The sequence below is a fragment of the Massilia sp. R2A-15 genome, assembly GCF_030704305.1.
In the GTDB taxonomy this organism is placed as follows: Bacteria; Pseudomonadota; Gammaproteobacteria; order Burkholderiales; family Burkholderiaceae_D; genus JAFCUW01.
This window is the reverse complement of the sequence record NZ_CP131935.1, coordinates 4768107-4825777: the sequence shown is the minus strand read 5'-3', so window position 1 is coordinate 4825777 and position 57671 is coordinate 4768107. Positions and strand designations below refer to the sequence as shown.

The following is a 57671-nucleotide window of genomic DNA, read 5'->3' as shown; positions in this document are numbered from 1 at the left end:
GCAGTTCGCCGAGCAGCAGCTCGAAACCGATACCCTGCGCGGTGTCGCCGGCGTGACGTCGGTGGCGTTCGCCTCGCAGATGCCGATGTCCCGGTCGGGCAGCTACACCAGCGTCGCGACCGATCGCAAGCAGGTCACCCCGACCACTACTTCCTCGTTCTATTTTTCGCCCGACTCGCTGGTGAAGACGTTCGGCCTGAAGATCGTCGAAGGGCGCGACCTGCTGCCGCAGGAAGCGATGATGATCGACTACGACACCGCGGCCGACGACGTGTTCCCGCCAACCGTGCTGGTGACGCGGGCGCTGGCCGAGAAGGCATGGCCGGGTACCAGCGCGATCGGCAAGACGCTCTACTTCGGCACCGGCGAGAAGGCCAACGGCGCGCGCGTGGTCGGCGTGCTGGAAAGGTTGCAGTCGCAGGGCGCGCAAATCGGCGACCAGGGCGAGTACTCGACGATCGTACCGATGCGAGTGGCGAACGGCTACGGCACGATGTACGCGATGCGAGTCGAGCCCGGCCAGCGCGAACGCGTGATGAAAGATGCCGAGGCGGCGCTGCGCAAGGCATCTGCCACGCCGGTGATCGTCAAGATGAAGACCGTCGACGACGACCGCAAGGACCGCTATCGCGCCGACGTCGCACTGTCCTGGATGCTCATTACGGTCAGCGTCCTGCTGCTGCTGGTGACTGCCAGCGGCATCGTCGGCATCGCCAGCCTGTGGGTCACCCAGCGGCGCAAGCAGATCGGCGTGCGCCGCGCACTGGGGGCGCGACGGATCGACATCCTGCGCTACTTCCTGACCGAGAACTTCATGATCACCAGCGTGGGCGTCGTGGCCGGCGTGCTGCTGGCGATCGCCCTGAACCAGCTGCTGGTGTCGAAGCTGGAGATGGCCAGGCTGCCGCTCGAATACCTGCTGGCCGGCGCGGGCGTGTTCTGGGCGCTCGGCGCGCTGGCGGTGTACGGGCCGGCCTGGCGCGCGGCGACCATTTCGCCGGCCACCGCCACCCGGAGTACCTGACAGCATCGGTGCGATGTTATGCTATTGGCCATGCCTACAGTCCTGATCATTGACGACAACGCCGCAGTGGCAATCGCACTCGAAGTGCTGTTCTCGCTGCACGACATCGACGCCCTGCGCGCCGCTTCGCCGGAAGAAGGCCTGGCGCTGCTGGAGCGCTCGCGCGTGGACCTGGTGATCCAGGACATGAACTTCAGTGCCGACACCACCTCGGGCGAAGAAGGCGAGCAGCTGTTCCGCGAAATCCGCCGGCGCTATCCGGACCTGCCGGTGATCCTGCTGACCGCCTGGACCCACCTGGACGCGGCGGTCGGCCTGGTCAAATCCGGCGCGGCCGACTACCTGTCGAAGCCGTGGAACGACAACCGGCTGATCGCCACCGTCACCAACCTGATTGAACTGGGACAGGCCAATCGCGCGCTGGCCCAGCGCGTGAAGCAGGAGCGGCGCCAGCGCCACGAGCTCGAAGAAAACTTCGACCTGCGCGGCATGGTGTGGAGCGATCCGGCCACCGAGCGCGTGCTGCACCTGGCCTGCCAGGTCGCGCGCGCCGATGTGCCGGTGCTGATCTCCGGCCCCAACGGCACGGGCAAGGAGCGCATCGCCGAGATCATCCAGGCCAATTCGGCGGTCCGCGACGGCCCGTTCGTGGTGCTCAACTGCGGCGCCCTGCCGTCCGAGCTGATCGAGGCCGAACTGTTCGGCGCCGACGCCGGCGCCTACACGGGCGCCTCGAAGGCGCGCGAAGGAAAATTCGAAGCGGCCGACGGCGGCACCCTGTTCCTCGACGAGATCGGCAACCTGCCGCTGGCCGGGCAGATGAAACTGCTGCGGGTGCTCGAGACCGGGCGCTTCGAGCGGCTCGGGTCGAACCGCGAGCGCCAGGTCAAGGTGCGCGTGATCAGCGCGACCAACGCAGACCTGGCGGCGATGATCCGCGCCGGCACCTTCCGCGAAGACCTGTTCTACCGCCTCAACCTGATCGAGCTGCGCCTGGCTCCATTGGCCGCGCGGCCCGGCGACATCCTGCCGCTGGCAAACAGCTTCCTCGCCGGCGGCAAGCAGCTGGCGCCCGCTGCCGAAGCGGCGCTGCTGGCGCACGGCTGGCCGGGCAATGTGCGCGAACTGAAAAACGTGATGGCGCGCGCCAGCCTGCTGGCGGCCGGCCCCGTCATCAACGCCGCCGACCTTGGCCTGCCCGCGAGCGCCGCGCCGGCGCTTGACGCGGAGCCCGACCGCGACACCATCGCGCAGGCGCTGTCGCGCGCGCACGGCGTGGTGGCGCAGGCCGCCGCCGACCTCGGACTGTCGCGCCAGGCCCTGTACCGGCGCATGGAACGCCTCGGCATCGCCCGCGCGGGATGAAGCCCGGCTTGCGGCTTTCGCTGGTCACCCGCTGGTCGGCGCTCGTCGGCACGCTGTCGGCGATGGGGGTGCTGATTGCGCTGGGCCTCGACCACCTCTTGCCGGGCCGGCCCTTGATGGTCTTTGGGCTTTCGGCGGTATGCGTGGTGCCGATCGCGATCATCACCATCCGCTCACAGATCCAGCCGATCCTGTCGCTGTTCCGCGCGCTGGAAGGCACCGTCACCAGCTACAAGGACGGCGATTTTTCTTTCAGCCTGCACTGGCAGCAGAACGATGAATTGTCCGACCTGATCCAGGCGCACAATGCGCTGGGCCAGGTGCTGCGCGAGCAGCGCCTCGACCTGATGCAGCGCGAACTGCTGCTCGACACAATGGTCCAGAACACGCCGGTGGCGATGCTGCTGGTGGCCGAAGGCGTGGCCGACGCGCGCGCGATCGTGTATGCCAACCTGGCCGCGCGCCAGCTGCTGAACCAGGGCCGCAAGCTGGAAGGCCACCAGCTGCACGAGATACTTGAGCAGTCAAGTATCGCCTTGCGCGAGGCGGTCGCGCGCGGAGGCGACGGCCTGTTCACCAGCGGCGACAGCGAGGACGAGGAGGTCTATCACCTGGCGCGCCGGAATTTCAGCCTGAACGGCCGGCGCCACGAGCTGCTGCTGCTGCGCCAGCTGACCACCGAGCTGCGGCGCCAGGAGGTGCAGACCTGGAAGAAGGTGATCCGCGTGATCAGCCACGAGTTGAACAATTCGCTGGCGCCGCTGACATCCCTCGCCCATTCCGGTGCGGAGCTGGTGCGGCGCGGCCAGACCGAGCGCCTGCCGCAGATCCTCGCCACCATCGAGGAACGCACGCGGCATCTGGAAAGCTTCATCCTCGGCTACGCGCGCTTCGCCAAGCTGCCCACGCCGCGCATCGAGTCATGCGCGTGGGACGATTTCATCGCGCAGTTGGCCTCGCAGGTGAAGTTCCGGCTGATCGGAGACGCGCCGCCCGAGCCGGCGTCGATCGACCCGGCGCAGATGGAGCAGGCCTTGCTCAATTTGCTCAAGAACGCGCACGAATCGGGGTCTCCGCCGGAGCAGGTGGAGCTGCGCATCGCGCGCGTGCTGGACATGCTGCGCATCGAGGTGATGGACCGCGGCCAGGGCATGAACGACGCGGTGCTGACCAATGCGCTGGTGCCTTTCTATTCGACCAAGCGCAGCGGAACGGGCCTGGGACTGGCGCTGGCGCGCGAGATCGCGGAAGCGCATGGCGGACGCATCACGCTGGGCAATCGCGAAGGTGGCGGATTGACGGTAACGCTGATTCTGCCCGCGTAGGTCTGACCGTCGTACCTGCGAAGGCAGGTACGACAAGCTATATCAGCGCCGCGAGCTGTGCCACCTTCGCGTCGATTTCATCGGCGGGTACCTGCGCATAGCCAAGCAGCAGCCCGTTCCAGCCGTTCGCCCGCGCACCCGTCGCGTGCATGCTCAGCGCGTGCGCGACGATGCCCTTTTCCAGCGCCAGCGCCGCGACCCGCGCGTCGTCGATCGAAGAATCGTCGAACTGCAACGCCAGGTGCATGCCCGCCGAGCCACCATGGATCGTGGCGACATTCCCGAAGTGACGGCCGAGTGCCGCGACCATCGCATCGCGCCGCTGCCGGTACAGCCGCCGCATGCGCCGCAGGTGCAGCGCGAAGTGGCCGCCGCGCAGAAATTCGGCGAGCGCGCGCTGATCGGCGATCCGCCCTTGCGGCGCAGACCCGGCCAGCAGCGCATCGAGTGGCTGCGCCAGGCCCGCCGGCACCACCATGAACCCGATCCGCAGCGCAGGGAACATCGTCTTGCTGAAGGTGCCCAGGTACACCACCGGCGCGTCCGGCGCCAGTCCCTGCATGGCCGGCAGCGGCGGTCCGTCATGGCGAAATTCGCTGTCGTAGTCGTCCTCGACGATCAGGGCGCCGGCCGCGCGCGCGTTCTCGATCAGCGCGGCGCGCCGCTGCAGCCCCAGCACGCAGCCGGTCGGATACTGGTGCGATGGCGTGACGTAGACGAGCCGCGGACGATGGCGGCGCCAGTCTGCCGCCTGCGGAGCGATGCCTCCCTCGTCGGTCGGAATGCCGATGACATTCAGTTGCGCCGCGCGGAATGCCGCCAGCGCGCCGCCGTAGCCCGGATTCTCGATCCACGCCTTGTCGCCAGCGTCGGCAAAGGCGCGCGCACACAGGTCCAGGCCATTCTGGGTGCCCGTCGTGATAAAGACCTGGCCAGGCACGCAGTCGGCGCCGCGCGCCGCGCGCAGGTGATCGGCAATCGCCTGCCGCAGTTCCGGCTCCCCGGCGGGATCGCCGTAATTGAGGCTGGCCGCATCGACGCCGCGCCAGGCGCGGTCGAGCAGGCGGCGCCACAGCGTGACGGGAAATTCGTCCAGCGCCGGCACGCCCGGCGCAAAGCCTCCCTGCAGGCTCGCTTGCGGCGCCGACGGCCGCAGGCGCTGCGAACGGCGCGACAGGCTCGCCGGTGCGGCGGCTGGGCGCGCGGCGCCGGCAATGCGCAGCGGCGCGACGACGGTGCCGCGCCGGTCCGGCACGACGTATCCCTCGGTGGCCAGCTGGTCGTAGGCATACAGCACCGTGTTGCGCGCCACGCCCAGTTCCGCCGACAGCGCGCGGCTGGCCGCCAGCCGCGTTCCCGGCGCCAGCTGGCCGCCGCGGATCGCCGCGCGCAGGCACTCGTGCAGCAGGCGCTGGCGCGGCCAGGCGGCGGTGTCCGGGGTGGAGAAGTTCGCAACCAGCAGCGCGTAGTCCATTCGTGGCCCTAAAAAATAATGTAGTGGTGGATCTTTTGGAAGAACCAGCGGTCGATTATATTGGATGCCTGACCAATTTGACAGGATTGCCATGACCGCCGCACCGACCGAACGCACCCGCATCCGCCGCATCGCCAACAACGCCGACTACCAGGCCGCCACGCTGCACGCGATCCTCGACGCCGCCTGGCTGTGCCACGTCGCGTTTCACGACGACAGCGGCAGCCACTGCATCCCGACTGCATGCTGGCGCGAAGGCGACCACCTGTACATCCACGGCTCCAACGGCGGGCGCCTGGTCAAGCTGCTGTCGCAAGGCGTGCAGGCGTGCGTGACGGTAACCCATCTCGACGGCCTGGTGCTGGCGCGCGCCGCCTTCAACCACTCGATGAACTATCGCTCGGCGATGATCTACGGCCAGTTCGAGCGGGTCGAAGGCGACGCCGCCAAGCGCGCATCGATGGACGCCTTCATGGACAAGATCTCGCCGGGCCGCGCGGCCGATGTGCGACCGGGGAACGACAAGGAGTTCGCGGCGACGACCGTGATGCGTATCGCGCTGACCGAAGCGGCGTGCAAGGTGCGCACCGGCGGCCCGAAGGACGATGCGGAGGACATGGATATCGCGGCCTGGGTGGGCGAGCTGCCGTTCGCGCACGAACGCGCGGCGCCGGTGCCGCACGAGACGTGCACTGTCGAACAACCGGAGTACGTCGCGAACTGGCGAGGCTGACGTTCAAAATCGGGGTCAGGTCCGCGGGACCAGACCCCGATGCTGAAGGCCGATCTGGTAAGATGGGCTTGCACACCGAAATCCCCCGCCTCATGTCCTCCAAACGTAACAACGCCGACGCGCGCTTCGAGCAGCCCGGCCATCCTCCCGCCACCGTCACCGAATTTCGCGGCGTGCGCTTCCTGCACCTCGGTACATCATGGGTGCAGGGCGCCATGCGGATCGACAAGCCGGACGCGATCGAACTCGAATACATCCAGATGATGATGATGTGGATGCTGTTCCTCGACCAGCCGCGCCACGTGGTCCAGCTGGGGCTGGGCAGTGCGGCGCTGACCAAGTTCTGCTACCGGCGCCTGCCCGGCGCGCGCGTCACGGCGGTCGAGCTCAATCCCAACGTGATCGCCATCTGCCGCGCGCTGTTCGAACTGCCGCCCGACGACGAGCGCCTGCGGGTGCGCGAAATGAACGCGCTCGACTTCGTGCTCGATCCGGCCAACCGAAACACTGCCGACGTGCTGCAGGTGGACCTGTACGACGAGGAAGCGCGCGGCCCGGTGCTCGACACGCCCGAGTTCTACCAGGGCTGCTTCGACTGCCTGACCGACGACGGCATCATGACCACCAACGTGTTTGGCGACTTCGCCAATTACGACATCAATCTTGAAGCGATGGAGCAGGTGTTCGACGCGGTGGTGTGGCTGCCCGAGGTGCACGACGCGAACATCGTGGTGATCGCGTTCAAGCGCGCGCCGCAGATCGATTTCAGCGTGCTGTACGAACGCGCCGGCGCGATCAAGCGCAGCATGAACCTGCCCGCCAAGGGCTGGGTAACTGGCCTGAAAGACTGGATGCGCGACCAGCAGGAATAGCCGCGGCAAGTAGTTCCGTCGCACGCCATCGTCAATGCCTATCGAGCTTCCGTTGGCTGTTCGCTCGTCGCCGGGATCTCTTTAGTCGCGCTGTCGAACTTCTCCACCACGACGGCCGCATCGCCGCTGCGAAATGCAGCGGCTTCCGCAGCGCGCACCTTGTACTGCTGGTACGCCGGAACCAGCACCGCCGCCGACATGGCGATGATCGCCACCATAACGATCGGTCCCGCAGCGCCGGCGCCGGCTATCCGCGGCGTGAAGAACGCCAGCAGCACCGCCAGCGGATGGCGGCGCGGCTGTTTCACTTCCTGGCCCTGCGCCAGCGCGCGCACGGCGCCCATGCGCTTCACCAGCCAGGGATAATCGGCGACCAGTTCGTGGAACGACATCCAGAAGCCATCGGTGTGCAGACTCTGCTCCGAATAGGCCTGGATGCACATCGTCGCTCCGCGCTTGCCGCCGGCCGCGAGCGCGGCGATCCCCGCTTGCGCACTCTCCGGCCTGTCGCATGCCGCCAGACCGTGCCTGTCGCAGGTATATTCGCGCGCCCTCGAATACGCCGCGCCGATCAGCGGCATCAGCGAAGCCGGGATCAGCACGGTCGACCACAGCAGGTGCTTGCGCTTGATATGCCCAATCTCGTGGCCAATGTAGAAGTTGAGCGCGTCCGGAATTTCGTGCAGCGCGTCGACCACGTCGGAATACAGCACCAGGAAATCGCGGCCGAGGAACCGCGTCGCGAAGGCATTCAGGGCGCCGCCCATCTGCATCAGGTACGCCTGGGGTCGCTCGATGTGTTCGAGCTTGTCGCAGCACGCGTCAATCCGGCGATACAGGTCGGGGAACTGCTTTTCCGTGATCTGCACTGCGGTGCCCTTGATGTAGGAAATCAGCGCCGATTGCGCGAAGCAGTACATCACGAAGATCACCAGGGCCCAGATTAGCGCGCCTCCCAAGGTTCCCAGGATGACACCCAGCCACACCACGCAGGACAGTGTAAGCATGATCACGAACAGCACCTTTTCGTTTTTGTAGATCAGATCCATCGTTCCTCCGCGTAGTGTAAGTTCAAAAATACTGGGCCGAGGTTACTCAAGAACCCAGCCTCCGATCTTGCGCCGCAGCAGACTCACACCCGGTTCCCCCTATTTCTGCCAGCTCGCCTTGACAACCCCACCTTTCTCGCGGAACCATAACGCCAGCATGACCAGCGCGAACACGATCGCGAATGGCCAATCAGGCAGCGCCCTGCTGCTGGTTACCGCCGCAACCGGGGTGCGCGCCGCAAACCGCGCCGTCGCATCGCGCCGTTCCGCCGCCTGCCATTGCGGCCAGTCGCCGGGCGCGAACACGTAGATGTACTGCGACTGCTGCTGCGTCTCGACCTTCAGCCATCCCGGCTGGCGCGGCGGCCAGACCGCGACGCACGATGCGTCGGCCTTGTCGGGCCGGCGCTGCCAGACCGCCTTCTGATTCAATGCGGAGAACACGGCGTCGCCGCGCACGCCGCGCGCGCAGACTTCGAGGCGCTGGCCAGGAAAAGGCATCTCGCGCGGCGGCTCCCACACGACATCTTCCTCGCGGCGCACGCCGGCCGCATCCAGCACACCCTGCCACCACATTCCCAGCTGCTGCGGCTGCGCGATCGCATGCTTGTGCCAGTCGCCCACGCCGACCCAGGCAATGCGGCCGCCCTGCCACTGGCGCGCCCACACGGCGCCGTCGCCTGACCACGCGCCGGCATCGGGACCGGACGGATTGAACGGCGCCACCGGCATCGCCAGCGGTCCGGCCGTGCGGTTTTCGGGCTGTGGCTTCAGGTCGAGCTGTACGGCGCGCTGCCACAGTTTCGGATCGGCGGCACTGGCGCCCAGGATCACCAGCGGCGTGCCTTGCGCCACCTGCGCCAGCAAGGCGCCGCGCGCGCTCTCCGCCGCGTGTTCGAACCATGCGGCATCGATCAGAAGCAGGTTCGGCGCCGCTGCCGACCGCGCCGTCTCGCTGCGGCTGACGGACTTGCCGAGTGCAACCTGCCAGTCAAGCAGCGCGCCACTATCTTTCAGCAAGTCGTTCAGCGCGCGCAGATCGAACGAGGGCGCGCCAAAGCGGCCCTGCACTTGCAGGGGCGCCGAATCGGTCACGTGCACAGGCACCGGCCCTTCCGCCAGGATTTTCCCGGCGGCGTCGACCAGCCGCGCGCGCAGCACCAGCAGTTCCGCCGCCGGCGGCAGCCACTGCACGCTGACCGCCTTTGCATTGCCGGTTCCTTCGGCGATGACCTGGCCGTTCTCGGCCAGCAGCTGCATCCGATGCGCGCCAGGCATACGAACCGTCAGCGTGAACATGCGGCCGAGCGAAAGGCGGCGCGGGAAGTCCAGATGCATTTCGCCACCGGACGGCCGCGTCCAGCTCAATGCACGCGCGGGCAGGTCGCGCCATTCGGCTTCGGTCAGCCCGTCGCCGGCCACCGTCATCGCGGGCACCGCCTGCGCCGGCAGTCTGAATTCAGCGGCCAGTCCCCCCAGCGCGGCGGCGGCCACCATCACCAGCACCGCGTCGATCCAGCGGCGGCGCCGCAGGTACATGCCGGCGCTTGCCGCGCTTGCCGCGCCGGCCAGTGCGATCGCGACGATCATCATGGCGCCGCCTTGCGCCACGCGCGCTCGAACGGCGTGGCGGAGCTTGGCGTTGCCTGCAGCAGCACCGGCGCATCAGCAATCGCGCCGCGCAGCCACGCGCGCAGAACCGGCCGGCACGCCACGCAGCCGTCGGCCACATCCTGCACCGCGCGCTGCGCCTGCAGCCGCTGCTCGTCGCCGGCGACATGCGCACGAATCCAGTCATGCGCAGTGCGGCTCCACAATGCCGGCAAGGCGTCATCGCCGCCCAGTGCGCGCAGCAGCTCGCGCAGATCGGCCGGCACGGCCTCGTGCGGCGCGCCTTGCTCGCGGCGGTAGCCCTTTGCGCCCACCACATCGCCCGTCATGCGCAATTCCTCCTTGATCGGCGGCGGTGCGAACGCCGTCTTGTGCAGATAGATGCGGTCGGCCTGCTGCAACTGCTTGACGGCGTCCAGCGCCTTGTACTCCGGCGCCAGTGCGGCCACTGGCGTGACGGCGCGCAGCGCTTTCTCGGCATCCCACATCGCCGATAGCGCGCGGCGCAGGATTTTTTTGGTGCCTTCGTCGAACAACGTCGCGTTCTCGGCCTGGTCGTGCGCGTGGCCGAATTCATGCAGGACATCCTGTTTCTCGTGCTTGTCGTGGTCGTCGTCGCCGAACAGCGTGGATTCCTCGCCGAGGAACTGGCCGTAACGGCGCCGCAACTGGGCCTGGTCGGCGGCGATCGCTTCGCTGCGGCTGCGCACCGTGGCGGCGGCGAGCTTCGGCTGCGCCTTGATGTCGGCCATGAGCTGCTCGGTATCGATGATCACCTGGCGCTGGCTGCGCAGATTCTCCGGCTTGACCAGCGTCGGCAGCGCAGAGGCCTCGTCGTCGGCGCTCACCGGGCCGGGAAGCCGCAGGGTGTAGGTCGGTGACTGCACGGCGTGCGGCGGCGCGGCGTTGTCGCTGGCACGCACGAAAAAATACAGTTCGTCGCCCGGCTCCATGCCCAGCTCCGACAGGCTCCACTGCTTCGCCCAGTCGCGCGCCTGCGGATCGTTCGAAGCCGGCAAGGGCACTTCCCGGTCGCTGAAGCGGATGTTCTCGCCGCTGCCGCGCGCCAGCGTCAGGTGCAGGGTCGCGCGGCTGACCGCGTAGTCATCGCGCACCGCTACGGAAATAGTAGCAGTGCGTGCGTCGCCGGCGAGCACCTGGACCATCTCTCCGGGTCTGGTCACGGTCACTTGCGGCGGCAGGTCCGGTTTCACGCGCAAGTTATAGCGCGCGCCGCGCCAGCGCCAAAACACCGATTCGGTCGCGATCCAGCGGGCGCACTCGGCGCCCGCCTGCAGGCGCTGACCGTCGCTCAGTTCTATCTCGCCCTGGCCGCACCAGCGCACCTCGCTGCGTTCGGGCACCAGCAAGTCGCGCGGCGCCGATTCGAACGGCGCCACGCCGGTGTAGCGCGGTGGAGCGATGCGTATGACGATCGCAGCGTGGCCAGCTGCCGGCACGGCGGCCCTGGCGGTTGCGGGCGGCGCCCATTCGCGCGGGTGGGGAATCCATACCGCCGCGGCGGCGAGCAGGCTGACCGCGATCCAGTGATAACTGCCGCGAACCCGGGCGCGCGCAACGACCGACAGGTCGCGGTCGCGCAGGCGGCCAAGCAGGCGTTCGCGCTGCAGAACAGCCAGCGGCGTCGCGGCATGCGCCAGCAACGCGCTGCTGTCCTCGAGTTCAGGCAGTGCGCCGTCCAGCCAGCGCGACCAGTTGGCGGCGACCCGGCGCCGCAGCAGAAAAACGTCGGCCGCCACAAACATCAGCGCCGCCAGCAATCCAGACGGCGACCGCAGCAGGCACCACGGCAGCAGGACGCCCAGCCACAGCGGCCAGCGCCGGCCCAGAACGGCGCGCCATAGCCGTACGACGATGTCAGCGCCGGCGTGCATGGGCCAGTATCCTTTCGATGGCGAAGAGCGCGGCGATCAGGGCCAGAATCCGGTCGCGCCATGCGCCGCCGTCATTGAGCAGCGGTGCGGATGGCGTGGGGTCCAGCGCCAGCGATGGCGCCGTAAAAGCAACCGGGGCGTAATGCAGCCGCTGCCACGACTCGAACAAGGCGCGCGCCGCGTCCGCGCCGGCAACGGGCCAATCCTTCGACGTCCACAGCCTCCCGCGCGGGCTGTCCGCGTAACGGATGCCGTCGACCGACGGCGCATTGCGCAGCTCCGGAAACGCGCTGGCGTCGCCAACCCACCAAAGCGGTGCATGCAGGGATGCGGGCGGCGCTTCGGGCACATCCCACACCACCAGCTCCGTCCGCGCGTCGGGAGTATCGCTCACCGCATAACGCTGCGGCCCGTCCAGCGCGGCGAACAGGGCCCGCCACTGGGCTGCGCGCTTGCTGACGATGGCGACGCGGTGATCGGATGGGGAAAGCGGCTTCGCGTCCGTGCGCAGTTCGACGTGATGGCGCAGCGTCGGCTGGACCGCGGGCATCGGCACGGCGCCGGCCAGCATCAGCCGAGCGCCGGCTTTCCACTCGCCTTCGTGGGCGACAAGATAAGCGAAAGGATCGGCAGTGGCGAGCCGGCCGGCGCCAGTGAACCGGGCATCGGCAAGCTGACGCTCGAGCCAGGCCGCATCGGTGCCGGGCACCACCAGCACGGTATCGCCGCGCCACGGAATCGTCACGCCGGCCAGCAGCGCTATCGCAGCCAGCAGAAGCAGGCAGCGCACCAGCAGGAGCAGGCGCTCGGTCCAGCGCCACACGCGTAGCTGTTGCGGCTCGGCGCGCGGCAGGAAGCGCGCGGTGGCAAGGGGCAGCGCCTTGATGCGCTCGCGCTTCTGCCGGTGCCACCAGACCGGCAGCAGCAGGATGGGCAGCGCCAGCCACCACATGCTCATGCGCCACCCGCCTGGCGCAGCCATGCACGCAGCACCGTCTGGACCGGCTGCTCGATGCGCGCTTCAAGGCTGCGGATGTCGCTGCGGCGGCAGTCGGCAGTCATTGCCGCAAAATGGTCGCCGCGGCTTTTGAGGTATCCGGCTCGCGCTTGCGCATCGAAGCGGAACAGTCCCGCGCCCTGCTCGGGATCGCACCACGCGCTGCCGTCCGCGAAGCCGCCGTCGCACTCGGCGTCGGTCTGCAGGCACAGCGCGCGCACGTCATGACGCATGTGGCGCAGCCGCAGCAGCGCCTCCGATTGCGGCGACGGCCAGTCGAGGAAGTCGCTGGCGGCGAAGATCAGGCTTGGCGAGCGCGCGAAGTGCAGGCTGGCGCGCAGGGTTTCGGCCGGCGGCAGGGTTCCTTCCGCCTCGGTGCGGGACAACTGGGCGAGCACGCGCTGCATCTGGCGCGGCCCGCGCGCGGCAGGCGTGTACTTCACGCGCCCTCCCCCGCACACGATCAGTCCGAACGCATCGCCCTGGCGCTGCGCAATCGCGGCCACACACGCCAGCACGGCGCGCGCATATTGCAGCTTGTCGAGGCCCGCCACGCTGCGGCTCGGCTCCGCCATCGACGCGCTGGCGTCGAGCCACAGCCAGACCGCGACATGGCTGTCGCGCTCGGCCTCGCGCACGAAGTAGCGGTCCGCCCGCGCCAGCAGCTTCCAGTCCACCCGGCGCCACTCGTCGCCCGGCGCGTAGGCACGGTATTCGGAAAATTCGACGCCGGCGCCGCGCTCCCGCCCCGCATGGATGCCGTGGCCAAGGCCGGCCAGCACATGGCGGATAACGAGATTAAGGTCGCTGGTTTGCGCCAGCAGCGCCGGTGTCGCCAGCATTGTCAGTCGACGCGGATCTCGGCGCGCAACGCCTTCAGGATGTCGGCGATCGCCACGCCGTCGGCTTCGGCTTCGAAATTGCGCAGCACGCGGTGCGCCAGCACCGGCAGCAGCATGGCGCCGATGTCGTCACGCGTGACCGCCAGGCGGCCGTGCATCAGCGCGCGCGCCTTGGATGCCAGCACCAGCGCCTGTCCCGCACGCGGACCGGCGCCCCAGCCGACGTGTTTCAGCACGCTGGACACCTTGCTGTCCTGCGGCCGGGTGGCGCGCACCAGCCGCGTGGCGTAGCGCAGCAGGTGCTCGCCGATCTCGATGTCGCGCACCAGCGCCTGCAGACGCAGAAGGCTGTCCGCGTCCAGCGCGGGCGTGGCGTCCTGCAGGCCCGCGTGGGTGGTGCGGGAAACCATCGCCATTTCCTCGTCCTCGGTCGGATAGCCGACGTCGATGCGCAGCAGGAAGCGGTCGAGCTGCGCTTCGGGCAGCGGATAGGTGCCGGCCTGCTCGATCGGGTTCTGCGTGGCCAGCACGAAGAAGGGCTGCGGCAGCTTGTGGGTCTGGCCGGCGAAGGTGACGGCGCGCTCCTGCATCGCTTCGAGCAGCGCCGACTGGGTCTTCGGCGGCGCGCGGTTGATCTCGTCGGCCAGCAGCACCTGCGTGAACACGGGCCCCTGCTGGAATCGGAACACGCGCTGGCGCGTCACGGTGTCTTCTTCGAGAATCTCGGTGCCGACGATATCGGACGGCATCAGGTCGGGCGTGAACTGCACGCGGCGGAACTGCATGGCGGTGGCCTGCGCCAGCGACTTGACCAGCAGCGTCTTGCCCAGCCCCGGCACGCCTTCCACCAGCGCGTGGCCGCCGGCCAACAGGCAGATGATGAGCGATTCGACCACCTCGTCCTGGCCGATGATCACGCGCGCCATGCTCGCCTTCAGCGCCGCCACTTTCGCCGTCAGGCCGGCAATCTCGTTTTCGTTCCACGCTACTGCATCACATTCCGACACGTCAGGCTCCCAGTGCATATTGAATGATGTTGACCGCGAAGCGGGTGTTGTCGATCACCAGCCAGCGCTTGTTGCGAAAGTCGTAGTCCCACTCGCAGCCGTAATCCTTGTTCGAGTACAGCACCCGGATGCGGCCGTCGATTTCGATCGCCTTCAGGTAGTCGTGCACCAGGTCGTCGCCCCAGCCATTGAGCTCGACGCCGGTGTTGGGCGGGCCGTCGAAATGGAAGAAGCTCGAATAGATCGGATGCGTATTCGGGATCTTCTTCAGCGCCTTCGGCCCGAACATGCGCGCCAGCTCGGCTTCGAAGGACTTGGCGAACAGGCCGTCGATGTCGTGGTTGCAGTCGTCCACGAACACGAAACCGCCGCCGCGCACGTAGCGCTCGAAGTTCTTGCGTTCGGCGGGCGTGAACTGCACCAGCTTGTGGCCCGCCAGGTAGCAGAACGGCGCTTCCAGCATCTTCGGGTCGGCCAGGTTGACCACCCGCTCGGCCGGGTCGACGCGCAAGGTGGTGTATTCGAGCAGCGAATTGAGCACGTTGCTGGGCATGCGGATGTCGACGTCCCAGTCGCCGGAGTCGTACATCAGGCGCGTGAAATAGAAGTCGACCGGCCGCATGCCCTGCCCCGCTTACACCGCGTCCGACAGCGACGTGAAGTTAAAGTCGCGCAGCTTCATCGGCGGGATCAGCATCGAGTACTGCACTTCGTCGCCGCCAATGATCTGCGGACGTCCCATCTCTTCGACGTTGTTGAGCATCGAGACCGGGCTTTCGTTAAAGCGGAAGTTCTTGATCGGGTGCTTGATCTTGCCATTTTCGACGTAGAAGGTGCCGTCGCGGGTAAGCCCCGTCAGCAGCAGCGACTGCGGATCGACTTCACGGATGTACCAGGTGCGGGTGACGATGACGCCCTTCTTGGTCGATGCGACGAGTTCTTCGAGCGACTTCGAGCCGCCCGACATGATCATGTTGCCATGGCGCGCGGTCGGCTTGACGCCCTGCTTCTGCGCCCAGTACTGCGAGTAGTCGAGGGAGACGATCTTGCCCTTCCTGACAACGTCGGTGCGCTCGCGCGCCATCATCGAGCCCGCGTCCCACGGCAGCACCGGCACGTCCTTGTCCCACGGATCGGCCCAGATGTTGACCTGTTCGTCGAACAGCTTTTCGCCGAGGCGATTGCCGCCGCCTTTCTTCGACAGGAAGCTGCGGCCCTCGTCGGCGCGGCGCGCGTCGAAACTGCCAAACATCCGGCCAATCAATTCGGAGGTAGCGGCAGGTTCGAGGATGACGGTGTAGCGCCCCGGTTCGAGCGCCCTGGCGTCGACCGAGCGCAAGGCTTTTTCGATCGCCACTTCCGATGCTTCGCGCGCATCGAACTTGCGCACGTCGCCGGCCGAACGCGTCACCCAGCCCGAACCGCGGCCGTCTTCGGTGCGCGCGGTGACGGTGAAATCGAGGTCGGTGAACTCCTGGAATCCGAACAGGCCATTGGAGTTGGCGATCGCCTGGAAGCCGGTGGTGTCGACGAAGAAGCCGGCGGTCACCAGCTTGTTCTTGCGGCCCGCGAGGATGCTGTGCGACGCCACTTCGGCGCGGTACTCGGGGTCGATGGCGGCGGTGGCGGCGGTGAAGGTGTTCGACGGCTTGAATGCCTGCTTGCCGATGGCCGGCATGAATTGCGGGTTTTCCGGCGCCAGGCGCGCGATCTCCTCGGCGCGGCGCACCGCGCGCTCGAGCGACTTGTCGTCGAATTCGTTGATCGACGTGGTGCCCTGGCGCTTGCCGAAGGCGACGCTAACGGTCAGCTGGGTGTTCTCGGTCAGGCCGGCGGTGCTGACGCTGTTCTGCGCGTAGCGGATATTTCCCTTGCGGCTGCCGGCGATGGAGACGCGGCATTCGTCGGCCCTGGAAAAACCCAGCACGCGGTCGCAGATTCGCTTTGCTTCGTCGTGGTTCATCTGTTTCATCCTGCAGTCTCCTTAGCCGATCTTGCGAGCGGTGTTGATCACGTTGATGCCGTTGAAGCGGGTGGTGGCGGAGCCATGCGACACCGCGCTGACCTGGCTAGGCTGGCCTTTGCCGTCGAAGAAGGAACCGCCCATGCGCCAGTCGCGCTGGTCGCAGATGGCGCTGCAGGCGTTCCAGAATTCCTGGGTGTTCGACTGGTAGGCGACGTCCTCCAGAGGGCCGACGATCTTGCCGTTTTTGATCTCGAAATACAGCTGGCCGCCGAACTGGAAGTTGTAGCGCTGCTGGTCGATCGAGTAGGAGCCGCGGCCGAGGATGTAGATACCCTTCTTGACGTCGGCGATCATTTCATCGGGCGTGAGCTTGTCCTTGCCGGCGGCCAGCGAGACGTTGGGCATGCGCTGGAACTGCACGCTGTTCCACGAATCGGCGTACGAGCAGCCGTGCGATTCCTTCTCGCCGATCACGTGGGCCTGGTCGCGCGTGGCCTGGTAGTTGACCAGCACGCCGTCCCTGATGATGTCCCAGCGCTTGCACCTGACGCCCTCGTCGTCAAACGCGACGGCGCCGAGCGATCCCGGCGTGGTCTTGTCGGCGATGAAGTTGACGCGATCGGAGCCGAACTTGAATTTCTTCGTCTGCCACTTGTCCAGCGTGGCGAAACTGGTGCCGGCGTAGTTGGCCTCGTAACCAAGCACGCGATCGAGCTCCGTCGGATGGCCGACCGATTCGTGGATGGTCAGGAACAGGTGTTCGGGACTGAGCACGAGGTCGTACTTGCCCGGTTCGACCGATTTGGCGGTGAGCTTCATCTTCGCGCCGCGGCCCGCCGCACGCGCATCCTCGGCCAGGTCGGTCGAGCGGGTGTACAGCGTGGCGACGCCGCCGGCGGCCCGCACCTTGTCGGCGGCGCGCGCGTCGAAATATTCGAAGCCCATGCCGACTGGCGCGGCCATGCTGTTGCAGGTGCGGAAGCGGTTGTTGGCCTTGTCGACCGCGGTGGCGGTGACCGGCGCCCACAGGCGATGGATGTCCTGGTCGATGTAGGAGCCGTCGGTGGAGGCGAAGTACTTCTGCTGGTTGACCTGGAACAGGTTGGCCGTCATGAAGGTGGCGCCCGCGTCCAGGCCGGCCTTGCTGGCGGCGACCAGCATGTCGGCCTTGTCCTTGACCGGGACCGTGCGCCAGTCGCGCGTCATCGGCGTGGCCCAGCTGACTTCTCCCACGCCCTTCACCGGCGCCATCTGCAGCGGTTCCGTTTGCAGCTTCGCGTTGGCGCGGGCGATGGCCACCGCCTGGCGCGCGGCGCCCGCCACGCCGTCCGGCGACACGTCGTTGGTCGAGGCGAAGCCGTAGGCGCCGTTGGCGATGACGCGCACGCCGACACCGTAAGACTCGGTGTTGACGACATTTTCGACGTTCAGGTCGCGCGTGGTGATGAACTGGTTCAGGTAGCGCCCGATGCGCACGTCGCAGTAGCTGGCGCCGGCCTTGGTGGCGGCGTTCAGGCCGGCGTCGGCCAGCGCCTTCTTGAACGGCAGCGCGACGGGGTTGAGCAGTTCTTCTGCGGCGATGGCGTTGCCGAACACCGGCACCAGCATGGCGCCGGCGGCGCCGCCGCCGATCCTGAGGAAGGTACGTCGTTCCACAAACTCTCCGTTACACAGCGTCCGACAGGGACGTGAAATTAAAGTCGCGCACTTTCATCGGCGGGATCAGCATCGAATACTGCACTTCGTCGCCGGCGATGATCTGCGGCTTGCCGATCTCCTCGATGTTGTTGAGCATCGTGACCGGGCTTTCGTTGAAGCGGAAGTTCTTGATCGGGTGCTTGATCTTGCCGTTCTCGATGTAGAAGGTGCCGTCGCGCGTGAGGCCGGTGAGAAGCACCGACTGCGGATCGACCAGGCGGATATACCAGGTGCGCGTCACCAGCACACCCTTCTTGGTGTTGGCGATCAGATCCGCGGTGGACTTGCTGGTGCCGGCCATGATCATGTTGCCGGGCGAGCCGACCGGGCGCTTGCCCATTTTCTTCGCCCAGTACGGCGAGTAGTCGAGCGAGGCGACGCGGCCGTCCTTGATCATCGCCATGCGTTCGCGCGGCAGCATGGTGTTGTTATCCCAAGGGAGCACCGGCACGTCCTTGTCCCACGGGTCGGCCCAGATGTTGACCTGCTGGTCGAACAGCTTTTCGCCGAGGCGGTTGCCGCCGCCCTTCTTGGACAGGAAGCTGCGGCCTTCGTCGGCCTGGCGCGCGTCGAAGCCGGACAGCATGAAACCGATCAGGTCGGACGTGGCGGCCGGCTCGAGGATGACCGTGTAGCGGCCCGGCTCGAGCGCCCTGGCATCGACCGAACGCAGGGCCTTTTCGATGGCCACGTCCGATGCTTCGCGGGCGTCGAACAGCGCGACATCGCCAGCCGAGCGCTTGACCCAGCCGGAGCCGCGGCCGTCTTCGGTGCGCACGGTGCAGGTGAAGTCGAGCGAGGTCGCCTGCTGGTGGCCGAACACGCCATTAGAATTGGCGATGGTCTCGAACGAGGTGGTGTCGGTGAAGAAGCCGGCGCACACCAGCTTGTTCTTGCGGCTCGCCTCGATGCTGTAGGCCGCGGCCTGGGCGCGGAACTCGGGATCGATGGCGGCGGTCTTGGCGTTGAAAGTGGCGCTGGGCTTGAAGGCCTGCTTTGCCACGGCCGGCATGAACTCGGGGTTCTCCGGCGCCAGGCGCGCCAGGTCCTCGGCGCGCCGCACGACTTTTTCGAGCGACTTGTCGTCGAATTCGTTGATGGTCGCGGTGCCCTGCTTTTTACCGTAGGCGACCGACACCGACAGCTGGGTGTTCTCGACCAGGCCTGCGGTGGAGACGTTGTTGCGAGCGTAGCGGATATTGCCGGTGCGGTTGCCGTTGATGGTGACGGTGCATTCGTCGGCCTTGGTGAAGGCCATCACGCGGTCGGTGATGCGGCGGGTTTCGTCCTGGGTCAGAATCTTCATGTGCGGTCCCCGGGTTAGCCGATCTTGCGAGCGGTGTTGATCACGTTGATGCCGTTGAAGCGCGCCGTGCTGGCGCCGTGCGACACGGTGCTCACCTGGCCAGGCTGTCCTTTGCCGTCGAAGAAGGAGCCGCCCATGCGCCAGTCGCTGTCGTCGCAAATGGCGCTGCAGGCGTTCCAGAATTCCTGGGTGTTCGACTGGTAGGCCACGTCCTCGAGCTGGGCGCCGATCTTGCCGTTGACGATTTCGAAGAACAGCTGGCCGCCGAACTGGAAGTTGTAGCGCTGCTGGTCGATCGAGAACGAGCCGTCGCCGACGATGTAGATGCCCTTCTTGACGTCCTTGATCATTTGATCCGGCGTGAGCTTCTTCGTTCCCGCCGCGAGCGAGATATTGGGCATGCGCTGGAACTGCACGCTGCTCCACGAATCGGCGTACGAGCAGCCGTGCGATTCCTTCTCGCCGATGATGTGGGCCTGGTCGCGCGTGGCCTGGTAGTTCACCAGCACGCCGTCCTTGATGATGTCCCAGTGCTTGCACTTGACGCCTTCGTCGTCGTAGCCGACCGCGCCGAGCGAACCGGGGATGGTCTTGTCGGCGATGATGTTGACCATGTCGGAGCCGTACTTGAATTTCTTCGACTGCCACTTGTCCAGCGTGGCGAAGCTGGTGCCGGCGTAGTTGGCCTCGTAACCCAGCACGCGATCGAGTTCGGTCGGGTGGCCGACCGACTCGTGGATCGTCAGCCACAGGTGCTCGGGCGAGAGCACCAGGTCGTATTTACCCGGCGCGACCGACTTGGCGGTCAGCTTCTCCTTGGCCTGGCGGCCAGCGGCGCGCGCGTCCTCGATCAGGTCGTAGGAGCCTTTGTACAGGGTGGCGACGCCGCCCGCGGCCCGCACCTTGTCGGCGGCGCGCGCGTCCAGGTATTCGTAGCCCATGCCGACCGGCGAGGACAGGCCCTGGCGCGAGCGGAACTTGTTGGTGGACTTGTCGACGGCGGTGGCGGTCAGCGGTACCCAGATGCGATGGATGTCCTGATCGATGTAGGAGCCGTCGGTGGAGGCGAAGTACTTCTGCTGGTTCACCTGGAACATCACCGAGCGCATGAAGCTGGCGCCGCCGTCCATGCCGGCCTTGTTCGCTGCGATCAGGAGGTCGGCCTTTTCCTTGATCGGCACCGCGCGCCAGTCCTTCTTGAACGGGGTGGCCCAGGCGACTTCGCCGACGCCCTTGACCGGCGCGAGCTGCACCGGCTCCGCTTGCAGTTTGGCGTTGGCCTTCGCGATGGCGACGGCCTGGCGCGCGGCGCCGGCGACGCTGTCGGGCGACATGTCGGAGGTGGCGGCAAAGCCGTAGGCGCCGTTGCACAGCACGCGCACGCCGACGCCGGCCGATTCGGTGTTGACGACGTTTTCGACGTTCAGGTCGCGCGTAGTGATGAACTGATTCAGGTAGCGGCCGACGCGCACGTCGCAGTAGCTGGCACCTGCCTTCGTGGCGGCGTTGAGCGCGATGTCGGCGAGGGTCTTCTTGTATTTTTCCGCAAGGGGGGTGAGCAGTTCTTCGGCCGCCACGGCGTTGCCGAAGACCGGCACCAGCAAGCTGCCCATGGCCAGGCCGCTGAGGTTGAGAAAAGTACGTCGTTCCATGGTATCTCCTGACAAATCGATGACGGGGGCAGCGGCTCTCTGGCAGCTGTCGGCACAACCTGAATCGGGTCCAGCGAAAAAACTCGGGGAACCATAACAGTTACGAAACAATTTGAATAGGCAATTGTTGTGCCATTGACTAAGTGATTGATTTTGAATCGGCGGGTGTCCGCCGAATGTGTCCGGCGGTGTCCGGGGCTGTCCGCGGCGGACGGCGGCCATACATATATGTTCGGGCGGCGGAGACTGCGCTTGACCGCGGCCGCGGCTTGGTTGATGATCTGGCCACTTCCAACAACAACACTGGAGACACCATGAAACGATTGATCCTCGCCGCCATGCTGGCCGCGGGCCTGTGCGGCGGCGCGCAGGCAGCCGACGACGCGCTCAAGACCGCGATCGCAAGCAGCACCCGCCTGCCGGCCAACGTGGCCCGCGACGGCGCGCGCCATCCGTACGAGACCCTGTCGTTCTTCGGCATCAAGCCGACCATGACGGTGGTGGAGCTGACGCCCGAAGGCGGTTGGTACACCGAGATCCTGGCGCCGTACCTGCGCGACCATGGTGTGCTGATCGGAGCCGGCGACGAGGTCAAGCCGCAGAACAGGTACGGCATGATGTTCATGAAGAAGGTCAATTCGAACCCGGTGTACGACAAGGTGCGCATCGGGATCTTCGAGCCGCCGGTGAAGTATGCGATCGCGCCGGCCAACAGCGTCGACATGGTGCTCACCTTCCGCAACATGCACAACTGGGTCGAGCTGGGCGACGACAAGCTGCAGGAAGCGCTGAAAAACGTCTACACGGTGCTGAAACCGGGCGGCGTGTTCGGCGTGGTGGACCACCGCCTGCCTGCATCGATGACGCAGGACGCCACGGCCAGCACCGGCTACCTGCACGAGGCGTGGGTGATCAAGACGGTCGAAGCGGCCGGCTTCAAGCTGGTGGCGAAGTCCGACATCAACGCGAACCCGAAAGACAACGCGAATCATCCGAAAGGCGTGTGGGCGCTGCCGCCGACACTGGCCAACAAGGACGACAAGCGCGCCGACTACATCGCGATCGGCGAAAGCGACCGGATGACCCTCAAGTTCGTCAAGCCTTAAGCTGCGGCGCCGGACCGGAGCGGCTGGCGTGTAACAACGCCGCCCGGTTCGTGTCAGGTATTCTGGCAAGCTAGTTTTTTGAAGTGCACGCAACAAGGATTTTTTTGTGGTCAAGGCAGGATTCATCAAGGGCGCCCGCAGGTGGCTGGCTGTGGCCGGCCTGCTGGCATTAGGCGGCTGCCATCACGAGGAGCGGCCCGCCGCGGCGCCGGCGGCGCCCGCGCCGGTCACCATCACCGCTTTGATCTGGGCGCCCGACTGGCAGGACCAGATGCAGGAGGTGGCCGCGCAGTTCATGCGTCAGAACCCCGACGTGCGGGTGGACGTGCAGTTCATGACCGGGAACTCGGTCGAAGAGAACATCAGGCCGAAGGTCGCCTCGCACAAGCTGCCGGACCTGATGTCGGTCAATCCGAACCCGTATTCGGCGGCGCTGGCCGAGCATGGCGTGCTGACCGACGTCGGCCACACCGAGGCGTGGCGCCGCATGCGGCCCAGCCTGAAGGCGGACTGGATCACGCAGGACGGCAAGCGCTTCGGCATCTCCGGCGGGGTTGCCGCCACCCTCATGTACTACAACAAGGACATGTTCGCGAAGGCCGGCATCACGAAGCTGCCGACCAATTTCGCCGAATTCCTCGCTGTCTGCGCGCGTCTGAAGAAGGCCGGATTCACGCCGATCTACTGGAACGGCGGCTTCCCCAACATCATCGGCAACGCGGCCTTCAGCTTCGGCTTCGCCAACAATGTGGCCGCGCGCACGCCGGACTGGAAGGCGCGCATCGCCGACGGCACGCTCAACCTGGACACGCCGGCCGGCGCCGACATCTTCCGCAAGATCCGGACAATCCCGCAGCGCGGCTATGCGCAGCCCAATTTCATGCGGTCCAGCCATGGCGAAGGCATCGCCGCTTTCGTCAACGGCAAGACCGCGATGGCGTTCCATGGCACGTGGGCGGCCGGGCTGCTAATGCATGGCAAAGGCTTCCAGACGGGCGTGTTCCTGCCGCCGTGGAATGACGCTGGCCATGCGGCGGTGCCGGTCATCGGCAGCGAAACGGGATTTGCGGTGTGCGAGACGCCGAAGAAGGAAGCCGCGACGCGCTTCCTCGAGTTCATCACCGGGCCGGGCTTCGCGATCCAGCAGGCCAAGCGCCAGAACATCGCGCCGTTCCAGGCGGCGCCGGGCGTGCCTTCGGGCGACCCGCAAATCGTCGCGTATCTCGACGCCGCGGCCGCCGCGCCGGTCACGGGCAGCCCGTACTACTCGATGCTGCCGGCGAATACGATCGACATGCTGCATCCGCTGATCCAGGAGGTGCTGGTCGGGAAGGTCACGCCGCAGCAGGCGGCGCACCGGCTGGACGCGTCGATCCGCGACGAGGCGAAGAAGCACTCCAGGTAGGAGTCACGCTGACGTCGAACGAAAGATGGGGGTCAGGTCCGCTGGACCAGACCCCATTTGCGCCTTACTTCTCTTTTGCGGGCGGCTTGACCGGAACGAAGGTCAGGTCGGCGAAGTCGAAACTGAAGTCAGTCTCGGTCGATACGGGCGCCATCTTCATGCGCTCGATGCTGCCGTCCGGATTGAGCGAGAACGTGACGTAGGCATCGGCGTTGAAGTTGCGCTCCTTCCAGCGGACGATGAAGGTGTCGTGCTGGAAGTGCTCCAGCGTTCCCGTCAAATCCGGCGTGCGCGAGAAGCTCAGCACGTGCTTGCCGCCTTCCGGCCTGATCGTCACCTTGCCGTACCAGGCGTCCTGGTATTCGCCGTCGTAGGCATCCAGCGCCAGCGACGGCTGCGACTTCCCTGCCCGCTTGCCGGCCGCTGCCTTCACGCGCGCCAGTTCCTTCTCGTGCGCCTCGCGCGTCACTTCACCAAAGCGGCCGATCCAGTCGGTCGGCGCAATGCCGAGGTAGTTATCCAACAGGCGGTACTGCAGCGACGTCATCGCCGGGCTGCTCTCGGCGTTGGTGAGGATGGCGATGCCGAGCTTCGCTTCGGGCACCAGCGTGACCTGCGAGTAGAAGCCCTGCAGCGCGCCGCCGTGCATCGCGATCTTCATGCCCTTGTAGTCCTTCAGCTGGAAGCCCAGGCCGTAAGCGGCGAAGTTCGGCCGCGTGGCGGCCAGCTGCGGCTTCGGCTCGGCTATCTTCATCGGCGTCTGCGCGCTCCACATTTCACGGCTGCGCGCCTGGCTGTACAGACGCTTGTCGGTGCCTGCGAGCTTGCCTTCGTCGAGCAGCACCGTCATCCAGCGCGCGATGTCTTCGGCGTTGGTGTTGATGCCGACGGCGCCCTCGCCGTTCGGCACCGGCATCGACTTCACCGCGGTGATCTTGTCGTCGACCTTCGAGTGCGCGTGCGCCTGGTTGGCGTTGCCGGCGTTCTGCGCCAGGCTGGTGGTCGTCGATGCCATGCCGACCGGGGTCAGGATTTTCTCGCGCACCGTGTCGCCCCATGACTTGCCGGACTTCTGGGCGATGATCTTGCCGGCGGCGATGTACAGCAGGTTGTCGTAGGCGTAGCTGTTGCGAAAGCTGGTGGCGGGACGGATGTAGCGCAGCTTCTCGATGATTTCGTCGGAGGTGAAGGTCGTCGTCGGCCACCACAGCAGGTCGCCGGCGCCCAGGCCAAGGCCGCTGCGGTGCGTGAGCAGGTCGCGCACCGTCATTTCATGCGTGACGTAGGCGTCGTACATCTGGAAATCCGGCAGGTGCTTCGTCACGGGATCATCCCACGCGAGCTTGCCTTCGTCGACCAGCATGGACAGCGCCACGGCGGTAAAGGCCTTGGAGTTGGAGGCGATCTCGAACAGGGTCTTGCCATCGACCGGCGCGGCCTGGCCGAGCGTGCGCACGCCGAAGCCTTGTGCGGCGATGACCTTGCCGTCCTTGACGATGGCGATTGCCATGCCGGGCACGTCGAAGGTCTTCATCGCACGCAGTACGTCGGCTTCGAGGTTGAATGCGGACGCTGGAACGACAGCTGGCGCGGGGGCGGTTGCCGGAGCGTCGGCGAAGGCGCCAACGCTGGAAAATGCCAGCAGCATTGCTGCGGCGAGTCGGGTCATCGAGTACATGTTTTCCTTATTTCTGTTGCATCAGTTTGTCGGCGCTGGCCTGGGTCGCCGGGTGGTAGCGCGGACGCGCTTCTTTGTAGACGGCCATCGCCCAGGCCTTGTCTTCGGGGTTCTTCAACAGCGCGGCGTAAAGCGGCAGCACGAACTTCTGGCGCCCGACCTTCAGCAGGAAGGCGTGCAGCGGCGCGCGGATGTCGCGATTGCCGGCCTTGACGCTGGCGCGGTAGAAGCGGAATGCGACTTCGTCGTTGCCGGTGCCGGACAGGCGGTATTCCTTGTCAAGTTCCCGCAGCTGCGCGGCGCTGGCCTGTTCGTCGATATCGTTCAGGAATTTCATCCACTCGATCGCGAGCCACTTTTGCGCGCCCAGCTTTGCGGTCGGGACCTCGCCTTTCAGCCAGGCGGCGCGGGTGGCGTCGAGCGCGGCCAGTCGCGGCGAGGCCGCGTGCTTCGCGCTGGAGGGAATGCCGGCGCCGTGCAGCCATTCATCGAGTTCGGCTTCGCCCATCACTTCGGGGTGCCGCGCCAGCAGGTTCTTGTGCAGGTAGTCGAGGAACTGTTCGGTGGTGACGCTCTGGAACGCGTGCTGGTCGAACCAGCCGCGCAGGAAGGGGTCGAACACGGCGCGGCCGGCACGCTGCTCGAGCGTGCGCAGGAGCCAGGCGCCTTTCGGGTACGCGAGTTCTTCGTCGGTGTAGGCCTTCGACGAATCGTCGGCGTCCTTCGTCAACAGTGCCTGTTTCGCCGGCGCGACGGTCTTGAGCAGCTCGATCGCTTCTTCCTGTTCGAGCTGCAGGTTCATCGTCGCCACTTCTTCGCCGTACAGCACTTCGAGGATGCGGGTGGTGACGTAGGTGGTGAAGCCTTCGTTGAGCCACCAGTGCTTCCACGAGGCGTTGGTGACCAGGTTGCCGGACCAGCTGTGCGCCAGTTCGTGCGCGATCAGGTCCACCAGGCTGCGGTCGCCGGCGATCATGGTGGGCGTGAGGAAGGTCAGGCGCGGATTCTCCATGCCGCCGATCGGGAACGAGGGCGGCAGCACCAGCATGTCGTAACGCCCCCAGCGATAGGGCCCGTACAGCGATTCGGCGGCGGCCACCATCTTCTCGGTGTCGGCCAGCTCGTAAGCGGCGGCCTCGATGCGCTTCGGCTCGGCGTACACGCCGGTGCGCGCGCCGAGCGAGCGCTGTTCGAGTTCGCCGATGCCGATCGCCAGCAGGTAGGACGGAATCGGCTGCGGCATCGTGAAGCGCCAGCCGCCCTTGCCGGTCGCCTTCGGATCGTTATCGGCGCTCATGACCACGCGCAGGCCGGCCGGCGCGTCGATGCGGGCGGTGTAGGTGAAGCGCACGGCCGGCGTGTCCTGCACCGGCGCCCACGAGCGCGCGTTGATGGTCTCGGACTGGCTGAACATGAAGGGGCGCTTGCCGGACATGGTCTGCCGCGGCGTGAGCCACTGCAGCGCGGTCGCGGTGGGCGCGGTGCGGTAGTAGATGCGTACCTTCTCCGGCTGGCCGGCCAGCGCGATGTGCAGCGCCTGGCCTTTTTCGGGGTCTAGCCTGTCGAGGGTGTACGGCACGGTTTTCCACTGGCCGCCGGCCGCGCGCGCCTGCACCTTCGCGATGGCGAGATCGCGCGTGTCGAGGTCGAGCGTGTGGGCGTTCTTGTCGATCCAGTCGAGCGACAGCTCGGCGTAGCCGGACAGGGTCTTGCGCGCGAAGTCGGCCTTCAGGTCGAGGTGCAGCGCACGCGTCTTCACCTGGTCGTAGTGCGCGTAGCTGAGCGGGTCGAGCGCGAACGCCGCCAGGCTCCACTGGGCCAGGATCGCGCAGGCGGACGCGCGCAGGAGAGTTGCAGTTTTCATTGAACCTTCGGGTGGAAACGAGCGCGAGCAGAATAGCACTTTCGTCATGCAGGCGAAAGTTGATCGGAGATAGTTGAGTGCGCAAGTATTTTTGCTCTGCTATGATCGGCTTCCCCTCTCACGGAACATTGCATGGACGCATTCCTCGTTTCAACCGGCATCGTCGCGCTTGCCGAAATCGGCGACAAGACGCAGTTGCTGGCCTTTCTGCTGGCCGCCAAATTCCGCCGCCCCGTGCCGATCGTGCTGGGCATTTTCGTCGCGACCATCGTCAACCATGCGTTCGCCGCGGCCGTCGGCGCGTGGGTCAGCGCCACGCTGGGACCGGACGTAATGCGCTGGGTGCTGGGGCTGTCCTTCCTCGGCATGGCGGCATGGATCATGGTGCCGGACAAAATTGACGAGGACGAGGCGAAGCTGGCGAAGTACGGGGTGTTCGCCACCACGCTGATCGCGTTCTTCCTGGCCGAGATGGGCGACAAGACGCAGATCGCCACCGTGGCGCTGGCGGCGCGCTATGCGTCCACCGTGGCGGTGGTGGCCGGGACGACGTTCGGGATGATGCTGGCGAATGTGCCGGCGGTGTACTTCGGCGAGCGGATCGCGAACCGGGTGCCGCTGCGCGTGGTGCATGGGATTGCGGCGCTGATCTTCGCGGCGTTGGGAGTGGCGACGCTCTTGGGGGCGGGGGCGGGGCTGTTCTGAAAATGGGGGTGAAGCAGGGGTTTAGTGAAGCGAAGCTTCGCTCCTGCGGAACGGTCGAGCCTTGCAAGGCTCGACTCCTTCCAGGTCCGCAGGACCAGACCCCTCCCTTGCTTACTGGGCGGTCAGGCTGACGTCGTCGATGATGAACGAGGTGTCCAGCGTCGAATCTTCGGTGCCTTCGAAGTAGATCTGCACCGTCTGTCCCTTATACGCGCTCAGGTCGAACGTCTTCTGCACGTACGACGCGCCCTTGTTCAGGTTCGAGTAGGTCGCCAGCGTGGCGAGCACCGTGCCGCTGCTGTTGCGCACCTGGACCTTCAAGGTGTCGTAGGCGCTGGTCGTGGTGGTTTCGCTCGACACCACCTGCAGCCAGAAGCTGAGCGACACCGACGTTGCCGTCGATGGAATCGCGACCTGCTGGTACGCGGTGTCGGTGTGCACAGCGCCGTAGCCATCGAGCCATGCCTTCCACGTGCCGCCATGCGCCGGCTGGGTGGCGTCCGAGGTGATCACGCCGCTCGACGCGGTCCACGAGGTGGCGCCCGACTCGAAGCCGCCGTTGACGATCAGCTGGGTGGCGGCGTTATTGACGCTGAAGCTTGCCGCGCTGGACGTGGCGACGTTGCCGGCCGCGTCGTACGCCTTCGCGGTCAGCGAGTGGCTGCCATTGGTGAGCGTGGTCGAATTGAGCGTCATCGAGTACGGCGAGGTGTTGTCGGCGCCCTTCAACACGCCGTCGACATAGAACTCGACGTTGGTCACGCCGACGTTGTCGCTGGCGGTGGCCGACAAGGTGATGGTGCCGCTGCTGCCGCTCTCGCTGGCACTGACGGTCGGCGCGGTGGTGTCGGCGGTGCCGTTGCTGACGCTGAAGGTGGTGGTGCCGGAGGTGCCGACATTGCTGGCCGCGTCGTAGGCCTTGGCGACCAGGCTGTGGCTGCCGTTGGCCAGCGTGGTCGAGTTGAGCGTCATCGAATACGGCGAGGTGTTGTCGGCGCCTTTCAGCACGCCGTCGACATAGAACTCGACGTTGGTCACGCCGACGTTGTCGCTGGCGTTGGCCGACAGCGTGATGGTGCCGCTGCTGCCGGTTTCGCTCGACGAGACCGTCGGCGCCACGGTGTCGCTGGAGCTGGACTGGGTCACCCAGATCGGCGCGGACCACAGGATATTGCCGTCGTTCTGCGTGACCTTGGCGTAGTAGAAGTGCTCGCCGTTGGCCGGAGTGATGGTGGTGTTGGCGGTCGACGACAGCTGGGTCACGGTGCCGTTGCGGCCCGGGACGCCCTCGTACATCAACACGCTGGTGACGGTCTTGCCGCCGCTGCTGGCGTAGTTGGCCACCAGGTTGAGCGAGCCGCTGTTGGTGAAGCGCTCGCCCATGATGTGGCCATTCGCGGTCAGCACCAGCTGCGAGCCCTTGTCCATCGTGGCGAACACGCGGCGCGCCTGGAGCGCGGCGATGAAGCTGGCCTGCGACAGCGGGGTGCCGTTCGGGATCAGCACGCCGGTGCGGTTGGTGAACGAGGCGCCCCAGTTGGCGCAGTGGTTGTCCTGGTCGGTGGTGAAGGCGACGTGGTAGCCCGCTTCGAGCGCCTTCTTGCAGGCGCCTTCGTAGGTGCTGTTGCTGGTCTCGGTCTCGGTGGTGTTGGTCGAGAAGGCCGAGGTGTTGAGCACTTCGCACATCGCCATCGCCTGGTCGCCGTCGGCGGTGTAGCCGAAAGCGACGCCGTTGACGAGGAACTGGCCGCTGGTCGAAGGATGGTTGAACTGGCCGATCCAGCCGCGCTGGCGCATCAGGGTGAACAGGCCGGCGTAGTCGTTCTTGGCGGTGAAGGTGTCGGCGATCAGCTGGTTGCTGCTGTTGTACTCCCACCCCAGCAGCTCATTGGTGTTGAAGATGTTCATATGGCCGCCATTGGTGATGACGCCCCATTCCAGCCCGTACACGCCGAGGAAGTTCGGATGCGCGGCATTGAAGTTCGCCGCGGCGCTCAATCCCGACTGGTACAGCGCCTTGGCGACCGCCGGGTCGGCCGAGGCGTTGGTGTTATCCGAGCCGTCGTACATGTGGTTGTGCTCCGACGTCATCAGGATGTCGAGGCCCTTGTTCATCGCGTAGGTGTAGGCCTCGGTCGGGCCGCCGGCCGTGCCGGACTGCGGATTCTGCGCGCCTACGCAGGTCGACAGCGCGCCGCCGCCGTCGCTGTGGTTGGACTGGCTGTGCAGGTTGCCGAAGTAGACGGTGTAAGGCAGCGAGGCCGGCGCCGGCGCGGCGAGGCCGTTCACCTGCGCCGACTTCGCGTCCGGCTTCGCGGCCTTGATCGACGGCGCCGGCAGCGGCTCGAACGCGGGCATGGCCGGCGCGTCGAGCTGACCGACGGCGATGTCCCACTCCTGATCGACCCGCTCGTCGCCGCCGGCCGCCAGCATGGCGTCCACCTGCGCCTCGGTCACCTTGCCCTTGATGGCGGCGTCCTGCGAGACCGCGGCCAGGCGCACCTGGTAGACGCCGTCGCGCATCGCGCGGCTGTCGTCGCGGCCGGCCCAGCGCACCGGCACCTTGACGGCCTTCTTCGACAGCGCTTCGACGCCATGCCAGCGCTGCACCACCTCGCCCGACGGCGCAACGATCTCGAGGCGCCACACCACGTCCTGCGCGGTGGCCACGTGAGGATATTCGAACTGCAGCGTGAAGGTGCGCCCGTCCTGGACGCCGGCGCCGGTGTACGGCGCATGCAGGGTCGCCTCGAATTCGCGGTGGTCCGCTTCGGACGCGATGACCGCGCTGGCGGCGCTGAGGGCAAGCAGGATGGCAAACCGCGGCAACAACTTGGTGGTGATGGCACGACGCATGGATTTCCCCGTATTCGTAAATTGTTATGTGGAGTGGAATGCAGCCGAGCAATCTTGAGTAACAAACTTTACTTTGTCATGACATTCTCATTACATAAGGAAAAGCTGTGGCGAAAATGATGAAAATGTCAATTATTAGACACAAATGCGCTCTGTGTCTAAAAAATCGCGCTACTCCGGCCTACTGCTGGGTGACCCAGACCGGCGCCGACCACAGCATGTTGCCGTCGTCCTGGGTCACGCGCACGTAGTAGAAGTGCTCGCCGGGGTCGGGCGTGATGGTGGTGACGGGAGTGCGCGACAGCTCGGCGACCGCGCCCTTGCGGCCAGGCACGCCCTCGAACATCACCACCGAGGCGACGGCCTTGCCACCCACGCTGGCGAAATGGGCGACCAGTGACAGGGGGCCGATGTTGGCGAAGCGCTCGCCCATCATGCGGCCGTTCGCCGTCAGCACCAGCTGCGAGCCCTTGTCCATGGTGGCGAACACGCGGCGCGCCCTGAGCGCGTCGAGGAAGGCTGCGGTGGTCAGCGCGGCGCCGGCCGGCAGCAGCACGCCGGTACGGTTGGTGTACGACATGCCCCAGTTGGCGCAGTGGTTGTCCTGGTTGGAGCTGAAGGCGACGTGGTAGCCGGCTTCGAGCGCCTTGTCGCAGGCGAGTTCGAAATTGCTGCGGCGGGTCTCCGATTCGGTCGTGCTGGTGGAGAACGCGTTGCTGTTGACGACCTCGCACAGGGCCATCGCGGCGTCGCCGTCCGGCGTGTAGCCGAAGGGGACGCCGCCGACGAGAAACTGCCCGGACTGCGACGGGTGGTTGAACTGGCCGACCAGGCCGCGCTGGCGCATCAGCGTGTACAAGCTGGCGTAGTCGCTTTTGGGCGTGAACGATTCGGCCAGCAGCTTGCCGGCGGCGTTGCGCTCCCAGCCAAGCAGCCGGTTGCTGTTGAAGATGTTCAGATGGCCGCCGTTGGCGATCACGCCCCATTCGAGGCCGTACACGGCGAGGAAATCGGAATGCGCCGCGTTGAACTCCTTCGCCGCGTCCAGGCCGGAGCGATACAGGGCCTTGGCGGCAGCCGGCGTGGCGGCGGGATTGGTGCCGGCCGAACCGTCGTACATGTGGTTGTGCTCCGACGCGACCAGCACATCGAGGCCGTGATCGCGCGCGTAGGCAAAGGCTTCGGACGGACCATGCGTGGAGCTTTGCGGATCCTGCGCGCCGGTGCAGGTGGCCAGGTCGCCGCCGCCGTCGCTGTGGGCCGTCTGGCTGTGCAAGTTGCCCAGGTAGACGTCGTACGGCAGATCGCCAGGCGCCGGCGCCATCGCAAGCGCTTCGGTGCGGCGCGCAAGCGGGCGGAATGCGGGCATGGCCGGCGGGGCCGCGCGGCCCACGGCGATCTCCCAGCTTTGCTCGACGCGCTCGCCGGCGATCGTCCCTCCGCCGGCCGCCCGGGCCTCGGCCACCAGGCGCACGCGATAGATGCCGGCCGGCGCGGCGGCGCTGCCCAGGCGGCCATCCCAGCGCACGCCCAGGTTCACCGGCGCGCGGAACAGCTCCTGCTGGCCGCTCCACTGGCGCGCGACGCGGCCGTCAGGCGCGGTCAGTTCGAGCGTCCAGCCCACCGTCTGCGGCGCGGCGACCAGCGGATAGTCGAAGGCGAGGCTGAAGGTGCGCGGCTCGCCCGGCGCCGGCTCGCCATGGTAGGGCGCGGCCAGGGTGGCGCCGAACTCGCGGTGGTCGGCTTCGGATGCGGCGACGCAGCCGGCGCCGCACAGCAGGAGGGACAGCAGGGTCGTGCGGGGAAGGGAGAACATGGCTGCCTCATTGGCAAGGGGGATCGATATTGCAATGATCGCAACCTGGCGAACGGGCAAATTGATGCGAGGAATACAACGCGGCCGTCGGGGCGGTAGTTAATTGATATTAATTAACTGACAATCAGAACGAATTTCTGCGGATCATTTTCCGCGCCGAGGAAGATGGGGTCAGGTCCGCAGGACCAGACCCCGCCGATGCATGCGGCGCGGACCAGGGGCCGGCGCCGCGGGATGGGCTTAGAAGTGGTATTCGGCGCGCAGCATCGGGGTGCTGGCGCGCTGGCCTTTACCACCGGTGGTGGCCGAGGTATTGCCGAACTTGTTGTTCCAGTACTGGTACTCGACGCCGATGCGGAAGGTGTTCTTGCCCGCGCCCACGTAGTCGCCGACGTCCGCCATCAGCTGCATGTCGATGTTGGTCTCGGTGCCGGTCTGGTTGCCGACTTCATCGCGGCCCTTCGGCGCGATCAGGTTGGCGTAGCCTTCGAACTTGACGCGCTCGCACACCGGGATGCCCCAGCTGGCGGTCAGCATCGGATGGATCTTGTAGGTGTAGCGGCCGGCCACGTTCGAGATCGGCGCGAAGGCGCCGCTCGGGGCGTTGCTCTCGTGCAGAACCAGCAGGCTGGTGTTCAGGAAGCCCGGCACTTTCCACATCAGGGTCGGACCCAGCACCAGCATGCGCTTGCGCGAGTTGTATCCGACGTCGTTCTTGGAGTTCCAGTCGAAGCCGCCGGTGATGCCGAAGCCCGACACCGGGCCCATGCCCATGTCCACGCCGCGCACCTTGCCGATGTCGAGCGTGTTGCGGTAGACGGCATACACTTCCTGCGCGCCCGAGTGCTGGTTCAGCGAGCCGGGATCGTTCGAGTCCGACTGCAGCAGGTCGACGTTGAAGAAGTTGCTGCCGTACTTGTAGCCGCTGGCGTGGGTCAGCGCGAAGATGTTCTTGCGGATGTCGACCGGGTTGAACGGCTCGGCAAACCTGGTGCCGACGCGATAGCTGATGGAGGTGTCGCTCCACTCCGCCGCGCTGGCGGAAGTGGAGGAAACGAGCGCCAGGGCGGCGACGGCGAGGACTGATTTAAGTGACATGATGAGCTTTCGACACCGAAGCGAGCCCGGTGTTTATTGAGGGAGCGGGCATGTTACCGTGCATCCGCCTACCGGGCTATCTGCAAGCGCACCTCATGCGTCCTTCCGTCGTCAACAAGCGACACTGTGTTGTCTTCCACATCACGGCCGTCCACTTTCATCCATCCTTCCGCGCCGGCGACCACGGTGATCTCGTAGTTCGACGTGCGATAGCGATAGTGCAATTTGAACGTGTCCCAGCCCGATGGCAGGTGCGGCGTGACCGTCAGCTTGTCGCTCGCCAGCGACAGGCCGAGCAGCGATTCGACGATCAGGCGGTACATCCAGCCCGAGGAGCCGGTGTACCAGCTCCAGCCGCCACGGCCGATGTGCGGCGACACCGCGTACACGTCGGCCGCCACCACGTAAGGCTCGACCTTGTACAGCGCGGCGCCTTCCGGCGTGCCGCCGTGCTGCACCGGATTGATCATGCGCAGCAGCTCCCAGGCCTTGTCGCCCTGCCCCATCTTGGCGAAGGCCATCGCGGTCCAGATCGCGGCGTGGGTGTACTGGCCGCCGTTCTCGCGCACGCCCGGCACGTAGCCGCGGATGTAGCCCGGATTGAGCACGCCCTTGTCGAACGGCGGGTCGAGCAGCTGGATCAGGCCGAAGTCGCGCCGCACCAGGCGCTGGTCGACCTGCTCCATCGCGCTGGCGGTGCGCTCGGGATCGGCGGCGCCCGACAGCACGCCCCAGCTTTGCGAGATCGAGTCGATCTGGCATTCGTCGTTGCTGTGCGAGCCGAGCGGCGTGCCGTCGTCGAAGTAGGCGCGGCGGTACCACTTGCCGTCCCACGCGTTGGTCTCGACGTTGTGCGCCAGCTGCTTCGCTTCGTTGCGGCAGGTGTCGGCGAAGGCCTGGTCGTCGTGCAGCTCGGCGACCTCGGCGAACTTGACCAGCACGTCGTACAGGAACCAGGCCAGCCACACCGACTCGCCCTTGCCTTCGTTGCCGACGCGGTCCATGCCATCGTTCCAGTCGCAGGTGCCGATCAGCGGCAGGCCATGCTCGCCGAAGCGCAGGCCGCGCTTGATGGCGCGCACGCAGTGCTCGTACAGGTCGGCGTTCTGGTGCGAGTGGCCCGGCATGTCGTAATAGGACTCCTCCTCCGGCGCCAGCATGCGGCCTTCGAGGAAGGGCGCCGGCTCGCTCAGGACGCCGGTGTCGCCGGTGCCGATCACGTAGCGGTGCGCCGCCAGCGGCAGCCACAGGTAGTCGTCCGAGCAGTGGGTGCGCACGCCGCGGTCCGACGGCGGATGCCACCAGTGCTGGACGTCGCCTTCGACGAACTGGTGCGCCGCGCACAGCAGCAGGTGCTCGCGCAGGATCTGCGGCTGGGTGTGGATCATCGCCATCGCATCCTGCAACTGGTCGCGGAAGCCGAACGCGCCGCCCGACTGGTAGTAGCCGCTGCGCGCCCACATGCGGCAGGCGATGGTCTGGTACATCAGCCAGCCGTTGGCGATCACGTCGAGCATCGGCTCGGGCGTCTCGATGCGCACCGCGCCCAGGGTGGCGTTCCAGTGGTCGCGCACCATGTCGAAGGCCGCCGCCGCCGCGGTGCTGCCGTTATAGCGCTGCACCATGCCGCTGGCGTCGGCGTTGCGGCGCCCGCCCACGCCGAGCATGAACACCAGCTCGCGTTCCTGGCCTGGTTGCAGTTCGATCGCCACCTGGATGGCGGCGCAGGGATCGAGGCCGGCGCCGACCTTGCCGGACAGGCGGGAGCGCATCATCGCGGCCGGATTGCCCAGGTTGCGGTTGCGGCCGATGAATTCGTTGCGGTCGCAGGTGACGCTGCGGTTCTGCGCCTCGACCTGGAAGAAGCCGACGCGCCCGGTGAACTCGGTGTTGTAGGCGTTGCGCGCAAACAGCGCGCCGGACAGCGGATCGAGCTCGGTCACCACGTGCATCGACTGCTTGGGCCGCAGGTCGCCCAGCACCCATTCGACGTAGCCGGTGACGGACAGCTTGCGCGGTGTGGTGCTGTCGTTGCGCAGCTTGACCACCGAGTACTTGATCGGCGCGTCGAGCGCGACGAAGGTAGTCAGCTCGCTGTGGATCGATTCCTCGTCGTGCTCGAACACGCTGTAGCCGAAGCCGTGGCGCGTGGTGAAGTGGCCATTCGAGCGCACCGGCAGCGCGGTCGGCGACCAGAACCTGCCGGTATGCTCGTCGCGGATGTAGAACGCCTCGCCGCCGCTGTCGGCGACCGGGTCGTTGTCCCACGGCGTGAGACGGAACTCGTGGGCGTTCTCGCTCCAGGTGTAGGCTTGGCCGGACTCGGACACCACCGAGCCGAAGGTCTGGTTGGCCAGCACGTTGACCCACGGCGCCGGGGTGCGGTGCGTGCTGTCGGTGCGGATCACGTACTCGCGCCCGTCCTTGGTGAAGCCGCCGATGCCGTTTTCCAGCACCAGTTCGAGCTTCGGCGCGGCCGGCGCGGCCAGCTGCTGGTAGGACTCGGCGCGCGGCTCGAACACCGCCAGCGGCAGTTTCGGGAAGGTCGGCGCGGCGCGCTTGATCTGGTCGGCCAGGCTGCCGCGCGCGTCCGACAGGATGGCGCGCGCGACCGACTGCATCAGCACCCGGTCTTCGTTGGAGATCTGGTCGAGCAGGCGCACGAAGATGCCGCCCGGGCGGTCGATCGCCTGGGCGTCGATGCCCGACGCAATGAGGCCCATGATCTGGTCGTGCAGGGCCTGGCGGTAACCCGACTGGTCTTCGTACCAGATGACCAGGTCCACCACCAGGCCCTTGAGGCGCCAGTAGGCGTGCGCCTGCACCATCTGGCGCGCGAGGTCGATGTTGGCCGGGTCCTTGATCTGCATGAGCACGATCGGCAGGTCGCCGGAGATGGCGTAGGCCCACAGGCCGGACTGGCCGCGGTGGTTGCGGATCAGGGTCGATGCGTCGGCGCGTAGGCCGGCGTGCGGGTAGATGATGGTGCTGGCCAGGCGGCTGTACAGCTGGGCGTCGGACTCGCTGGCGTTGAGCTGGCGCAGCACCACCTGGCTGTGGGTCCAGGCCAGTTCGAACACGCGGTCGGCCAGGTGGCGGTCCTGGTACTTGTCGATCAGGTGCATCGCCTGCTCGCGCGTTTCGGTCATGCCGGTGACGACGTCGAGCGTGACCACCTGGTCCGGTTCGAGCGTGACCTTGTAGCGGATCGCGACGATCGGGTCGAGCACCGAGCCCTCGCCCCCGCGCAGCGGTTCGGCGTCGAGCATTGCGCGCGGCGCCACCGTGCTGTTCGCGCGGCCGATGAAGTCAGGACGGCTGGTCTCGAAGCTGGCGTCGAGCAGCACGCCGTCGTGCACCGTCATCAGGTTGAGCAGCCACGGCATGTGCTCGTCCTTGGCGCGCGGGCGGCGGGTGCACAGGATGGCGTTTTCGTTGCGCAGGATTTCAGTCTGCACGAACAGCTTGGAGAACGCCGGGTGGGCGTTGTCGGCGGCGGCCGGCGCCATCACCACTTCGGCGTAGCTGGTAAATTCGATGGTGCGGCGCGTCTGCGACTTGTTGGTGATGCGGGTGCGGCGCAATTCGATGTCGTCTTCCGGCGAGACCACCATCTCGGTGTACAGGTCGATGCCCTTGTCGCTGCGGCGGAATTCGGCGCGGCCTTCCGAGAAGATCACTTCGTACTTCTTCGGCTCGACCAGGGTCGGCTGGAAGGTGGTGGACCAGAACGCGCCGCTGTCCACGTCGCGCACGTAGCAGAAATTGCCCCAGTCGTCTTCGGTCGCGTCTTCGCGCCAGCGCGTCACCGCCAGGTCCTTCCAGCGGCTGTAGCTGCCGCCGGCCGAGGTGACCATCACGTGGTAGCGGCCGTTCGACAGCAGCTGCACTTCGGGCTGCGGCGTGTTGGTCTGGCTGATGATCCGCATCGGCATCGACACTTCGGTGACCGGCGCGCGCATCGCGGCCAGGTCGGCGGTGTGCGAGTGGAAGGCACCCGTCTTGGGCACGCGCTCCTGCAGCACCAGCATGGTGGCCTGGAACAGCGGGTCGGACTCGAAGCGGCGCTGCATCGGCCGGTCGTGCAGCAGGTAGGACAGCGACAGGAAGCCCATGCCCTGGTGGTGCGCCATGAAGGAGCGCACCACGGCGTAGTCCTGGCCGCGCGGCAGGCGCGTTTGCGTGTAGTCGATCGCCTCGTAGAAGCCGTACTTGCCCATGAAGCCCAGGCCGGCCATGCGCTGCAGGTTTTCGCACGACGCCTCGGCGTTGACCATCAGGCCCATCATGGTGGCGTAAGGCGCGATGACCAGGTCGTCGGCCAGGCCGCGCTTCATGCCGGTACCGGGCACGCCGAAGGCGCGGTACTGGTAATTGAGGTTGGCGTCTACGGTGTTGTAGCCAGACTCGGAGATGCCCCACGGGACGCCGCGCTGCTTCGAATAGTCGATCTGGGCGTTGATGATGGCGCGGTAGGTCTGGTCGAGCAGGGTGTTCTCGTAGGTCGGCATGACCAGGAGCGGCATCAGGTACTCGAACATCGAGCCGCTCCACGACAGCAGCAGCTGCTCGCCGCCGACGATGCACAGCTGGCGCCCCAGCGCGAACCAGTGCTCCTGCGGGAACTGGCCCTGGGCGATGCCGACGAAGCTGGCCAGCCGCACCTCGGAGGCAAGCAGGTCGTAGCAGCTGGCGTCGAGCCGGCGGTCGGTCACGTTGTAGCCGATCGCCAGCAGGTTGGTGGTGCTGTTGTAGAGGAAGCTGAAGTCCATGTCGGCGAAGGCGCGCGCGCGCGCGGCCAGCTCGTCGATCTGGATCAGGCGGCGCTGCGCCGCAGCAGCGCCTTCGGCCACCAGCTGCGTGAGCGTGTGCTGGCGCGCGCGCTCGGCCGGCGCCAGGTCGCTGCCGCCGCTCATGCTGAAGACGGCCAGTTCGCGCAAGGTCGGGATGCGCGTCAGGCTCGAATCGACCACGTATTCCTGGGCGGCGCGCATCCACGGCGCCAGTTCCAGCAGTTCGGCGTGGGCGTTGCGGCATTGGGTGGCCAGCTTCTCGGCCCACGACTGCAGGTGCGGCTCGGCGTCCGGCGCCAGGGCCGCAACGATGGCGTCGGCGGCGCGGCAAAGGCCGGCCGTTCCGTGCGTCAGGCCGGGCAAGGTGTTCGCGTCGCGCTCGGCTTCGGCCAGCAGGCCGCGCATGGCGAGGATGGCGTCGGCAACGGCCGGGCCGGCGTCGCCGGCGTACTCCTGCACCAGGTGCAGGGTGATGGAAATGCCGTCGAGCGTGCGCGGGCTGACGATCGGATGGTCGGCCAGCGCCGCCAGGCCCGGGGCCAGCGTGAGCAGGTGGCCGGCCAGGTTGCCGCTGTCGACCGAAGACACGTACATCGGCTGCAGCGGCGCGAGCGAGATGGTGTCGTACCAGTTGTAGAAATGGCCGTGATAGCGCTCCATCCGGTCCATCGTGGCGAAGGCCGAGCTGGTGCGCGAGAGCACCTGGTCGAGCGTGGCGAAGCCGAAGTCCCAGGCCGTGAGGTTGGCCAGCAGCGACATGCCCATGTTGGTGGGCGAAGTGCGGTGCGCGACCACCCAGGTCGGGTGCTCCTGCATGTTGTCGGGCGGGAGCCAGTTGTCCTCGGCGCCGACGAAGTCTTCGAAGAAGCCCCAGGTGCGGCGCGCCAGCGCGCGCAGGAAGGCCGACTGCTGCGCCGACAGTTCGGCCGCTTCGCGCTCGATCGGAAGGCTGATCCACCAGGCGATGACGGGCGCCATGAACCACAGCAGCAGCACCGGCGCGGCGGCGAACAGCGCCACCGGGTTGAGGAAGGAGAGCATCACGGCTGCGCCGACCGCCAGCGCCGGCGAGAACCACATGCGCCGCCAGTTGGTTTCCATGTTGGTCGACGAGCGGGCCAGGCTGGACGGACGCCACTCGAGCAGGTTGCGGCGCGAGACCAGCATGCGCCACCCGGTGCGCACGATGGCGTCGAGGCTGAACCAGGCTTCGTACGGCAGGAAGGCGGCCTGCAGCAGCGCGTGGCCGAACATCAGCTTCAGGCTGGAGGTGCCGCTGGCCATGTGCTGGCCCCAGCGCATGTCGTGCGGCTTTTCGATCAGGCCGAACAGGGCGTTGACGAAAGTGGGCAGGAAGATCACCGCGAGGATGGCGGCGCTCCAGAACCACGGCGACGGCAGCAGCGCCCAGGTGACCAGCAGCAGCGCGGTAAGCACCGGCGCGACGACGCTGCGGCGCAGGTTGTCGAACAGCTTCCAGCGCGACAGCGCCGACAGGGGGTTCGGTTCACGCTTGCCGCCATGCGCAGGCACGCGCGGCAGCAGAAAGCCGGCCAGCTGCCAGTCGCCGCGGATCCAGCGGTGGCGGCGGCTGACGTCGTCGCTGTAGCGCGCCGGGTAGTTTTCGTAGAGCTGGGCGTCCGACAGCAGGCCGGCGCGCAGGTAGCAGCCTTCGAGCAGGTCGTGGCTGAGGATCTGGTTGTCGGGCAGGCGGTTGCCGAGCAGGCGCTCGAAGATGTCGACGTCGTAGATGCCCTTGCCGATGAAGGAGCCTTCGTAGAACACGTCCTGGTAGACGTCAGAGACGGTGCGGGTGTAGGGGTCGATGCCCGGCTCGCCGCCGCACAGGTGCTCATAGCGCGACGCTTCCTCGCTCGGCAGCGAGGCGGTCACGCGCGGCTGCAGGATGCCGTAGCCTTCGATCACGCGGGTGCCGTCGGCGTTCAGGCGCGGCTGGTTCAGCGGGTGCGCCATGGTGGCGATGAACTGGCGCGCGGAGTCGCGCGGCAGCTGGGTGTCGGAATCGAGCGTGATCACGTAGCGCACGTTTTCCAGGCCGCAGGTGTCGCCCACCACCAGCGAGAACTTGTCGCGAGCGCCGCCGCGCAGGAAGGCGTTGAGGTCGGACAGCTTGCCGCGCTTGCGCTCGAAGCCGATCCAGGCGCGCTCGCACTCGTTCCATTTGCGCGGGCGGTGCAGCAGCAGGAAGGGTTCGACCGCCGCATCGACGTCGGGCACGCCGTCGAGCATGGGAATGCCGACCGGCCCCGGGCCTTCCGGGTCCTGGTATTTCAGGTTGAGCTGCTGGATCAGGCGGGTGGCCAGCGCCAGCAGTTCGGCGTCGTCGGGCATGGTCTCGCTGGGGGCGTCGGCGAAATCGGTCAGCAGGCAAAAGCGCAGGCCCGGATCGCGGTTGGCCAGGTAGCGCACTTCGAGCGCTTCGACCAGCGCGGCGACGTTGTCGGGGCTGTACAGCAGCGACGGCACGGCGACGATGGTGCGGGCGTCGTCCGGGATGCCTTCCTTGAAGTCCATGCGCGGCAGCGGGTGCGGCTTGGTCAGCTGGGTGGCCATGAAGTTGACCAGCGCCAGCGCCAGCTGGCTCGCGCCGATCGCCGCCAGCACGCCGAGCAGGATCAGCAGGCCGCCTTCGAGGCCGTTGCGATACGCGTGCAAGGTGACGGTGGCGGTAAACAGCGCGGTGAACACGAAGATGGCGCCGAGGTAGCTGGCCAGCGGCGCGGCGCGGCCGATCCGGGCGAAGGCCTCGGCCGGCGAGGAGCGCACGGCCAGGCGCTTTTCGAGCGCGGGCAGGCCGTTGCCGACCAGGTAGTAGCCGATGTGGCGGGTGCGCATGTCGAGCCCGCCCTTCGACGGCTCGCGGTTTTCCTGCGCCAGCTCGAGCGCCTGGGTCGCCACCTGGACCTCGGTATGGTCGCAGCGCTTGGCCAGCTGTTCGATCACGTGGCGATAATTGTCGCGCGTGGCGAAGTCCATCTTGCCGTAGGTGTCGGCCGGGTCGGCGCGCAGGGTCTGCTCGACCGCACTCATGGTCTCGACGAATTCGCGCCAGTCCATGGTGCCGAGGAAGCGCAGGCTGCCGATGCTGTTGCTGATGGTGACCTGGTCGGCGGCCTGCTGCTGGATCTCGGCCTGGATCTGCTGTTCGATGGTCAGGCCGACGTCGGCCAGGCGGGTGGTGACCCATTGCAGCGCGAGCGTGAGCGCCGAGCTCTGGCCCTGCAGGCGGCGCGCCAGTTCGGCGACGAAGCCGCTGGTCATCGGCTGGCGCGAGCGCGCCATGTCGGCCACCAGCAGGATGAGGTCGGACGGGTTCTTTTCGGCCGTTTCGCTCATCTGGTCGGCCCAGGTATTGGCGCGGTCGCGCTGGGTGCGGTTGTCGTAGACGCGCGCGGCGACGCGGCGCAGGTTCTCGATCAGCGCGAGGCGCAGCATGATCGGGATGGCCCACAGCTCGCCCAGTTTCAGGGGCGCCACTTCCTGGTAGGCATCGACGAAGCGCGACAGGCTTTCCGGGTCGACCCGGCCATCGCCGTGGGAAATGATTTCCAGCGCGATCTGGTAGACGCGCGGATTGCCTTCGACCTCTTCGTTGGCCAGGCGCGGCAGTTCCTTGCTGTAGTCCTTCGGCAAGTGCCGGCGCGCGGTGCGGATCTGTTCTTCGATCAGGTAGAAGTTGTCGAGCAGCCACTCGGAGGCGGGGGTGATCTGGCGGCTGGCCTTGATGGCGGCGGTCAGTTCGCCGCAGGTGCCGGCGATGACTTCGGCGTTTTCGGTCAGGCGCGCGAGCAGGCGGTCGGCCCCCCCCTTCTTGCTGAGCTGGTGGCGCGCAGCGAGATGCCTGCCGTGGGTCGCCATCTGGGCGGCGCTGAACAGCTCCGAGCGCAGCGGCAATTCGTCCTCGGGGCTGGTGCTGCCGTCGAGATTATTGCGGATGGCGTTCTGCCATGAGTAAAGCGTATCCGAGAGGATGATTTTTTCTTGATTCAACGGTGACCTCGCAATTGGGCTTGAGCTGCCAATCCGCACGGAAAATGCGCGGGTTGCGACCGGGTCGGTTCAAGGCGGGAAGCATGAGCGAACGGCTGCTTCCATAGTAAAACGGCCAGCTGCCGGTGACTGTGCGCCAACGTACAGAACACCCGCGCGCCGATTGAGGCGGCGCAGGGTGCGGGGGCTGTATTTACGCTGTGAAGTGGGGGTCTGGTCCTGCGGACCTGACCCCATTTTTTTTGAGCTGCGGTAAAGGCAACATGGGGACCAGGCGCCCCCGTCGTTCCGCAGAACCCGACCTCAATTCGCCAGGGCGAGGCCGCCGGCGAGGTGCCAGGCGTCGTGATAACCGAGCTGGTGCAGGCACTGCATCGCGCGCGCGCTGCGGTTGCCGCTGCGACAGAAAAACACCAGCGGGCGCGGCTCGCCCTGCAGCCATGCGGCGGCGCGCTGCGGCAGCGCAGACAGCGGCACCGATTCGATGGCGCGGCCATGCCAGAGCTGCGCGGCGCAGGCGGCCTGCTCGTAGGCTTCGCGCACGTCCACCAGGATCGCCTCGGGGTGGCCGTCGAGGAAGGCGGACAAGGCCGACGGTGCGATCTCGCGCTCGGCGTCCACCGGCGCGGCGGCCGGCAGGTCGGCGGCCGGGCGCGGCGCGTGCGCGCGCACAGCGGCGCCGCAGCGCGCGATGCGTTCGCAGGCGCTGTCGATGAAGTCCTGGCCGGCCATCGGCCCGAACGACATGCGGATCGCGGCGCTGGCGCGCTCGGCCGGCAGCCCCATCGCCTCGAGCACGTAGCTGGGCGCGGCCTTCGCTGCGGAACAGGCCGAGCCCGAGCTGACGCGCACGCCGGCGGCATCGAACAGGTCGAGCAGCTCCTTGGCGGCCAGTCCCGGCACCGAGAAATTGAGGGTGGTCGGCAGCGAGTGCGCGAACGGCATGTTGAAGACGATCGCGGGGAAGGCGTCGCGCAGTGCGCCGGCCAGCTGGTCGCGGAAGGCGTGCAGTTCTTCGGCCGAGCGGAAGGCGGCGCCGTCTTCGAGCGCTTCGAGCACGGCGCCCAGGGCGGCGACGCCGCTCATGTTTTCGGTGCCGGAGCGCTGCCCCGCTTCCTGGCCGCCGCCCACCATCAGCGTGGTGAACGGCGCGCCCTTGCGCACGTACAGCATGCCCACGCCCTTCGGCGCGTACAGCTTGTGGCCGGAGAACGGCGCGTAGTCGATGCGGGTGCTGGCCAGGTCGAGGCGCAGCTTGCCGAGCGCCTGCACGCTGTCGACCATCCACAGCGCGTCCGGCGCGCAGTCGGCCAGCACCGCTTCGATGCCGGCCAGGTCGGAGATCACGCCCGTCTCGTTGTTGGCCGCCATGGTGCAGACCAGCGCCGCGCGCGGCGCCAGCTTGCGCAACAGGTCGAGGCGGTGGCGCCCGGCGCCGTCGACCGGCAGCGCATCCAGCGCCAGGCCGGTGCCGAGCACGCGGTTCCAATGGGCCAGGCTTTCCGGCACGGCCTTGTGCTCGGTGGCGCCGTACAGCAGCAGTTCGCCGGCCGGCTCGCCCTTCAGCTGGCGCTCGCGCACCGCGCACAGCGCCGACAGCACGGCGGTCTGGATGCCTTCGGTGGCGCCGCTGGTAAACATCAGGCGCCCGGCGCCGGCGCCGAGCAGGCGGCGGGCGCGCGCGCGCACCGCGTCGAGCATCGCCCTGGCCTTCAGGCCGGAGCAATGGCTGCTGCTCGGGTTGCCGAAGCGCTCGCGCAGCGCGTCTTCAGCGGCGGCGATGGCCGCCGGCAGGGTGGGCGAAGTGGCGTTGGCGTCGAGGTAAATTTCGGTAGTCATGGCAAGTCACAAAAAAAGCTGGCGTAACAGGTAGAGTTGGTTAATATGTTACGGCGTTGCAACGCAGAATACATGCTAAAGAATGTCGCAATTCTTCCTAATGAAGTATATACATACTAAAATTAGATAAAAAATATAATGAATTCACTAGATAAATTCGATTGCGCAATACTTTCGGCATTGCAGTCCGATGCCACGCTGTCGATCGCGGCGCTCAGCGAAAAGGTCGGCCTGTCCAGCACGCCGTGCTGGAAGCGTGTCAAGCGGCTCGAGGAAGACGGCTATATCGAGAGCCGCGTCACCCTGATCAACCGTCACAAGGTGGGGCTGCCGGTGACCGTGTTCGTCAGCGTGCGCACTTCCGAGCACGACGAAAAATGGCTGGCGCGTTTCGCCGCCGCGGTGATCGCCCTGCCCGAGGTGCTGGAATTTCACCGCATGAGCGGCGACGTCGACTACCTGCTGAAGGTGGTCACCACCGACATCGACGGCTACGACCGTTTCTACAAGAAGCTGATCGCCAGCACCGCGCACCTGACCGGGGTGTCGTCGGCGTTTTCGATGGAGCAGATCAAGTACTCGACGGCGCTGCCGCTGGAGCTGATCGCGCGCGAGCTGCCCGCCTGACCTATCACGAGGAGATACCTGCATGACCTTCAAGAAAATCATTCCGCTGGCGCTGGCGTCGCTGCTGTGCGCCTCGGCCGCGGCCGAAGAACAGGTGGTCAAGATCGGCCTGACCGGGCCGCTGTCGGGCGCGAACGCCTTCGCCGGCAAGGACAATGAGAACGGCGTGCGCCTGGCGATCGAGGAACTGAACGCGAAAAAGGGCGCGGCGGTGGCCGGCAAGACGCTGCGCTTCGAACTGATGTCGGAGGACGACCAGGGCGACCCGAAGGCCGGGGTGATCGTGGCGCAGAAATTCGCCGACGCCGGCGTGAAGTTCGTGCTCGGGCCGTACAACTCGGGCGTGGCGATTCCGGCCTCGCGCGTGTACAACGACGCCGGCATCGTGATGTCGACGGTCGGCACCAATCCGAAGATCACCCAGAGCGGCTACAAGGCGGTATTTCGCATCGTCGCCAGCGACACCCAGGTGGGCGCCGCGGTGGCGCAGTACGCTGCCAATACACTGAAGGTGAAGAACGTCGGCGTGATCGACGACCGCACCGCGTTCGGCCAGGGCATCGCCGACGAATTCATCCGCCAGGCCAAGGCGTCCGGCATGACCGTCGCCAGCCGCGAATTCACCACCGACAAGGCGACCGACTTCGCGGCGATCCTGACCGCGCTGAAGGCGAAAAAGGTCGATGCGATCTTCTTCGGCGGCTACGCGCCGCAAGGGGCGCCGATGGCGCGCCAGATGAAGCAGCTGGGCCTCTCGGCCAAACTGCTCGGCGGCGATACGCTGTGCAGCCCGGAGATGGGCAAGCTCGGTGGCGACGCGGTCGGCGCCAACGTGCTGTGCGCGCAGGCCGGCGCGATCCCCGACAAGCAGGCCAGCGGGCCGGCGTTCCAGGCGAAGTACAAGCAGCGCTTCAAGCACAATCCCGACGTGTACGCGGCCCCGTTCTACGACCAGGCCATGTTCATCGCCGAAGCGATCCGCGCCACCAATTCGCTCGACCCGTCGGTGGTGGCGGCGGCGCTGCACACCATGAGCCACAAGGGCGTCGTCGGCACCTACGCCTACGACCCGGCCGGCAACCTGAAGGCATCGACGGTGACGATGTACACCTTCAAGGACGGCGCGCCGGTACCGCTGGCCAAGTGAAGCTGACCGCGCTGGCGATCGCCCTGCTGGCGGCAGTTCCCGCCGGCGCGGGCGAGCGCGTCGCGTGGATCTGGGACAAGGCCGATATGCCTGTATGGTCGGCGTCGCACGCGGCGCTGCTCGACCGGCATATCCTGCTTGCCGCCGACGCGATCCGCACGCGCGCCGGCAGCCATCTCCCCGTCTCCACCGCCACCCGCGTCACGCCGGTGCTGCACGTCGAAGTGAGCACCATCCATCCCCCCACGAACATCGAGGCGAGCCGCGCCGCCATCGTCGGCGCCATGCTGCAGGCGGCAGCGCACAGCACGTCGGGCCGGGTGCAGCTGGACATGGAGGCGAAGCCGTCGCAGCGCGATTTCTACCGCTCGCTGGTGCGCGATGTGCGCGCCGCGCTGCCGGCCGATATCGCCCTCAGCGTCACGGCGCTGGGCTGGTGGTGCCGCTCGCCGGCGTGGCTGGATGGACTGGCGGCCGACGAGGTGGTGCCGATGTTCTTCCGGATGGGGAAGGACGGCGCCGCGCTGCGCGAGCTGGTCGAGCATGCGCCGCAATCGCTGCATCCAAGCTGCCGCGGCGGCAGCGCAGGCTTCTCGCCGCAGGAACCGTTTTCCGAACAGACCACTGGCCGCTACCGGCGCACCTACTGGTTCGACTATCACGCATGGCGGCAAACCGCCGCTCCAAGGAGTCCCTGATGAAAATATTGATCGCCGCTTGCGCGTTTGTGGCAGCCGGCGCAGCCAGCGCGAGCGGGTTTACGCCCTACGACCGCTTCGTCAACCACACCACGCCCGACCTTGCGCCGGAGCGCTTCCAGGCTGGCCAGCTGGGCGTGCTGCAGCCGCACTACGAACGGGTCTACCTGTACGCCGCGTGGCGTGCGATCTCGCTCGGAAGCGGCGGCATGAAAGCGGCGCCAAATCCGCCCGGGGCCATTCTGCGCGCGACCGGCGCGGCGTATTCCGGGTGGGACGACTACCGCCAGACCGGCGAGATCCAGCTGGCGTGGAAGACCGCGGCGGCGGCGGCCCTGAAAAGCGCCGCACCGCGCGCCGACACGCCCTTCCAGTTCACCGACTGCCCGCGCGAAGCCTATTCCTTCGCCACGAGCACGCTGATGCAACTGGCGCAACGCGCGGACGCCACGCCGGCGCGGCTGCAGGCATGGGTCGGCGCGCAGGACGCCGTCTTTTCACTCTGCGGCAATGCGCTGCCAAGCTGGCAGAAGCCACGCTACGCCGCGTTGCCGATTCCGGCCGAACTTGCTCCGTCCGAAGGCGCCTGGGCGCAGCTGCGCGGCTACCAGGTCGCAGCGGCGCACTTCTACAACGGCGACTATCGCGAAAGCGCGGCGCTGTTCGGCGCGATCGGTGCGACGCCGAACCATCCGATGCGGCAATGGGGCGCCTACCTGGCGCTGCGCGCGCAAATGCGCGAGGCGGCGGCGCAATTCAAGTTCGACACGCCCGACATGACAGAACGCGCCGAAGCGCTGCGCGTGCAGGCGCAGCGCATCCTTGACGATCCGTCGCTGGCTTCGCTGCACGAAGCGACGCGCGGGGCGATGCGGGCGATGCAGGCGCGTATCACGCCGCGCGCGCGCTTCGAGCAGATCAGCGCCAGCCTGGACAATCCCCGCAACGACCCCTACCAGCAGGACTACCTGGGCGACTGGCGCGTGCTGGCGGGGGACCAGCTCAACATGTTCCGGCGCGACCGCAACACCGAGCTGGTGCAGCGCCACGATTTCATCGACTGGATCACGACCCTGAACGGCTGCGATTTCTTCGGCCCCGGCAAATGCGCCGAGGACCGCGCGCACGCGCTGCAAAAATGGGAAGCGACCGGCGCGCGCACCTGGCTGGTGGCCGCGCTGATGACGTCCGAGACGCTGCCCGCCCCGCTCGAACTGGCCGCGCTGCGCGTCGCGCCCGACGCGCCCGAATATCCGACGGTGCGCTACCACCTGGCGCGCAGCTATCGCCTCTCGGGGCAGGCCGCCAAAGCGCGCGCGATCGATGACGCCATGCTGGCGGCGTCCATCGAGTCGCCGAGCATGCGCAACCTGTTCCTGCAGGAGCGCTTTGCGCTCGCCACGTCGAACGCCGAGGCGGCGCAGTACCTGCTGCGCAACGTGGTGCGCGACCAGGACGGCGACACCGGCGAAACCGGCAAGGCGCCGGCGATGCGTACGCCGGCGTCCGATGGCCGCAACTGGATCAACTCCGCGCTCGCGGTGTCCGACCTGCTGGAACTGGCGCAGGACCGCACGCTCGGCCAGCCGCTGCGCAACGCCGTCGCCGCGATGGCCTGGCTGCGCGCCGACCTGCTCGGCCAGCACGACGCCGCCCTGCGCGCGGCAGCGCTGCTGGAGCCAGTGGCCGAATTCGCCGACGCGGCGCGCTCGTACAGGTCGGCCGCGACGCCGGAAGCGCGGCGCCACGTCGTGGTGCTGGCAGCGCTGCGGCTGGGCATTACCAGCGCGCTGGAAGACTACGAGCAGCATCTGACACGTCCGTTCAAGCCATTGGCCGCATCGGACACCGTGGCATCGAACTGGTGCAGCGTGCGCGCCGTGGAGCGCGCCGGCGGTTACGCCGCCGATCCGGAGCGCCCGCCCGCGCCGCCCGAAACCGCGACCGATCCGGCGCAGCGCGCACGCGAGTTTGCCATTCTCGATGCGCTGCCGACGTCCACCGGTTTCATCGGCAAGCACGTGATGCAGCGCGCTCTGGCGCATCCGGACGACCCCGACCTGCCATGGCTGCTGTACGTGGTGGTGCAATCGACCAAAGGCGGCTGCCTGGACGCCGACTCCCACGCGCTGTCGAAACAGGCGTTCACGCTGCTGCACAAGCGGTTTCCGGACAACGAGTGGACCGGCAAGACGCCCTACTTTTATTGACTAACTCACTGTCGCTCCTGCGCAGGCAGGAGCCTATGCTGCGTCTGCGCATAGTCAGCATGGGTTCCTGCCTTCGCAGGAACGACAGCGTCGGTGCGTTTATTAATCGCCCGATTTGGCGTATGCTTCTCGCGCATTCAACCCAACAAGGTAGTCATCGATGAAAAAAATCCTTCCGCTCGCCGCCGCCGCGCTGATCGCCTGCGCTCCCGTTCATGCCGCCGCCCCCGCGACAAAGGTGGTCGCCGTCGCCGGCGCCTCGCAGGCGAGCAAGCAGCTGTCCGTGCTGGCCGACCAGTATTACGACGCGCTCGCCAAATTCGAGCCGATGAACGCGACCGAGAACGGCGACAGCCGCTTCGACGACCAGATCGGCATGGCGATCGCGCCGAAGATGCGCGCGCGCCAGTTCGCGCTGTACCACGGCTTCCAGCAGCGCCTGCGCGCGATCCCGCGCGACGCGCTCGATGCAAAAGGCCAGATCAACTACGACATCCTCGATTACGAGTTGAAGTCGGAACTGAGTTTCGAGAAGTTCCCGGTGCACCTGCTGCCGATCAACCAGATGGACAGCATCCCGGTCACGCTGGCGAATTTCGCCAACGGCCAGGGCGGCCAGCCGCTGGTCACGGTGAAGAACTACAAGGCTTACCTGAACCGTCTGAACCAGCTGCCGGCATGGATCGACCAGGCCATCGCGAACATGCGCGAAGGGATGAAGCAAGGGATCACCGAGCCGAAGGCGGCGATGGTGTCGGCCCTGCCGCAATTCCAGAAGCTGGTCAGCGACAAGCCGGAAGCGAGCATCTTCTACACGCCGATCACCAACCTGCCGGCCGGCTTTTCCGCCGCCGACAAGAAGAGCCTGACCGCGGCCTACCGCGCGACCATCGACAAGAAGCTGACGCCGGCGCTGGCGCGGCTGGCCACCTTCCTCGAAAAAGAGTACGTGCCGGCGGCGCGCACCAGCACCGGCTGGAGCGCCATGCCGGGCGGGATGGACTGGTACCTGGCGCGCGTCGCCAGCCAGACCACGACCACCATGACGCCCGATCAGATCCATGCGAAGGGTCTGGAGGAAGTGGCGCGCATCCAGCGCGAGTTCGCCATCGTCGGCCCGAAGATGGGCTACACGGGGCCGGCCAACGGGCTGCCGAACTGGGTGGCGGCGCAGGACAAGTATCGCCCCTTCACCACCGAGCAGCAGGTGATCGACGTCTACCGCAAGCTCGATGCGCAGTTGCGCACCAAGCTGCCGTCGATGTTTACGCTGATGCCGAAAGCGCCGCTCGACCTGCGGCTGGAACCTGAACTGAGCCGCGCGACGGCATCGGACCACTACTCGCCGCCGGCGGCGGACGGTTCGCGTCCGGGCGTGTTCTGGTCGGTGGTGAACGATCCGAAGCAGTACGGCAGCACCGGCATGGTCACGCTGTTCCTGCACGAAGGCCAGCCGGGCCACCATTTCCACATCGCGCTGCTGCAGGAGCTGGGCCTGCCGAACTTCCGCAAATTCGGCGGCAACAACGCGTTCACCGAAGGCTGGGCGCTGTATGCCGAGACCCTGGGCAAGGAGATGGGCCTGTTCGACAAGCCGGAGGATTATTTCGGCCACCTGAACGACGAGATGCTGCGCGCGGTGCGGCTGGTGGTGGACACCGGCATGCATGCGAAGGGATGGACGCGCGAGCAGTCGATCCAGTACATGAAGGACACGCTGGGATACACCGATGTGGCGAAGAGCGAGACGGAGCGCTACATGGTGTGGCCGGCGCAGGCGCTGGGCTACAAGATTGGCGCGCTGACGATCGCCGAACTGCGTGCGCGCGCGCAGGCGGCGCTGGGGCCGAAGTTCTCGCTGCCGAAGTTCCACGAGGTGGTGCTGGGCGATGGGACCTTGCCGCTGTCGCTGCTGGAGGCGAAGGTGGATCGCTGGATCGCGGCGACCAAGTAACCAGGACCGCTATCCTCAAGACCGTCATTCCCGCGCAGGCGGGAATCCATACTGAGCTGGCGTAACTACGTCAGCATGGGTTCCAGCCTTCGCTGGAACGACGGTTTTTGGGTCTGTAGTATATGTTCGAGCGGCCGTTACGCCAGCATGAAGACCGGTTAGCGGCTCCGCTTCCGCTCGCAAGCAGGACCGCTATCCTCAAGACCGTCATTCCCGGGCTCGGCGCCCCCCCTTGCCGGGAATCCATACTGCGTTGGCATGGCCACGTCAGCATGGGTTCCAGCCTTCGCTGGAACGACGGTTTTTGGGTCCGTAGTATATGTTCGAGCGGCCGTTACGCCAGCATGAAGACCGGGTAGCGGCTCCACTCCGGCTCGTGGTAGCGACGGCAGTTGGCGAAGATGAAGTCGAGCACCTTGCCCTGGTCCGACAGCTGCTCAGGATTCGCTTCCTTCCATTTTTCGAACTTCGCTTTCAGCTCCGGCTCGTCGCGCAGCAGCTCCAGCGCGTGGTCTTCGAACACGTAATCCGAATACGCTTCCTTCTTTTCCAGCACGCTGTTGAAAAAGCCCCAGCGGAAGAAGCTGTCGTGGCCCTGCGGCTCGAGCATCTCGACCGCGTAGCGCGCCTGGTCCTGGTCCAGCGACACCACGTAATCGCCCTTGCGCAGCGCGACCTTGCCGCTGCGGCGCTCCAGCTCCACCTCGTCATGGAACATATGCCCCTCGTACGCATGCGCGCGCGAGTTCACCGAATTAATCTGGTAGTACTCGACATCCATGGTCTGGTCGGCGTCCAGGCGCGTCATCTGCACGCCGTTCCATTGCAGCCGTTCGATGACTTCGCGCCACGCCTGGGGAATCACGTAGGCGCGCGGCGCCTTCACCGTCACGTCGGCCGGGAAGCTGTTGAAGTAGGCGATGTCGCGCTCCCAAGATTCATTGCGGTCGTACGACAGGCGGGTGTAGTTGCCGATGACGCTGGGGCTGTACTTCGCCGCATAGCCCTTGAAGCGGAAGGTCGACGGCTTCGCTTCGTCCATCGCCCAGTGCACCGGCCATTCGCGGCGCGTCTTGCCCTCTTCCTTCGCGGCGCGGCGCAGCGCCTGGATCTGCTGCGCGTTCTGCACCGTGAATTCGAGCGCGGTGTCGACCAGCGCGCGCATCGACTGGTAGCGGTCGGCGAACGGCTTGAGCATGTGCGTCTCGGGCATGAAGCCGATCGTGTGGTGCAGGGCCGCGTAGCCGGTCGAGAAGCGCGGCGTTTCGAGGAATTCGGCGATGCCGTGGTCCGGGCAGTCCTTGACCGGATTGACGTACGGGCAGGTCGGCCAGCCGCGCGCCGCCATGTCGCTGAACATCTTCGGCAGCATGGTGTCGCGCAGGAAGGCGCCCAAGCCGCCGCCAAGCTTGTCAGCCTGGGTGTGGATCAGGGTCATGGTGTACGGGTAGTCCGCGCCGTTCGAGGTATGAGTGTCGACCATGACGTCCGGGTCCCACGCGGTGAACAGTTCGTTGAACACGCGCGCGGTCAGGGTGTCGCACTTGACGAAGTCGCGGTTCAGGTCGAGGTGGCGGCTGTTGCCGCGGAAGCCGAACTGCTCGGGGCCGTCCTGGTTCACGCGCGAGGTGTCGGCGCGATTCAGGCTGCCGTCGACGTTGTACATCGGGACAAACAGGAACACGGTCTTGCCCAGCGCGGCCAGGCGCGCGGGATCGGTGCAGAAGTCGCGCACCAGCGCCATGCAGGCGTCCACGCCTTCCGGCTCGCCCGGGTGGATGCCGTTATTGTTGAAGAAGACCGGGCGCCCTTCGCGCTTGATCCGGGCGCGGTCGAACACGCCGTCGGCGCTGACCACGCCGGCGTGGATCGGCACGCCCGCGTCCGACGTGCCGACGACGCCGAAGCTGAGGACAGCCGGATAGCGCGCGGCCAGGTCTTCGTACCAGGCGATGCATTCGGCCCAGGTGGTGGTCTGGTTCTGGTTGCCCTTTTCGTAAGGCGTGCGGAGTTCGTTCTGCATGGTGGTGTCTTTGAGTGGGATTTCGCTACGATACAGCAGTTGGCAGCGCGATGGCGACCACGGTTCCGCTGTCCGGGCTGGAGGTGAAAGTGATGGCGCCGCCCAGCGCGTGCACGCGCTCGCGCATGCCGATGATGCCGATGCCGGCGGACGCGGTGCGCACGTCGAAGCCTTCGCCGTCGTCGGCCACTTCGATGTGCAGCATATCGGCGCCGTCGGGCAGCGTCAGCGCGACCTGCGCGTGGGTAGCGGTGGAATGCTTCATGACGTTCGACAGCGCTTCCTGGATGATGCGGTAGGCCGATATCGCCAGCTCGTTGCCGAGCCGGGAGAAGTCGCCTTCGGAATGGAATTCGAAGCGGCAGCCCGATTCGCGGTCGTAGTGGCGCATCATTTCCTCCACCGCGCCGTGCAGGCCGAGCATCTCGAGCACTTCGGGACGCAGGCGCCGCACCAGCCGCCGTCCGCTGGCGTACAGGTCGAGCGCGAGCTTGGTGATGGCTTGCGACTTCTGCCTGATCTGTTCGATCTCCGGCGCCTCGCCGGCATTGGCTGCCAGGTGCAGGATGCTTTGCGATTCGAGCCGCACGGCGATCAGCGAGGCGTTCAGTTCATCGTGGATTTCGATGGCGATGCTCTTGCGCTCGTCCTCGACGATCGAGTTCACTTTCTGGATCAGCTTGCGCTTGTCGGCATCGGCCTTGAGCGCCTCGTTGCGCGATTCGACCAGGTCGCGGGTACGCTCGGCGACCTTGTTCTCCAGGTGCTGCTTGGACTGGTCTAGCGCCAGCGACATTTCGCCGATCGATGCCTGCAGCTCGGCGATCTCGCCGCCGGTGGTCACCGGCAGCTGCACGCGGTAGTCGCCGCCGCGGATCTGGCGTAGCGCGCCGATCGACGTGCGCAGGGGCACCGTCAGGCTGCGCGCCAGGAAGTAGGCCAGCGCGGCGCTGACCGCCAGCGCCAGCGCCGCAATCGCCACCTCGACCTGGAAGCGGCGCGCCTGCACGGCCATCATGTTCGACGGAGACATGGTCACGCGCACGAAGCCGAGCACCTCTGCCGGCTGGGTCGGCGGCTTGGTGTCGCTGGGCCCGGACACGTGCGGCGAGCCGTTGTCAGAGAACAGGTTCACCCAGATCACCTGCTTCTTGATCGGCGCTTCGTAGTAGTGCTTCTCGGCGTCGGCGGCGAACTGCGACGATACGCTGATCGCGCCTTTCTGCGCGGCGTCCACCACCTCGATGCGGTAGATGCTCTTGTCCGACTGGACCAGGCCATTGATGGTCAGGCGCAGGTCGGACAGGTTGCCGGAGATGACGTTGTACTCGCTGGTCTCGGCCAGCGCGCGCGCCAGGATGTGGCCGCGCTCGGACAGCTCCTCGGCCACCTGCGCGCGGTGCGAATACCACGAGTACCAGACGAAGGACGTGAACAGGAACACCACCGGCAGCATGGTGATGAAGATCATCCGCGTGCCGATGCTCCAGCCTTCCCAGAAACGGAACCTCATCGCGCCTTGCCTGACGGATGGCGCGCGAATTTGCGCGCCGCGTCGTCCACGTCGAGGTCGAGCGAGCGCGCCACGCCTTCGTTGACGAGCGTGCTGAAGTAGCGCGGGAACTGCGGCGCCGGCAGCTCGCCGCTGGCGACGAAGGCCGTCGTCATTTCGGCGACCTGCGCGTTGATGTCCTCGATGTCGGAATAGGTGGACGCCAGCGCGCCGGCCTTGACCATGTCGGCCGAGAAGCCGATCACGCCCTGCTTGTGGCGGTAGGTCGACAGCAGGATATTGCGGATGTTGTCGGCGTTGTAGATGCCGCTGTCGGGCATCGCCAGCAGCACTTCGTTGGGCGCGATGCGGTTCAGCACCCGGTTGATGTCGTCGTCCGGTGTCATCTCCTCGATCAGCGCGGCGCCGCGCAGCACCGGCTTCAGGTGCCCGGTCTCAGCGCCGATGATCGCCGCAACGCGCACGGGGCGCTTGTACAGCAGCGACACCAGTTGCAGCTGGTCGGCCGGCGCCGGCTCGGCGAACACCGCCGTCATCGCGGCGGCGCGCGCGGGTTTGGCGGAGGCCGCAACCGCGCGCCATACCTGGCTGGAGGTGAATGCGGAAATCACCACGCAGTCGTCGGCGCGGCGGGCGACATCGCGCAGCGCCACCGGCCCGATTGCCACATAGACCAGCCTGCGGCGCTGCGCCAGCTCGGTGCGGAACTGCGCCACCAGCGGCGCCAGGCGCTTGTACAAGTCGTCGGCGATGCGGCGCGTCTGCGCGCTGTCGTCGCCGGTGACGATCTGGAAGCGAAAGCCGTCCACCTTAGCGGCATTGGCGGCATGCGCGGCCGATGCGATCGAAGCGGCCAGCACCAGTGCGCCAATCCAGCGCACTAGGGCTCGATCAGGCCGTGCTTGACGGCCAGTTTGGTGATGTAGGCCTGGCGGTGCACGCCGAGCTTCTCCTTGACCGACTGGCTGATATTGCTGATGGTCTTGGTCGACAGGTTCAGCTTGTCCGCGATCTCGGCGTTGGTCAGGCCTTCGGCCATCAGCTTGAAGATCTCGAGGCCGCGCTGGTCGAGCTGCGACTGCGGCGAGACGTCGCCGCGCACCGACAGGTTGGCCAGGCGCTCGGCGATCTGCGGCAGGAAGTACAGCTTGCCGTCGTTCGCGTGACGCACCGCGGTGGCCAGGTCGGCCGGATCGCAGTCCTTGGTGACGAAGGCGCGCGCGCCGAGGCGGTAGGTTTCCTTGATCAGGCTGTCCTGGTCGAACTGGCTGAGGAAGACGATGTTGGCGGCCGGATAAGTGCCCAGCAGGCCGCGCGCGGCGTCCAGCCCGGTCAGCTCGGTGCCGAAGCGGATGTCGAGCACCAGCACGTCCGGCTTCATTTCGGCGTACATGGCCGCCGCTTCGTCGGGCGAGCGGGCCTGTCCGACGACGTCCATGCCCACGCCGGCGAGCGACATGGCAAATCCGGTCATGACAATCGGATGGTCGTCGGCGAGCATCACGCGAATCGGTTTTGTAACGGCTTGCACAGCTTCTCCTATGGCGCGGCGGCGCCTGCTTACAACTGCTTACCATTGCCTGGTACTTATGTGTGCCAGCCCACGGAAAAAATTGCTTAATGGTGAGATTATTTCACACATCGAACCACCGCGCGAGTGGCCATTTAGCCCGATTCCCCAGGGCATTTCACTCTCGGGGAACGCAAGCTCAGCAAAAATACTACGAAATCCCTTTTCAATTGCTAGGCAATAGCATATATTGGTTCCACTGATGAGTTTTCGCAGTGCTTGCCGATAGCAAACAGCCGAAAAACAGCTCGGCCACACAAGGAGAACACCATGCATTTCACACAAATGAATGACAAGGGTGGTACCAAGTTCAGCAAGCTGGCCATCGTCGCCGCGCTGCACGTCGCAGTTGGCGCGATGTTCGTCCACAGCCTCAATACACGCGGCATCAAGATGCCGAAGATGCCGGAGGAGCTGGTCGTGATGTTCACGCCGGAAGCGCCGCCGCCGCCACCGCCGCCGCCTGAACCACCGAAGCCGATGCCGAAAGTGGCGCCGCCGCAGGTCGTCGCGCCGCCGGTCGAGGTGCAGGTGCAGCAGCCACCGCCGCCTGACGCCGTCGCCGCGGTCGTGTCCACCGATCCGGCGCCGCAGCCGGCCACGCCTAGCCAGGCGCCCGAAGCGCCGGCCGCGCCGCCATCGTCGAACCCCGGCGTGATGCATACCGCGGTGCTGGCCGACGCCAACGGTTGCGCCAAGCCTGACTACCCTGCGCGCGCCATGCGCAATGGCGAGAGCGGCACCGTGACGCTGGCCCTGCTGGTCGGCACCGACGGCAAGGTTGCCAATGCGCGGGTGCAGAGCAGCAGCGGTTCGAAGGAACTGGACAAGGCCGCGATCTCGGCCCTCAGTATGTGCAAGTTCAAGCCGGCCATGAGCGGCGGCGTTCCTGAACAGGCGTGGGCGCAGCTCGCCTATGTCTGGACGCTGGAGCAATAACGATTACCTGTTGAGCCTTTCCCCGCCCCGCATCGCGCCGGGCGGGGATTTTTTTGGCCCGGCCGCGCGAATAGCAGTACAAAACAATAAGAAACTGGGGACAAGAACATGAACATGAAGTGGGTCTTCGGACCTGTACTGGTGTCGGTCGCGCTGATCGGCATGGTCGCCGCGTTGCCGACTATCCTGCCGATGTGGCAAGAGTACCGGCCGAAGCCGACGGTGCTCATCGACCGCGCGGTGCGCGCGCAGGCGATCGATGCGCTGGTAGCTGAAGTCCATGCGCATTACGTTTTCCCGGACAAGGCCGAGCCAATCGAGACACTGCTGCGCCAGCGCCAGCGCAATGGCGACTACGACGCCATCACCAGCGGCGAGCAGCTGGCGAAGGTGCTGACCGACGACATGGCGTCGGTGGCGCATGACCTGCACATAAGAGTGGAGTTCAGCGCGGACGTGCTGCCGGCCGAATTCCGGCCCCCGGCGGCGCGTCCGGCCGCGGACCAGGGGCCGTTCTTCATGCGCTGGATCGACTCGCTGGGCCGCAGCATGGCCGCATTCGGCGTCGGCAAGACTGAGCGCCTTCCATCCAACATCGGCTACCTCGAACTCAAAGGTTTCTTTCCTCCTCACCTGGTGGGCGACAAGTACGCCGCGGCGATGGACAAGCTGGCCGACACTGGCGCTTTGATCATCGACCTGCGCCGCAACGGCGGCGGCTCCCCGCACTCGGTCGCCCTGCTGGCCAGCTATTTCGTCGACCAGCGCACACGACTGAACGACATCTGGTCGCGCGACACCGGCGAATCGACGCAGTTCTGGACGCAGGACAGCCTGGCCGGCAAACGGTACGGCGGCCAGAAGAAGGTGGCGATTTTGGTTGGCCCTGGCACCCGTTCCGCGGGCGAGGATTTTGCGTACACGATGCAGGCGATGAAGCGCGCCACCGTGATCGGCGCGCGCACCTGGGGCGGCGCCCATCCGACCGCCCCATTTCGGCTCG

Annotated in this window: 38 protein-coding genes (2 of these 38 cut by a window edge); 15 read left to right on the top strand and 23 right to left on the bottom strand. The window is 66.6% G+C overall.

Going from position 1 to position 57671, the window contains the following annotated elements; translation table 11 throughout:
- The 3 genes in view from Q4S45_RS22240 to Q4S45_RS22230 are tightly spaced (at most 30 nt apart) and all read left to right on the top strand, a layout consistent with a single transcriptional unit that may run on beyond the window.
- Positions 1-1024, top strand: the 3' portion of a protein-coding gene (locus tag Q4S45_RS22240) for an ABC transporter permease (RefSeq protein WP_305507667.1). 215 nt of this gene lie to the left of the window's left edge; the window shows 1024 of its 1239 coding nt (coding positions 216-1239); its start codon lies beyond the left edge, outside the window; it ends in the stop codon at positions 1022-1024.
- Between the two features lie 30 nt (positions 1025-1054).
- Entirely contained in the window at positions 1055-2389 is a 1335-nt protein-coding gene (locus tag Q4S45_RS22235; RefSeq protein WP_305507665.1) for a sigma-54 dependent transcriptional regulator, read from the top strand.
- Positions 2386-3714, top strand: a complete 1329-nt coding sequence (locus Q4S45_RS22230) for a PAS domain-containing sensor histidine kinase (RefSeq protein WP_305507663.1) — start codon at positions 2386-2388, stop codon at positions 3712-3714. The genes Q4S45_RS22235 and Q4S45_RS22230 overlap by 4 nt, the downstream gene beginning before the upstream one ends.
- Positions 3715-3751: 37 nt before the next feature.
- Here the strand turns inward: Q4S45_RS22230 and Q4S45_RS22225 are convergent, their stop codons facing one another.
- On the bottom strand, positions 3752-5188 hold the full coding sequence (locus Q4S45_RS22225; RefSeq protein WP_305507661.1) for a PLP-dependent aminotransferase family protein: 1437 nt from the start codon (positions 5186-5188) through the stop codon (positions 3752-3754).
- Positions 5189-5279: 91 nt separating this feature from the next.
- Here Q4S45_RS22225 and Q4S45_RS22220 point away from each other — a divergent pair, with 91 nt between their 5' ends.
- The gene (locus Q4S45_RS22220) at positions 5280-5921 is read left to right on the top strand and encodes a pyridoxamine 5'-phosphate oxidase family protein (RefSeq protein ID WP_305507659.1); all 642 of its coding nucleotides are present in this window, start codon (positions 5280-5282) and stop codon (positions 5919-5921) included.
- A 92-nt stretch (positions 5922-6013) separates the two neighbouring features.
- On the top strand, positions 6014-6793 hold the full coding sequence (locus Q4S45_RS22215) for a spermidine synthase (protein ID WP_305507658.1): 780 nt from the start codon (positions 6014-6016) through the stop codon (positions 6791-6793).
- Positions 6794-6831: 38 nt separating this feature from the next.
- Here the strand turns inward: Q4S45_RS22215 and Q4S45_RS22210 are convergent, their stop codons facing one another.
- The 11 genes from Q4S45_RS22210 to Q4S45_RS22160 all read right to left on the bottom strand — a co-directional run bounded on the left by Q4S45_RS22210 (position 6832) and on the right by Q4S45_RS22160 (position 20816).
- Positions 6832-7842, bottom strand: coding sequence for a M48 family metallopeptidase (locus tag Q4S45_RS22210; RefSeq protein ID WP_305507656.1), 1011 nt, complete (start codon positions 7840-7842; stop codon positions 6832-6834).
- Between the two features lie 99 nt (positions 7843-7941).
- Complete coding sequence (locus Q4S45_RS22205) at positions 7942-9435, bottom strand: hypothetical protein (RefSeq protein ID WP_305507654.1); 1494 nt, start codon at positions 9433-9435, stop codon at positions 7942-7944.
- Positions 9432-11348, bottom strand: a complete 1917-nt coding sequence (locus Q4S45_RS22200) for a hypothetical protein (protein WP_305507652.1) — start codon at positions 11346-11348, stop codon at positions 9432-9434. Before Q4S45_RS22200 ends, Q4S45_RS22205 begins: the two co-directional genes overlap by 4 nt.
- Positions 11332-12306 (bottom strand): hypothetical protein, encoded by a 975-nt coding sequence (locus Q4S45_RS22195; protein ID WP_305507651.1) that lies wholly within the window; start codon positions 12304-12306, stop codon positions 11332-11334. Before Q4S45_RS22195 ends, Q4S45_RS22200 begins: the two co-directional genes overlap by 17 nt.
- The gene (locus tag Q4S45_RS22190; protein WP_305507650.1) at positions 12303-13187 is read right to left on the bottom strand and encodes a DUF58 domain-containing protein; all 885 of its coding nucleotides are present in this window, start codon (positions 13185-13187) and stop codon (positions 12303-12305) included. The genes Q4S45_RS22195 and Q4S45_RS22190 overlap by 4 nt, the downstream gene beginning before the upstream one ends.
- A 2-nt stretch (positions 13188-13189) precedes the next feature.
- The gene (locus Q4S45_RS22185; protein ID WP_305507648.1) at positions 13190-14194 is read right to left on the bottom strand and encodes a MoxR family ATPase; all 1005 of its coding nucleotides are present in this window, start codon (positions 14192-14194) and stop codon (positions 13190-13192) included.
- 1 nt (position 14195) lies between these two features.
- The gene (locus Q4S45_RS22180; RefSeq protein WP_305507646.1) at positions 14196-14816 is read right to left on the bottom strand and encodes a DUF4159 domain-containing protein; all 621 of its coding nucleotides are present in this window, start codon (positions 14814-14816) and stop codon (positions 14196-14198) included.
- 12 nt (positions 14817-14828) lie between these two features.
- A complete protein-coding gene (locus Q4S45_RS22175) occupies positions 14829-16166 on the bottom strand; it encodes a TldD/PmbA family protein (RefSeq protein ID WP_305507645.1) in 1338 nt (445 codons plus the stop codon).
- Positions 16167-16178: 12 nt separating this feature from the next.
- Positions 16179-17816: a TldD/PmbA family protein gene (locus Q4S45_RS22170; RefSeq protein ID WP_305507643.1), complete on the bottom strand. Its 1638-nt coding sequence runs from the start codon at positions 17814-17816 to the stop codon at positions 16179-16181.
- A gap of 10 nt (positions 17817-17826) precedes the next feature.
- Positions 17827-19164 (bottom strand): TldD/PmbA family protein, encoded by a 1338-nt coding sequence (locus Q4S45_RS22165; protein ID WP_305507642.1) that lies wholly within the window; start codon positions 19162-19164, stop codon positions 17827-17829.
- Positions 19165-19178: 14 nt separating this feature from the next.
- The gene (locus tag Q4S45_RS22160; RefSeq protein ID WP_305507640.1) at positions 19179-20816 is read right to left on the bottom strand and encodes a TldD/PmbA family protein; all 1638 of its coding nucleotides are present in this window, start codon (positions 20814-20816) and stop codon (positions 19179-19181) included.
- Between the two features lie 314 nt (positions 20817-21130).
- On the opposite strand from Q4S45_RS22160, the gene Q4S45_RS22155 reads away from it, so the two are divergent.
- Positions 21131-21922 carry a class I SAM-dependent methyltransferase gene (locus tag Q4S45_RS22155; protein ID WP_305507638.1) on the top strand — a complete coding sequence of 264 codons (792 nt, stop codon included), beginning with the start codon at positions 21131-21133 and terminating at the stop codon, positions 21920-21922.
- Positions 21923-22028: 106 nt separating this feature from the next.
- Positions 22029-23327, top strand: coding sequence for an ABC transporter substrate-binding protein (locus Q4S45_RS22150; protein ID WP_305507637.1), 1299 nt, complete (start codon positions 22029-22031; stop codon positions 23325-23327).
- 64 nt (positions 23328-23391) lie between these two features.
- Here Q4S45_RS22150 and Q4S45_RS22145 read toward each other — a convergent pair whose 3' ends face one another.
- Positions 23392-25005 (bottom strand): serine hydrolase, encoded by a 1614-nt coding sequence (locus tag Q4S45_RS22145; RefSeq protein ID WP_305507635.1) that lies wholly within the window; start codon positions 25003-25005, stop codon positions 23392-23394.
- A gap of 7 nt (positions 25006-25012) precedes the next feature.
- On the bottom strand, positions 25013-26869 hold the full coding sequence (locus Q4S45_RS22140) for a M1 family metallopeptidase (RefSeq protein WP_305507633.1): 1857 nt from the start codon (positions 26867-26869) through the stop codon (positions 25013-25015).
- Positions 26870-27001: 132 nt separating this feature from the next.
- Between Q4S45_RS22140 and Q4S45_RS22135 the strand changes: the two genes are divergently transcribed.
- Positions 27002-27574: a TMEM165/GDT1 family protein gene (locus Q4S45_RS22135; protein WP_305507631.1), complete on the top strand. Its 573-nt coding sequence runs from the start codon at positions 27002-27004 to the stop codon at positions 27572-27574.
- 111 nt (positions 27575-27685) lie between these two features.
- Here the strand turns inward: Q4S45_RS22135 and Q4S45_RS22130 are convergent, their stop codons facing one another.
- From Q4S45_RS22130 to Q4S45_RS22110, 5 genes are all read right to left on the bottom strand, one after another.
- Positions 27686-30430: an Ig-like domain-containing protein gene (locus tag Q4S45_RS22130; protein ID WP_305507629.1), complete on the bottom strand. Its 2745-nt coding sequence runs from the start codon at positions 30428-30430 to the stop codon at positions 27686-27688.
- A 181-nt stretch (positions 30431-30611) separates the two neighbouring features.
- Positions 30612-32246, bottom strand: a complete 1635-nt coding sequence (locus Q4S45_RS22125) for a CehA/McbA family metallohydrolase (RefSeq protein ID WP_305507627.1) — start codon at positions 32244-32246, stop codon at positions 30612-30614.
- A gap of 240 nt (positions 32247-32486) precedes the next feature.
- Positions 32487-33344: an outer envelope protein gene (locus tag Q4S45_RS22120; protein WP_305507625.1), complete on the bottom strand. Its 858-nt coding sequence runs from the start codon at positions 33342-33344 to the stop codon at positions 32487-32489.
- 68 nt (positions 33345-33412) lie between these two features.
- Positions 33413-42016 (bottom strand): glycoside hydrolase family 94 protein, encoded by an 8604-nt coding sequence (locus Q4S45_RS22115; protein WP_305512175.1) that lies wholly within the window; start codon positions 42014-42016, stop codon positions 33413-33415.
- A gap of 435 nt (positions 42017-42451) precedes the next feature.
- Positions 42452-43987, bottom strand: coding sequence for an aminotransferase class V-fold PLP-dependent enzyme (locus tag Q4S45_RS22110; protein WP_305507623.1), 1536 nt, complete (start codon positions 43985-43987; stop codon positions 42452-42454).
- Between the two features lie 138 nt (positions 43988-44125).
- On the opposite strand from Q4S45_RS22110, the gene Q4S45_RS22105 reads away from it, so the two are divergent.
- From Q4S45_RS22105 to Q4S45_RS22085, 5 genes are all read left to right on the top strand, one after another.
- Positions 44126-44614, top strand: a complete 489-nt coding sequence (locus Q4S45_RS22105; RefSeq protein WP_305507621.1) for an Lrp/AsnC family transcriptional regulator — start codon at positions 44126-44128, stop codon at positions 44612-44614.
- Between the two features lie 22 nt (positions 44615-44636).
- The gene (locus tag Q4S45_RS22100) at positions 44637-45761 is read left to right on the top strand and encodes a branched-chain amino acid ABC transporter substrate-binding protein (RefSeq protein WP_305507619.1); all 1125 of its coding nucleotides are present in this window, start codon (positions 44637-44639) and stop codon (positions 45759-45761) included.
- A complete protein-coding gene (locus Q4S45_RS22095) occupies positions 45758-46459 on the top strand; it encodes a hypothetical protein (RefSeq protein WP_305507617.1) in 702 nt (233 codons plus the stop codon). Before Q4S45_RS22100 ends, Q4S45_RS22095 begins: the two co-directional genes overlap by 4 nt.
- A complete protein-coding gene (locus tag Q4S45_RS22090) occupies positions 46459-48669 on the top strand; it encodes a hypothetical protein (protein ID WP_305507615.1) in 2211 nt (736 codons plus the stop codon). The genes Q4S45_RS22095 and Q4S45_RS22090 overlap by 1 nt, the downstream gene beginning before the upstream one ends.
- A 160-nt stretch (positions 48670-48829) precedes the next feature.
- Positions 48830-50623: a DUF885 family protein gene (locus Q4S45_RS22085; RefSeq protein WP_305507614.1), complete on the top strand. Its 1794-nt coding sequence runs from the start codon at positions 48830-48832 to the stop codon at positions 50621-50623.
- 334 nt (positions 50624-50957) lie between these two features.
- On the opposite strand, the gene Q4S45_RS22080 is transcribed toward Q4S45_RS22085, so the two are convergent.
- Genes Q4S45_RS22080 through Q4S45_RS22065 form a run of 4 tightly spaced genes read right to left on the bottom strand, consistent with a single transcriptional unit; the run spans position 50958 to position 55690 of the window.
- Entirely contained in the window at positions 50958-52646 is a 1689-nt protein-coding gene (locus tag Q4S45_RS22080; RefSeq protein ID WP_305507612.1) for a M14 family zinc carboxypeptidase, read from the bottom strand.
- Between the two features lie 25 nt (positions 52647-52671).
- Positions 52672-54159, bottom strand: a complete 1488-nt coding sequence (locus tag Q4S45_RS22075; protein ID WP_305507610.1) for an ATP-binding protein — start codon at positions 54157-54159, stop codon at positions 52672-52674.
- Entirely contained in the window at positions 54156-55040 is an 885-nt protein-coding gene (locus Q4S45_RS22070) for a hypothetical protein (RefSeq protein ID WP_305507608.1), read from the bottom strand. The genes Q4S45_RS22075 and Q4S45_RS22070 overlap by 4 nt, the downstream gene beginning before the upstream one ends.
- Positions 55040-55690, bottom strand: coding sequence for a response regulator transcription factor (locus tag Q4S45_RS22065; protein ID WP_305507606.1), 651 nt, complete (start codon positions 55688-55690; stop codon positions 55040-55042). The genes Q4S45_RS22070 and Q4S45_RS22065 overlap by 1 nt, the downstream gene beginning before the upstream one ends.
- 309 nt (positions 55691-55999) lie before the next feature.
- Between Q4S45_RS22065 and Q4S45_RS22060 the strand changes: the two genes are divergently transcribed.
- Both Q4S45_RS22060 and Q4S45_RS22055 read left to right on the top strand, forming a co-directional pair.
- Positions 56000-56668, top strand: coding sequence for an energy transducer TonB (locus tag Q4S45_RS22060; protein WP_305507605.1), 669 nt, complete (start codon positions 56000-56002; stop codon positions 56666-56668).
- Positions 56669-56776: 108 nt separating this feature from the next.
- Positions 56777-57671, top strand: partial view of a S41 family peptidase gene (locus Q4S45_RS22055; RefSeq protein ID WP_305507603.1) — the 5' portion only. The gene runs 191 nt beyond the window's last position; only the first 895 of its 1086 coding nucleotides appear in the window; it begins with the start codon at positions 56777-56779; the stop codon falls past the right edge of the window.

What these genes read in the sequence shown, in the direction of transcription:
- Q4S45_RS22145 (WP_305507635.1), bottom strand. Translation starts at nt 25,005, where the DNA reads ATGTACTCGATGACCCGACTCGCCGCAGCAATGCTGCTGGCATTTTCC.
- Q4S45_RS22175 (WP_305507645.1), bottom strand. Translation starts at nt 16,166, where the DNA reads ATGAAACAGATGAACCACGACGAAGCAAAGCGAATCTGCGACCGCGTG.
- Q4S45_RS22125 (WP_305507627.1), bottom strand. Translation starts at nt 32,246, where the DNA reads ATGTTCTCCCTTCCCCGCACGACCCTGCTGTCCCTCCTGCTGTGCGGC.
- Q4S45_RS22080 (WP_305507612.1), bottom strand. Translation starts at nt 52,646, where the DNA reads ATGCAGAACGAACTCCGCACGCCTTACGAAAAGGGCAACCAGAACCAG.
- Q4S45_RS22190 (WP_305507650.1), bottom strand. Translation starts at nt 13,187, where the DNA reads ATGCTGGCGACACCGGCGCTGCTGGCGCAAACCAGCGACCTTAATCTC.
- Q4S45_RS22085 (WP_305507614.1), top strand. Translation starts at nt 48,830, where the DNA reads ATGAAAAAAATCCTTCCGCTCGCCGCCGCCGCGCTGATCGCCTGCGCT.
- Q4S45_RS22200 (WP_305507652.1), bottom strand. Translation starts at nt 11,348, where the DNA reads ATGCACGCCGGCGCTGACATCGTCGTACGGCTATGGCGCGCCGTTCTG.
- Q4S45_RS22215 (WP_305507658.1), top strand. Translation starts at nt 6,014, where the DNA reads ATGTCCTCCAAACGTAACAACGCCGACGCGCGCTTCGAGCAGCCCGGC.
- Q4S45_RS22220 (WP_305507659.1), top strand. Translation starts at nt 5,280, where the DNA reads ATGACCGCCGCACCGACCGAACGCACCCGCATCCGCCGCATCGCCAAC.
- Q4S45_RS22225 (WP_305507661.1), bottom strand. Translation starts at nt 5,188, where the DNA reads ATGGACTACGCGCTGCTGGTTGCGAACTTCTCCACCCCGGACACCGCC.
- Q4S45_RS22195 (WP_305507651.1), bottom strand. Translation starts at nt 12,306, where the DNA reads ATGAGCATGTGGTGGCTGGCGCTGCCCATCCTGCTGCTGCCGGTCTGG.
- Q4S45_RS22110 (WP_305507623.1), bottom strand. Translation starts at nt 43,987, where the DNA reads ATGACTACCGAAATTTACCTCGACGCCAACGCCACTTCGCCCACCCTG.
- Q4S45_RS22130 (WP_305507629.1), bottom strand. Translation starts at nt 30,430, where the DNA reads ATGCGTCGTGCCATCACCACCAAGTTGTTGCCGCGGTTTGCCATCCTG.
- Q4S45_RS22235 (WP_305507665.1), top strand. Translation starts at nt 1,055, where the DNA reads ATGCCTACAGTCCTGATCATTGACGACAACGCCGCAGTGGCAATCGCA.
- Q4S45_RS22160 (WP_305507640.1), bottom strand. Translation starts at nt 20,816, where the DNA reads ATGGAACGACGTACTTTTCTCAACCTCAGCGGCCTGGCCATGGGCAGC.
- Q4S45_RS22120 (WP_305507625.1), bottom strand. Translation starts at nt 33,344, where the DNA reads ATGTCACTTAAATCAGTCCTCGCCGTCGCCGCCCTGGCGCTCGTTTCC.
- Q4S45_RS22155 (WP_305507638.1), top strand. Translation starts at nt 21,131, where the DNA reads ATGAAACGATTGATCCTCGCCGCCATGCTGGCCGCGGGCCTGTGCGGC.
- Q4S45_RS22100 (WP_305507619.1), top strand. Translation starts at nt 44,637, where the DNA reads ATGACCTTCAAGAAAATCATTCCGCTGGCGCTGGCGTCGCTGCTGTGC.
- Q4S45_RS22205 (WP_305507654.1), bottom strand. Translation starts at nt 9,435, where the DNA reads ATGATGATCGTCGCGATCGCACTGGCCGGCGCGGCAAGCGCGGCAAGC.
- Q4S45_RS22135 (WP_305507631.1), top strand. Translation starts at nt 27,002, where the DNA reads ATGGACGCATTCCTCGTTTCAACCGGCATCGTCGCGCTTGCCGAAATC.
- Q4S45_RS22090 (WP_305507615.1), top strand. Translation starts at nt 46,459, where the DNA reads ATGAAAATATTGATCGCCGCTTGCGCGTTTGTGGCAGCCGGCGCAGCC.
- Q4S45_RS22115 (WP_305512175.1), bottom strand. Translation starts at nt 42,016, where the DNA reads ATGGCGACCCACGGCAGGCATCTCGCTGCGCGCCACCAGCTCAGCAAG.
- Q4S45_RS22165 (WP_305507642.1), bottom strand. Translation starts at nt 19,164, where the DNA reads ATGAAGATTCTGACCCAGGACGAAACCCGCCGCATCACCGACCGCGTG.
- Q4S45_RS22230 (WP_305507663.1), top strand. Translation starts at nt 2,386, where the DNA reads ATGAAGCCCGGCTTGCGGCTTTCGCTGGTCACCCGCTGGTCGGCGCTC.
- Q4S45_RS22060 (WP_305507605.1), top strand. Translation starts at nt 56,000, where the DNA reads ATGCATTTCACACAAATGAATGACAAGGGTGGTACCAAGTTCAGCAAG.
- Q4S45_RS22180 (WP_305507646.1), bottom strand. Translation starts at nt 14,816, where the DNA reads ATGCGGCCGGTCGACTTCTATTTCACGCGCCTGATGTACGACTCCGGC.
- Q4S45_RS22140 (WP_305507633.1), bottom strand. Translation starts at nt 26,869, where the DNA reads ATGAAAACTGCAACTCTCCTGCGCGCGTCCGCCTGCGCGATCCTGGCC.
- Q4S45_RS22210 (WP_305507656.1), bottom strand. Translation starts at nt 7,842, where the DNA reads ATGGATCTGATCTACAAAAACGAAAAGGTGCTGTTCGTGATCATGCTT.
- Q4S45_RS22075 (WP_305507610.1), bottom strand. Translation starts at nt 54,159, where the DNA reads ATGAGGTTCCGTTTCTGGGAAGGCTGGAGCATCGGCACGCGGATGATC.
- Q4S45_RS22105 (WP_305507621.1), top strand. Translation starts at nt 44,126, where the DNA reads ATGAATTCACTAGATAAATTCGATTGCGCAATACTTTCGGCATTGCAG.